The sequence below is a fragment of the Vibrio sp. 1727 genome (assembly GCF_033344415.1).
GTDB lineage: Bacteria > Pseudomonadota > Gammaproteobacteria > Enterobacterales > Vibrionaceae > Vibrio > Vibrio alginolyticus.
The window spans coordinates 57,352-113,564 of record NZ_JAWPOT010000013.1 but is presented as its reverse complement, the minus strand read 5'-3'; the positions used below and the strand labels follow the sequence as shown (position 1 = coordinate 113,564).

Sequence of the window (56,213 nt, the reverse complement as noted above, 5' to 3'; positions counted from 1 at the left end):
GACGACGCAACAGTACGCGAGTTGTTGGAGCAAAACCCTTCTTACGTCTTCTTTGCGCCAAAAGCGGAAGCGCCAGTAACGGGATCGGCTGGTATTCCTTTGTTGTCAATGGCCGCGGTCGCGGGTGACCGTTCTATCTTACCAATGGGGACTCCAATCTTGGCGGAAGTGCCACTGCTGAATGCCGATGGTACGTGGAGTGGTGCGCATCAACTGCGAATGCTGATCGTTTTAGACACTGGTGGTGCTGTAAAACAGAACCATTTGGATCTGTATCATGGCATTGGTGCGAGAGCAGGAACGGAAGCAGGGCACTACAAGCATTTTGGTCGAGTTTGGAAACTTGGGCTGGAAAACTCACCAACTCAAGCGCCTTGGGCTTTACCGCCAGAAAAGCTACAATAGCGACCCAAGAAAGAGGAACCGCCTCTTATCTAGACATTTCATCAAAGAGTGCGTATAAATCGCACTCTTTGTTTTTCTATCGATCATCTGGACTTCAATATGCGTGAACTCGATACCCCAGCATCTGACAGCTACAATCAACGCTTTGGCGGCACTCGTCGTCTTTATGGCAACAGTGAAGTGGACATTCTTCGCGCTGCACACGTTTGTGTTATTGGTATTGGTGGCGTGGGTTCATGGGCGGTCGAAGCGCTGGCCCGTACTGGGATCGGTGAGTTGACTCTGATTGATATGGATGATGTTTGTGTCACGAACATTAACCGCCAAATTCATGCGATGACGGGCACCGTTGGCCAAAGCAAAATTGAAGTGATGGCCGAGCGTGTCAAATTGATCAACCCAGAGTGTAAAGTCAATCTGATTGATGATTTCATCACGCCAGACAATCAACATGAGTACTTAAGCAAAGAGTTTGATTACGTGCTAGATGCGATTGACAGCGTAAAAGCGAAGGCGTCTTTGTTGGCGTATTGCCGCAGCAACAAGATCAAAGTGATCACCACGGGTGGTGCTGGTGGTCAGGTTGACCCAACGCAGATTATGGTCGCTGATTTAACGAAAACGATCCAAGATCCTCTAGCGAAGAAAATCAAAGACACCTTGCGTCGTCATCATAACTTCCCTAAGAATCCGGCTCGTAAGTTTGGTATTGATTGCGTGTTTTCAACCGAGCAGCTGAAGTATCCTCAAGCAGACGGTTCAGTGTGTGGTGTGAAGTCGACAGCGGAAGGCCCAAAACGTATGGATTGTGCTAGCGGTTTTGGTGCGGCGACTGTTGTAACTGCAACGTTTGGCTTTGTCGCGGTATCGCGAATCGTTGAGAAGTTGATTTCAAAATATAAGAAGTAAACTAGAAGAAGAGCGCATCATGACAGATTTTCCCGTTTCTCCATTTGGTACAGATATCACCAGCGAAGACATTGTAGCGACTATGCAGCAATTTCAAGGCTGGGAAGATCGCTACCGTCAGGTTATTCAGTGGGGTAAAAAGCTGCCACAAATGCCAGAAGAGCTGAAATCAGAACAAGTTACCGTTTCGGGTTGTGAAAGCTTGGTGTGGTTAGTGAGCAAAGAGCAAGATGGCGTTTGGCATTTTTGTGCGGACTCCGATGCGCGTATCGTCCGTGGATTGATTGCCTTGGTAATGGCAGCTTATGACGGTAAAACGGCCGATCAAATTCAAGCATTTGATATTGATGCTTATTTTGATCAGCTGGGGCTTGTCTCCCATTTAAGCCCGTCACGTGGTAATGGCTTGAAAGCTATTGTAGAGCAGATTAAGCAAATCGCCGTGTAACGAGTCATTTTCCCAACTCTTAAAAAACGCCGAATAGCCTAGCTGTTTGGCGTTTTTTGTATCTGAGTTGAGATATTTTTTGCATATGGATAAAAAGTATGCAAATGGTCGACTATTTTAGCGTTAATTAACCATTCTATTGATCCTGGTTCATTATATTGCCCACTTGGTTTTTATAAACTCAATTGTATTTAAAATTTGTCTATATTAGATAGTAGACATATGCCTCATTCGCTCCTGTTCCCCAATGCTGACACGCATTTGGAGGCGATTGGGATATTTAGGTACAAACGCTAGGAACCTCCCTATATGCAATTCACCTTGGAACATGCGCAAGACGTGTTATCCGGAATGCCAGACCCCACTTTTATTCTGAGTGAAGATGGTATCTATATTGATGTTTTTGGAGGAACAGATAAAAAAGCCTATCACGATGGAAGCAATTTGATAGGTAAGACACTTCACAGCGTACTTGAAAAAGATAAAGCCGACTGGTTTATCGAGCAGATCAGTCGATCACTGAAACAAGACAGTATTGTGACGATCGAGTACAAGATGTGCGCCGACAGCATTCAGGGAATAGATGCCAACAGTGGACCAAGAGGCGACCTATACTACGAAGGCAAGATCTGCCCACTCGCTATAAAATACCGGGGTCGTCGCGTTGTCCTTATTCTTACACGCAACATCTCCAATCGCCACCGAGTTGAAACCCTTCTTCGCCATCAAAGCCAAATAGATGCTCTCACCAATATCTACAACCGACGTGTTTTTTTCGAAAAGCTCACAGAAGAGGTCATTAAAGCTCAAGAGCCGAACTATCACTCCGCGTTGTTATTGTTTGATTTGGACTTTTTTAAAGTCATCAATGATAAACGTGGTCATGATGCGGGAGACCATGTCTTAGAAACGTTAGCTGATTTGGTTTCTCACTTACTCGTCAAAGATGAAATTTTCGCAAGAGTCGGAGGGGAGGAGTTTGCGATTATTTTGCCAGAAACTTCTCTGTCGGCGGCGAAAGAGGTAGGAGAGGAAGTACGTTCCCACATTCAAAATTGTCAGTTCGAATTTGAAAAGATTGAAATTCCGGTCACGGTGAGTGTAGGCGTGGTGGAAATAGGCAGAAATGAAACCACCAAACGTTTGTATGCGCATGCAGATAAAGCGCTTTATGCTGCGAAAAGAAATGGCAGAAATTGCGTGGCGACTCTGGATAGGCAGATGGAGTAACCTTGTTGGTTACTCCAAATCAAACCGTTGGCGTTATAGCATGTCGACGGCTTTTTCTACTGCGGCGATGAGTCTTTCCACATCGTTCGTCGTGTTATAAATACCAAAAGAGACGCGTACCGTGCCTTTCACATTTAGCGCATCCATCAATGGGTGAGCGCAGTGGTGTCCTGCTCGTACCGCAATGCCTTGTTGATCGAGCAGCGTCGCAATATCTTGGTGATGAACGCCGTCCATGACGAACGTCAGTACAGAGGCATTCGGTTGATAGCCTAGAATATGAATGTCATCCAAAGCGCTTAGTGCTTGGTAGGCCTTATCCTGAAGCGCATGGAGATGAGTCTCTACTTCGTGATGGTCAAAACCTTGGTACCACTCAATGGCTTTCGCTAGAGCAATCGCGCCCGCAACGTTTGGTGTGCCCGCTTCAAATTTTCCAGGAAGTGCAGAAAACGTCGTTTTTCCGAAAGAAACGCGTTCAACCATTTTACCGCCGCCGTGCCATGGTGGCATGGCTTCCAAAAGTTCAAGCTTGCCGTATAAAACCCCAATGCCTGCTGGTGCATAAAGTTTGTGACCTGAGAAAACGTAGAAATCGATATCTGATGTCGATAAATCAAGTTGCTCATGTACGATGCCTTGCGCGCCATCAACTACAATAACCGCGCCAACGTTGTGCGCCAGTTCAGTGATTTTTTCGATAGGTTGGCGTGTGCCTGTTACGTTGGTTATTTGTGCGCAAGCAACAATTTTACAGCGGTCAGACAGAAGCACCTTAAATGCGCTGATGTCGAACTGGCAATCTGATGTCATTGGAACTTTTATGACTTTGGCGCCCGTTTGCTCTGCCACGATTTGCCAAGGCACGATGTTAGCGTGGTGCTCCATCTCGCTAATCAAGATCTCATCACCCGGTTGTAACGTGCTGCGGGCGTAAGTCTGAGCAATTAAGTTCAGTGCTTCGGTTGCGCCCCGTGTCCAAATGATCTCTTTAGAGCTGTTTGCACCAATAAAGTTTGCCACTCGTTCTCGTGCCGCTTCAAATTGGCTGGTGGCATTAGCCGTTAAACTATGACTGCCACGGTGAACATTGGCATTTTGCGCACTGTAGTAATGACTGATGACATCAATCACACATTGCGGTTTTTGCGTTGTCGCTGCGCTATCTAGATACACTAAGGGCGTATCGTTGACGGATTGATTTAGAGCGGGAAATTGCTCACGTACAGCATTTACGTCAAACATTATTCTTCACCAAGCTTGTGGTAGTGCAGAGTAGGCAGAGGGATCATTGGTTCAGCAACTGACCATGCGTGTTTTTTACCTGAGAGTTGAATGATTACTTCCATCGCGAACTCTAAAGCTGTACCCGGACCTTGACTAGTGATCAGGTTGTGGTTGATATCAAAGGTCACGCGTTTGCTGCGCCACTTCTCTTCCGGGATATGTGACTGAAAGCTCGGGTGACAGGTCATCAGTGATTGTGGGAAAAGATCATGGTGTTGCAATACCAACGCTGGTGCTGCGCAGATAGCAGCGACCAATTTTCCCTCGTAGATGTGCTGCTTAAGGATTTCTATCATCACCGTGCTATCACGAAAAATTTCTGCACCACCAACACCACCAGAAAGCGCTATGGCGTCAAACTCATCATCAGCGATATCGACCAGTTTACAATCGGCTGTTAGTGTGACTCCGCGAGAAGCTTTCATCGTCAATGAGCCATCAAAAGCAGCACTCGCTACCGTAACGTCATAACCCGCGCGAACCATCATGTCGATAACGGTGACGGCTTCCATTTCTTCGGTGCCCGGAGCGATTGGCACTAAGATTTTCTTACTCATTGTTCTGTCCAGCTTTGTTCTATTTGTTTGATGCGTTGGTAAAGTTTTAAATTCTCAGGCGTATTGATGCGATGTTTCTCGGCAGCCTTTAACAGGTATCCGGTTATAAAATCAATTTCCGTTCGACGCTGATGGAATACGTCTTGTCTCATTGAAGAATAGTTCTCAGCTGTGGCGTTCACCACTTGCATTACCGTATCGAAAAGAGAGCGAAACTCGATAGCAATACCTTCTTTACTCATTACTTCAACCAGTTCTTGAGTGATGCTTTCAAGTTGTATCTTAAACTCGGGCTGCGCAAGCTCACCATTCTTACACTGGTGAATCGCAGTCAGTGGGTTAATCGCGCAGTTAATTGCTAACTTAGTCCATAACGCAGATTGGATGTGTGGATTCCAAATGGCCTCTGGAAGGGCATGATGCACAACATCTTGCAGAAAAGCGCACAGCATTCCTTTGTCATTATAACCACCCACTTGCGTTGTTCCGTGACCGGTATGCAGTACGTGTTGGTTATCTGGTTTGTATGCGCCGTGCGTCGTTGTGGCGAGCACTATCGGATTGTTTGGCAGAGCCTTCTCCACGCCAAAGGCGGTACCCATACCATTGTGCATCAGCATGATAATCGTGTCTGCGTTGATATGAGGCAGTAAAGGCTGAATGGCGTCTTCCACTTGCCAAACTTTTACCGTGATCAAAATGAGATCCGCTTTATTTACGGAGGAAATATCTTGATTACTGAATACGGTTGCGGGTGTGTCATCCAACTGAAGTGATTGTTGTCTCTCTGAACTTCTTCCCCACAATGAAACATTGTGTCCGGCAAGCTTAAATTTTGTTGCCCAGAGTGAGCCCACCGCACCTGGACCGAGGATAAGGATATTCACCAAACGCTCTCATTAAAAAGGTTTGCTGCAAGGATAATGAGGGAAAAAAGGAAAGCAAATAAAAATGGCGCCGAAAGGCGCCATTTTTGAGCAAACTTAGTGGTTCAATTAGAACTTGTAAGTTACAGCTAGGTAGTGACTTACACCAGTCGATTCTAGCTCAACACCTGGAGCGACTTGTAGACCGTCTTTTACGCCATATACTTCTTTGTATGCTTTCAGGCCGTAACCAACCGCGAAGCGATCTGAGTGCCAGTAAATGCCGTTGAACATTGCACCACCGTTTGACGCGGTAGTACCAAATTTGTTACCAGCATCATCATCCATACCGAATTGGTAATCAATGTAACCTTGGTAAGAAATGAATGAACCATTGTCGAAGAAGTAGAATGGTTTGAACCAGTTAGTCGAGATTTGGAAACCGTTCCAACCTTTGTTGTTGCCATCGTAAGTGCTGTACAGGTTTAGGCCGATTTTACCTAACCAAGGAACCATTACATCAGAACCTAAACCGATTTTCTGGTTGTTTACGCCACCGTTGTTACCGCCCCATTCCATTAGAGATGCAATGTATAGCTCTTGAACTGGACCGAAAGATAGGTCTTTACCAGTTACTGCATCTAGAGACATACGTGGTGCAAATTTCATGAACATCTTGTCAGGAGCGCCGTTCTCAATTGACTTATCTTGGTTATCTTTAGTCGCTAGGTTAAATACGTCTACGTAACCGTATAGGTCGAAAATACCAGAGCGACCGCCAAATTCCATTTCTAGGTAATCGTGAGCGTTGTCGTCAGCGCCTTTAACTCGTGGCATTTCATCAATTGAGTACATGTAGTTGAACTGCATCCACTTGTAATCGTTTTTGTGGATATCGCCGTCAGAGTAATCTGCCGCCATAACTGGAGCTGAAGTAGCCGCTAGAAGGCTAAGAGCTAAAAGTGATTTACGCATAAGGGGACTCTCTATGTTTGTAATGATTCAGAACACGCAATCTATGCTGCGCTTTCCAATTGGCGGGAATAATAGCGATAAAAATCCCAAATGAAAGTGATAAAGGGTGCAAAATTGAACGTTTTTGGTGAGTTGCGTCACGAAATTATCTTTATTTACGGAACTTTTTGTTTGTTGCATTTGATTGCAATAAATATGTGATTTGGATCGTTTGCGTAAGCGATTTTATGACTTTTTAAGCCAGTCGATTAACCAACATAAATCGTTAGTGATCGGAGTGATAAGGGATTCGTATGTATCCGTGAATCAAAGAGGACGTTTGAATGAAAGAAGTCATGTTATTCCCACTCACTTCAGTTGTACTCCCTGAAGGTAAAATGAATCTGCGCATTTTTGAGCCACGATATAAGCGAATGGTAAAGGAATGCAGCCTACAAAATGTGGGCTTTGGAGTTTGCCTAGTAGGAAGTGAAGGTGACCCTAAAGACGTGGGTAACGTTTCATCTATCGGAACTTTGGTCAGGATCGTTGATTTTGAAACACTCAGTGATGGCCTTCTTGGTATTACAGTTGCTGGTGAGCAACGCTTTGTTGTCAAACGCGTCCGTGCAGATGCGGATGGCTTACGTCATGCAGAGGTTGAATGGTTAGACAATTGGCAACATCTAGACAACTCACCAGATTTCTTCTTTTTAAGCCAGCAGTTATCCCATGTTTATGAAGAGTTTCCTCAACTTGGAAGCCTCTACCAGCATCGTTTTTACGATGACTCTGCTTGGGTTACTCAGCGTTGGCTTGAGTTACTACCCCTAGACTGCAATCTGTTCGAACAGCTAGTCGGCGCAGAGGACTGTATTCCTGCGTTGCAATTTCTGACAGAAGCCATAGAAGCCCCGACTAACAAAGAGGCAAGGATATGAAAGGATTTAATAAAGCTGCGCTAACTATTGTTGCGACATTAGGACTGGCGGCGTGTGGCTCCGACAGTGACACTATCGAGTATTCCAATTTACAAGCAGTGCACGCGTCTTCTGATGCGCCGCTCGCAAATGTGTGGATCAACGATAAACCATCATTAACGAATGTTGATTATGGTGTGGGATCTGGCTACGTTAAATTGCGAGAGGGGATGAATTCGATTCAGGTCGATGTTCAGCTCCCAGGTAATGAAACCGCGACCGTAATACCTAAAACAGAACTAGATCTTGATTCCGACCTCAATTATAACGTGTTCGTTGTTGGCGATGCCGATGGTTCGCCAAACCCAGTTGAGCCTTTAGTTGTGACTCGCAGCTCCGATTCAATGGCTGATGCCAATAGTTTAGATGTTCAAGTTGTTCATGCAGCTTCAGGCGTTCCTGCTGTTGATCTTTATGTCACTGAGCCAGGTGCTGCTCTTGCTAGCGCGACTCCAATAACTAACCTTGCTTACAAAGCTTCTACCGACGTATTGAACATCCCAGCTGGTGAGTATCAAGTTCGACTTGCCGTAGGAGACAGCGTTGCTTTTGACTCGGGCAAAGTATCTCTTGCGGCTAACTCCAACTTGACGATTGCCGCTATCGGCACAGGAGATTCGAATAGCACGTCACCTGTCAAACTCTTGGTGTTGGACGGTTCGGGCTCTTCTATAATTGAAGATATGGGCAGCCAAGCTGAAGTAAGAGTCGGACACCTTGTCGATGGAGCGCCAGTCGTCGATGTTAACGTTAACGGGGCGGCCTTCGCTCCTCTTGTCGACTTAGCGTTCAAAGAGATTCGTGGTTATTTGGATCTTGCTGCTGGCGCTTACGATATTGACGTTTACGTGGATGGCACAACAACCAATCCGATCATAGATGTTGACGGGTTAATGGTTGCAGGTGGAATGGATTACAGTGTTTATGCAGTCGGTGTTGTTAGCCCAGCGATTGATATCGAAGCTCTGGTTGTTGAAGATATGAGACGCGCTGTGGCGACTAGCGCGACATTGAATGTGACACACGCTGCGGCTAATCCTATAGCGGAAATGGTGGATATTTACCTCACTACGAGTGCAGGAATAGATGGAAGTGATCCAACTATTGCTAATTTTGCGTATAAAAATAGCGTACAAGGATTATATGTCGCTGAAGGTACATATTATGTAACGGTAACAGTGGCTGGTAACCCAAGTATTGTTGCGGTTGACTCAGCACCAGTAAATGTAATGAACGGTGTTGTGTACCAAGTCGTTGCCATTGATGATGGGAACAACGGTGGTTTCAACTTGTTGGTCGATGACGTGACCGATTAGGACGAATGGGAGGAGGAGACTCCTCCCACAAATTAAGGCCGATTATGATGAGTGATAGCCCGAAAAAACTGGGGCGCAGTGATTGGAACGATTACATGGATAAAGTGAAGGCTCGAGACAAAGATGCGTTCGCTTTTGTATTCCGTTTTTACGCACCCAAGCTGAAGCAATTCGCTTACAAACATGTTGGTAATGAGCAAGTTGCTATGGAGATGGTGCAAGAGACCATGGCGACAGTTTGGCAGAAAGCGCACCTCTATGATGGTGAAAAGAGCGCGTTATCGACTTGGATATATACCATAATCCGAAACCTTTGTTTTGATTTGCTGAGAAAACAGAAAGGTAAGGAATTACACATTCATTCTGATGACATTTGGCCGTCAGAGTATTATCCACCTGATCTTGTTGATCACTATTCACCAGAACAAGATATGTTGAAAGAACAGGTGGTTAAGTTTTTAGATATATTACCGAAAAACCAGAGAGATGTTTTACAAGCGGTATATCTTGAAGAGCTACCTCATCAACAGGTCGCGGAATTATTTGATATACCCCTCGGTACTGTAAAATCCAGGCTGAGGCTTGCAGTAGAAAAGCTAAGGCATTCAATGCATACGGAGCAACTATGAACAAACACCCAGATAACAGCTTGTTAGAAGCATACGCTTCGGGAAGCATTGATGCGGTTTCTGGTCTTGTGGTCGCAACCCATTTAGAAACATGCACCAAGTGCCGAGCTTATGTGAACCAAGTCGAAGCAAGTCAAGCGAACATCGTAAGTGACATACCTTCTGAGTATGTTTCTGAATTTGACGACATGTTTAATGACATCATCAATGCGGAGCCAGCGACTGATAATATCGTGATCCGCGACTCTGCTGCTGTTAATGTCGCAGGAAAAAGTTTCGCTCTTCCTAAAACTCTAGCGCGTTTCTCTGACCTCGTAGGGTCATGGAGAAGTTACGGAGGCAAGGTTTTTAGTGCTCAGATTGACCTAGGGGAAGACGCTCGTGTCAGCTTAATGTACATCGGGGAAGATGTGCAAATTCCTCAACATACGCACAAAGGCCTGGAGTCTACATTGATCCTGCATGGCGGATTTAGTGACGAGGATGGCCAATATGAAGAGGGCGATTTGATGATTAGAGACGCATCAGTGAAGCACAGCCCTTACACTAAGGCCGGAGAAGACTGCTTGTGTTTAACCGTATTGACTGAGCCGATGATCTTTACTCAAGGCGTGGCACGTATATTTAATATGTTTGGTAAAGGGTTATACCCATAGACCTCTTATCTTATATCTCGCAAAACAAAAACCACCGAATTCGGTGGTTTTTTATATGTTTCGTTAATGCTTGTGACGTGCTTTTTCCAATAGAGCATCAAAGTAATGTCGTAGCGAGTACAACATAATCAAGCTTGGCACGACCATGACAGCGGTAAGCACGAAGAATGTGCTCCAATCATTAAGATAATCCACTAGCTCGCCACTGAAAGAAGCAAGAGTCGTCCGTCCGAAGTTTCCTAGAGAAGCAAGCAACGCATACTGAGTTGCCGAAAATGCTTGTCCGGTTAGAATCGTCAAAAATGAAACAAAAGCGACAGTTGAGAAAGCAGTCGTAAAGTTATCGACAATAATCGTGGCTAAGTACAAGTGCTCGTTTGGGCCTACCGAAGCAATCCAAGCAAACATCAAGTTACTGGCAGACATAGCAATACCACCGATCATTAATCCACGTACAATACCAAACCTAACGTTGAACATGCTTCCGACAAAAGTAAAGAAGATGGTGGCTCCCCAACCAATCAGTTTGGAGTAATAGCCAATTTGTTCATTGCTAAAACCAATATCTTTGTAGAACGCGATCGACATCCTGCCCAAAAACGCTTCGCCAATTTTAAATAGGAAAACGAACAGCAACAGAGTAATCGCGACACGGACACCATTGCGATTAAAGAAATCAAGGAAAGGTTCCACAACAGTCACGGTAAACCAAGCTACGACTTTCGAACCAACCACTTCTTTGTGGCGTTGTTCAGCGGCAGACTGAAGTTGTTCGCGTTGAGTCTTAGGTTCACCGACTAAAATCGTAAAGACCATTAGAATGCCGACTATCACCGCCATCCCGTAATACACACCACTCCAACCGACACTGTCAGCATTAACAAACGCTAAATAACCCGGTAGTGAATAACCTGTCCACCAGCCAATGACCGCCATTGCAGAAGCTTGAGGCAGTTTAGACTCTTCTGACTTTGGGAAAGTATCAATACGAAAAGCATCAATTGCGATGTCTTGTGTCGCTGAAGCCGTTGCAATACACAAGGCGAGTAGTGACGCAAACACCAAGTTTTCCGCTGGATTAACACCGGCAATAAATAGGGTAGCGACGAGTACGATACTTTGACAAAAGAAAATCCAGCTACGTCTTTGCCCCAGCAGTCTAAAGAGGACTGGCAGCTTCACGCGGTCAACCAGAGGTGCCCACAGAAAGTTGATCGCATAGACCGCAAAAACGCTACCAAAATAGCCAATTGCGGAGAGGGTCAAGCCGGCATCTTTTAGCCAACCTGACATGTTTGAACCGATAAGAACCCACGGAAAGCCGCTAGAGCAGCCCAGCATGAAAACCCACATGAGTCGTTTATCGAGGTAACTTTTTACCGTTTCCAACCAAGTGATGGAAGGTAATGAAGACATAAATCAATCCAATAAAATGAAGCCGTTGAAAGAGAAAGCCCTTCGATTATTCAAAGGGCTTATCGTTTTGGCTATTTAAGTAGTGTAGCTTTGGTGATGACGATTTGCGTCTCTGGTACATCACGCATTCGGCCTACCGTCGTGGTCGGCTGCTGAGCCATTTTCTGGATAACGTCGAACCCCTCAGTAACCTCACCAAATACAGCATAACCTGGTGGTCGAGCGCCATAGTTGAGAAAGTCATTGTCGACTAAGTTGACGAAAAACTGACGAGTTGCAGAGTTTGGTGCATTGGTTCGTGCCATGGCGATGGTAGCACGGTCATTGTTTAGACCATTATTTCCTTCGTTTTTGATTGGCGCGTATGTTTTCACCATCTGCATATCTTGGTTAAAGCCGCCACCTTGTGCCATGAAGCCTGGGATAATACGATGAAAAATAGTACCCTCGTAGCTCCCATCTTCTACATATTTTAGAAAATTAGCGACAGTGATAGGTGCTTTCTCTTCGTTTAACTCAACCGTAAATGAACCAAGTGTCGTTTCAAACGCTACTTTTGGTCCAGCCCAAACGCTGCAGCTGAGTAGTGCTAAGGACAGAATCGCTTTGCGTAACATTAGAAACGCTCCTGCATGTATTGACGAAGCTCAGGGTCATTGGCAATCTCTTTAAGCGTCAATGTCACCACATCATTCAATGTCTCTTCAATATCGGCATCAGAAGCACTCAATGTGCCAGATCGCTTTGCTGTACCTGTATAAGTTTTGACTAGCTTGCCCTCAGGTGTCTCTGCTGTGATTTCCAGCACAACTTTAGCATCCATCTCATTTTCCATCACCGAATGCTTCACGTTGACCAACGCTTCTTGAACGCTCAATTCAATCGCGTTGTTGCTGTTTAGATCCGCATGGAAACCTTGAGATGAGAATTGCTTCTCTAATGCTTCTTCTAACGCAATACGTAAATTCTGTTTAGCATGAAGAGGAAGAATGTTCGAACGGCCGTTATCCACCAACGCCACGTACTGCGCTGCACGTACATCTTTGCTGGTCAAACTGTAAGTCTTGCCTTGAACAATTGGATTGGTGCTCAATGTGCTTTCTGGCATCAGGTTCAGCTGAGGTTGTTGAGGGGCTGAACACGCAGCAAGCAACGCAACCGAAGCCGCAAGTACCAATTTTCTCATTTTATTATTCCTTTTAACTATTTTGCTAAAGCTTATTTTGCGCTTAATTTAGCAGGATTTTTTGTAGCCTGTAAAATCACAAACTTATTGTTGGAAGCGATAAGTTTCACATTTTTATCGCCAAACAGACGTTTGAGTTTTGCGTCGTACCCGAGGTGACGATTTCCGATAACCAGTAAACGGCCATTTTCACTTAATACTTGTTTAGCATCGCAGAACATTTGCCAAGCAATATGATCGGTGATTGCCTGTTGTTGATGAAACGGTGGATTACACATAACCATAGAGCTGCTGCTGTGTTTAAAACCGTCCAAGCAATTGTTCGCTATGCACTGTATGTCTCTATTTTCACCAAGGTTGTCGCGTAGGTTCTGTTTTGCCGACTCAAGCGCCATAAAGCTTTCATCAACACATGTTAGCCGAGCATTTGGATTCAACTGACCAAATTTAACAGACAGAACACCATTGCCGCAGCCGAGGTCGATGACATTGTCTATTGAAGGGTCTTGAGGCAGGTGCTGCAGCATAAAGCGTGCACCTAAATCTAAACTTTCTCCTGAATAGACATTTGGCATGTTCTTGAGTTCGATATCTTCGCCATCAACGCGCCAAGTCGTGAAAGGCATTACTTCAATCGTAGGCTCAACTGTTGCTTGAGAAAACACCAATCTGTGCTTTTTCCAGGCCAAAGATGTTTTTGTTTCGCCTAAGTATTTTTCAAACAGTTTTAGCGTCGAAGTATGAATGTCTTTCGCTTTATTGACTGCAATGACGGGGCAGGAAGCCGGTAGCGCCTTTCTTAATTGGCTTAGTATCCACACTAGATGGCGGTTACTTTTGGGCAGTTGCAGCAAGACGAGATCAATATTGGCAGGAACGAGGTCCATCGTGGTGGCAAACGCTACTTTATTGCACTGGTTTTGCTCGAGATTTTGCTGTGCACCTTTATGTGAGATGAATGAATCACTCATTAGCGTTACATGGTGCTTTTCCGAAAACCAGCAGGAGAGGGCACCAAAGCTGTCATTAATCACGAGGATGTTTTGATTGTCTGGCAAAGCAAGCTCTTCAACATGATTAATAAGATACTCATCACCGGCATCCCACGCTTGTAGCGTTTCGTTACTACGTTTTGGGAAACGATGAAGTGTTAAGCTTCGCTCGTGAAGGTTCAGTTCGGTTTTCATAGCTAAATGTAAGTTGATTTAGAAATTAAGTGTTATTGTCGCAAATGATGACGTGTCGAGATACAAAAAGCTGTCAAATTTTACGAGTTCAGTGATGGCTGCTCTTTAGACATGTTCGTGGAGTCAAGCGCCTTGAGACAATATGTCTACAAAGTGCGTCAATAATGAGAGTGACGTTTGAGTGATGCATGTCTGCTTTACTTAGGTATATACTTATGGAATTCGCATCAATGAGGAACGAATATGATCCAAGAAATCATAGAGAAGAAACTACACAGTGAGCTGCAACCCAGCTATCTCAAAGTCATTAATGAGAGCTACATGCATAATGTGCCACCAGGCTCAGAGAGTCATTTCAAAGTGATTGTTGTGAGTGATTCGTTCGCGGGACAGCGTTTGATTGGGCGCCATCGTCAAGTTCATCAAATTTTGGCAGATGAACTGGACAACCACATTCATGCATTAGCTATTCATACATACACTGATGAAGAGTGGAAGCGTGAACAAGATGGCGCCCCTGATAGCCCGATGTGTATGGGTGGCGGTCACTAAAAACGCAAGATATAAAGGTGCAGAGAAAGGTGGCTTAAGGCCATCTTTTTTCGTTTTACATTCTTTAGGGACGTTAACGTGGCACAAATTCTGGTTAAAAAATGTGTTAACAGTGTTTCAACAAATGAATGGAAATTGCAGAATATTTCAGGCGATGAATATCACTTTTCCATAAGATATGTATGGAATATGGCATTTGTGCGATGGGTCAAAGTTATGACTATTCTTTGACCTTTTAGACCTGATTCTACCGAAATAACCCCTCTATTCTAATGATTGATCATGGCATCAAGTTCCTAAAAAATGCTAGACTACGGCACCTGATAAATCTCGCGTATTCCTTGTGACGAGATTTTTAATAGGATGTTGCGATTTTGATGTTTAAAACAACATCAAAACCGGACACTGATGTCGTGTCTAAAAGTTACGCAATCAAAAGAATCTTTTTCCCGATAAAAGTAGTGCAAGTGCGTATGATTACAATAAAGAAGGGCTTGGATCTTCCTATCGCAGGAACTCCATCCCAGGTGATTAATGATGGTAAGACCATCAAAAAAGTCGCCTTGCTTGGCGAAGAGTACGTTGGCATGCGACCTACCATGCATGTCCGCGTTGGTGATGAAGTGAAAAAAGCGCAAGTTCTTTTTGAAGATAAAAAGAACCCAGGCGTGAAATTTACTGCACCAGCAGCCGGTAAAGTGATCGAAGTTAACCGTGGCGCTAAACGTGTCCTTCAATCTGTAGTGATTGAAGTGGCAGGTGAAGAGCAGGTGACATTTGATAAGTTCGAAGCCGCTCAACTTTCAGGTCTAGATCGTGAAGTGATCAAGACTCAGTTGGTTGACTCTGGCTTATGGACCGCTTTACGTACTCGTCCGTTTAGCAAGGTTCCTGCAATCGAGTCTTCTACTAAGGCTATTTTCGTAACTGCAATGGATACTAATCCACTAGCAGCTAAGCCTGAGTTGATCATTAATGAGCAACAAGAAGCATTCATTGCTGGTCTAGACATTCTTTCAGCCCTGACAGAAGGCAAGGTTTACGTATGTAAATCTGGCACTAGCTTGCCACGCTCTTCACAGTCTAACGTAGAAGAACACGTCTTCGATGGCCCTCACCCAGCAGGTCTTGCTGGCACCCACATGCATTTCCTATACCCAGTAAATGCAGAGAATGTGGCATGGAGCATCAACTACCAAGACGTTATCGCGTTCGGTAAGCTGTTCCTAACTGGTGAGCTATGCACAGATCGTGTTGTGTCTCTAGCTGGCCCAGTTGTGAATAACCCTCGTCTAGTTCGTACCGTAATGGGTGCAAGCTTAGATGACCTAACAGATAACGAGCTGATGCCTGGCGAAGTTCGTGTGATCTCTGGTTCAGTACTAACAGGTACACATGCAACTGGTCCACACGCATACCTTGGCCGTTACCATCAACAGGTTTCTGTATTACGTGAAGGCCGTGAAAAAGAACTATTTGGCTGGGCAATGCCTGGTAAGAATAAGTTCTCGGTAACTCGCTCTTTCCTTGGTCACGTATTCAAAGGTCAGTTGTTCAATATGACAACGACGACCAATGGTAGTGATCGTTCAATGGTTCCAATTGGCAACTACGAACGCGTAATGCCTCTAGATATGGAGCCTACTTTGCTGCTTCGTGATCTGTGTGCCGGCGACACAGACAGTGCTCAAGCACTGGGTGCGCTTGAACTGGATGAAGAAGATCTAGCATTGTGTACCTTTGTATGTCCAGGTAAGTACGAGTACGGTACGTTACTTCGTGAATGCCTAGATACTATCGAGAAGGAAGGGTAATTTTCATGGCTCTTAAAAAGTTTCTTGAAGACATCGAGCATCATTTTGAGCCTGGTGGCAAACACGAAAAATGGTTTGCCCTGTACGAAGCTGTAGCAACAGTTTTTTACACGCCAGGTATCGTAACAAATAAAAGCTCGCACGTTCGTGATAGCGTTGACCTAAAACGTATCATGATCATGGTTTGGTTTGCGGTATTCCCAGCAATGTTCTGGGGTATGTACAACGCAGGTGGCCAAGCTATTGCAGCACTTAACCACATGTACGCTGGTGACCAACTAGCGACAGTTATCGCAGGTAACTGGCACTACTGGCTAACAGAAATGCTTGGCGGCACTATCGGTGCGGAAGCGGGTGTTGGCAGTAAGATGCTACTAGGTGCGACTTACTTCCTGCCAATCTACGCAACAGTATTTATTGTTGGTGGCTTCTGGGAAGTGTTGTTCTGTATGGTGCGTAAACACGAAGTTAACGAAGGTTTCTTTGTAACTTCTATCTTATTCGCACTTATCGTTCCACCAACGCTACCTCTATGGCAAGCGGCACTAGGTATCACATTTGGTGTTGTTGTAGCAAAAGAGATCTTCGGTGGTACAGGTCGTAACTTCCTTAACCCTGCACTTGCAGGTCGTGCATTTCTATTCTTCGCTTACCCAGCGCAAATTTCGGGTGACGTAGTATGGACTGCAGCTGACGGCTTCTCTGGTGCAACTGCTCTTAGCCAATGGGCTCAAGGTGGTAACGGTGCTCTAGTTAACACAGTAACTGGCGCTCCTATCACTTGGATGGACGCGTTCATCGGTAACATCCCTGGTTCAATTGGTGAAGTATCGACTCTAGCTCTAATGATCGGTGCAGCGATGATCGTTTACATGCGAATCGCTTCATGGCGCATCATTGCGGGTGTAATGATCGGTATGATCGCAGTATCGACTCTGTTTAACGTGATCGGTTCTGACACTAATCCAATGTTTAATATGCCATGGCACTGGCACCTTGTTCTAGGTGGTTTTGCATTCGGTATGTTCTTCATGGCAACGGACCCAGTATCAGCGTCATTTACTAGCAAAGGTAAATGGTGGTACGGCATCCTGATTGGTGCAATGTGTGTGATGATCCGTGTAGTTAACCCAGCGTACCCAGAAGGTATGATGCTGGCGATTCTATTCGCGAACCTATTCGCACCTCTGTTCGACCATGTAGTGATTGAGAAGAACATCAAGCGGAGACTAGCACGCTATGGCAAGTAATAACGACAGCATTAAAAAGACGCTGGGTGTTGTTATCGGGTTGAGCCTTGTTTGTTCAATCATCGTATCAACAGCAGCAGTAGGTCTGCGTGATAAGCAAAAAGCTAACGCTGTCCTAGATAAGCAATCAAAGATCGTTGAAGTTGCAGGCATTGACGCAAACGGTAAGAAAGTACCAGAGCTATTTGCTGAGTACATCGAACCTCGTCTAGTAGACCTTGAAACAGGTAACTTTACTGAGGGTAATGCATCTACGTACGATCAACGTGAAGCATCAAAAGATGCAGAACGTTCAATCGCATTGACACCAGAAGAAGACGTAGCTGATATCCGTCGTCGCGCGAATACAGCAGTGGTGTACCTTGTAAAAGATCAAGATGAAGTCCAAAAAGTTATCCTGCCTATGCACGGTAAAGGACTATGGTCGATGATGTATGCCTTTGTAGCCGTTGAAACTGATGGTAACACTGTGTCTGCTATTACTTACTACGAGCAAGGTGAAACTCCTGGACTTGGTGGTGAAGTAGAGAACCCTTCATGGCGCGATCAATTCATTGGCAAGAAATTGTACAATGAAGATCACCAGCCAGCGATTAAGGTCGTGAAAGGCGGCGCACCGCAAGGTTCTGAGCACGGTGTTGATGGCCTATCAGGAGCGACGCTCACTAGTAATGGTGTTCAACACACATTTGACTTCTGGTTAGGTGATATGGGCTTTGGTCCTTTCCTAGCAAAAGTTCGTGACGGAGAACTTAACTAATGTCTAGTGCACAAAACGTTAAAAAGAGCATCCTAGCGCCAGTGTTGGATAACAACCCAATCGCGCTACAAGTTCTTGGTGTATGTTCTGCTCTTGCAGTAACAACTAAACTAGAAACAGCTTTTGTAATGACACTAGCGGTAACATTTGTAACTGCGTTGTCTAACTTCTCTGTTTCATTGATCCGTAACCACATTCCTAACAGTGTGCGTATCATCGTTCAGATGGCAATCATCGCATCGTTAGTAATCGTGGTAGACCAAGTGCTAAAAGCTTACCTATACGATATCTCTAAACAGCTATCTGTATTCGTTGGTCTGATTATCACTAACTGTATCGTAATGGGTCGTGCTGAAGCATTCGCAATGAAGTCTGCGCCAGTACCATCTCTTATTGACGGTATTGGTAACGGTCTAGGTTACGGCTTCGTTCTTATCACTGTAGGTTTCTTCCGCGAGCTATTTGGCTCAGGCAAACTATTTGGTCTAGAAGTTCTACCTCTAGTGAGCAACGGTGGTTGGTACCAGCCTAACGGCCTAATGCTACTAGCACCATCAGCATTCTTCCTAATCGGCTTCCTTATCTGGGTAATCCGTATTCTGAAACCAGAACAAGTAGAAGCGAAGGAGTAAGGACGTCATGGAACATTACATTAGTCTGTTAGTTAAATCGATTTTCATCGAAAACATGGCTCTGTCTTTCTTCCTAGGTATGTGTACTTTCCTTGCCGTATCTAAGAAGGTTAAGACCTCTTTCGGCCTAGGTGTTGCAGTTGTGGTAGTTCTGACTATCGCTGTTCCTGTGAACAACCTGGTATACAACCTAGTTCTGAGAGAGAACGCGTTAGTTGAGGGCGTGGACCTTAGCTTCCTAAACTTCATCACCTTTATCGGTGTAATTGCAGCACTTGTACAGATTCTAGAGATGGTCCTAGACCGTTTCTTCCCACCTTTGTACAACGCGCTAGGCATCTTCCTACCGCTGATCACAGTAAACTGTGCAATCTTTGGTGGTGTATCTTTCATGGTACAACGTGACTACAACTTTGCTGAATCGATCGTTTACGGTTTCGGCTCTGGTGTGGGCTGGATGCTAGCAATCGTTGCTCTTGCAGGTATCCGTGAGAAGATGAAGTACTCTGACGTACCTCCAGGTCTACGTGGTCTTGGTATCACATTTATCACTGTAGGTCTTATGGCGTTAGGCTTTATGTCTTTCTCTGGTGTTCAACTGTAAGTCGGGTAAACCGCAACAATTAAGGAATAGTCAATGGACATTATTCTTGGTGTAGTGATGTTTACTCTGATCGTACTTGCACTAGTACTAGTGATTCTTTTCGCTAAGTCTAAGCTTGTACCAACAGGTGACATTACAATTTCTGTGAACGATGACCCTTCTCTGGCGATCGTTACACAACCAGGTGGTAAGCTACTGAGTGCTCTAGCAGGTGCTGGCGTATTCGTATCTTCTGCTTGTGGTGGCGGTGGCTCATGTGGTCAGTGTCGCGTAAAAGTTAAATCAGGTGGTGGCGACATCCTACCAACCGAGCTTGACCATATTACTAAAGGTGAAGCGCGTGAAGGTGAGCGTCTAGCGTGTCAGGTTGCAATGAAAACTGACATGGATATCGAGCTTCCTGAAGAAATCTTCGGCGTTAAGAAGTGGGAATGTACTGTTATCTCTAACGATAACAAAGCGACATTCATCAAAGAGCTTAAGCTACAAATTCCAGATGGCGAGTCAGTACCTTTCCGTGCTGGTGGTTACATCCAGATTGAAGCTCCTGCTCACCACGTGAAATACGCAGACTACGATATTCCTGAGGAATACCGTGAAGACTGGGAGAAGTTCAACCTTTTCCGTTACGAGTCTAAAGTTAATGAAGAGACCATTCGTGCATACTCTATGGCTAACTACCCAGAAGAGCACGGTATCATCATGCTTAACGTTCGTATCGCAACTCCGCCGCCGAACAACCCAGACGTACCACCAGGCATCATGTCTTCGTACATCTGGTCTCTAAAAGAAGGCGACAAGTGTACTATTTCTGGTCCATTTGGTGAGTTCTTTGCGAAAGATACAGATGCAGAAATGGTATTCGTTGGTGGTGGTGCTGGTATGGCTCCAATGCGCTCACACATCTTCGACCAACTTAAGCGTCTGCACTCTAAGCGTAAGATGTCTTTCTGGTATGGCGCACGTTCTAAGCGTGAAATGTTCTACGTAGAAGATTTCGATATGCTACAAGCTGAGAATGACAACTTCGTATGGCACTGTGCACTGTCTGATCCACTTCCAGAAGATAACTGGGATGGTTACACTGGCTTTATTCACAACGTTCTTTACGAGAACTACCTACGTGATCACGAAGCGCCAGAAGACTGTGAATACTACATGTGTGGTCCACCTATGATGAACGCAGCTGTAATCGGCATGCTAAAAGATCTAGGTGTAGAGGATGAAAACATCCTACTAGATGACTTCGGTGGTTAATTCCTCCAAGTGATTGAATCTATGGCTAGCTCTCCAAGAGAGCTAGCCATTGTTTTTTATAGACATAAAACTGATACTCAACAGTTGATATAGGTAATCGGATTGAAAGGATTGGTCCTATTTCCCATATCAATTCAACAACATTGGGAGTTAACAAGTGAAAAAGTGGCTTGTTGCATTCGCTTCTCTATTGATTTTGGCTGGCTGTGAGCAGCCTGCAGATCAAATTCATTTAAGTGGCCCTACCATGGGGACTTCTTACAACATCAAGTATATCGAGCAAGATGGTATTCCAACGCCAAAAGCGATGCAGACAGAAATTGATCGCTTATTGGAAGAGGTTAATGACCAAATGTCGACCTATCGTGACGACTCAGAGTTAAGTCGTTTTAATCAGCATCAAACGAGCGAGCCATTTACAGTTTCGACACAAACAGCAACGGTAGTGAAAGAAGCAATTCGCCTTAACGGTCTTACTTTAGGTGCATTGGATGTGACGGTCGGCCCTCTAGTTAACCTGTGGGGGTTTGGTCCAGAAGCTCGTCCAGATGTAGTTCCAACCGATGAAGAACTCGCTGCTCGCAAAGCAAATACCGGTATTCACCACCTATCTGTTGATGGTAATACACTGTCCAAAGACCTTCCTAACTTGTACGTCGACCTATCGACGATTGCGAAAGGTTGGGGGGTTGACGTGGTTGCTGACTACCTTCAATCTGAAGGGGTACAGAACTTTATGGTCGAAGTTGGCGGTGAAATGCGTCTCAAAGGTGTCAATCGTGAAGGTGTGCCTTGGCGTATCGCAATTGAAAAACCGACCGTTGATGAACGTTCAATTCAAGAAATTATTGAACCAGGCGACATGGCAATTGCAACAAGTGGTGACTATCGTAATTACTTTGAGAGTAATGGTGTGAGATACTCTCATATTATTAATCCACGAACAGGCAAACCAATTCATCATAAAGTGGTGTCTGTAACGGTATTAGATAAATCGTCGATGACTGCTGATGGTCTTGCAACTGGTCTTATGGTGCTAGGTGAAGACAAAGGCATGGCAATTGCGAACGAAAATAATATTCCTGTTTTCATGATTGTGAAAACGGAAGATGGTTTTAAAGAGTTGGCTTCGGAAGCATACAAGCCATTCATGAAGAAATAACAACAGAAGTGAGCATGTTTTTATGAATACATTTCTAATTACCTTTGCTGTGTTTGTCGCGGTAATCACTGCAATGGCTGTCGGATACATTTTCCAAAAGAAAGTCGTGAAAGGTAGCTGTGGTGGCTTAGGGGCAGTTGGCATCGAAAAAGTGTGTAATTGTCCAGAACCCTGCGATGCGCGTAAAAAACGTGAAGCGCGCGAGGCTGCGCGTGCTGAGAAATTGGCGGCGTGGGAAAAAGATAGAATTGCTTAGTATTGGTTAATCGTACTAAGAAAGTGATAAAGCTCAGCGTTCTGCTGAGCTTTATTTTTAGGCAGCTAACCAAAGCTCAGATGTCCGAGAAAGAGCCCAATACCGTGTTTTGTTGTTTCTTTCTCTCATGTTACAGAGCAAGACCACACTGATAGTCATTAGGACGAAGAAATGATTTGGTTACGTCCGTTCTCTTTGGCCATGTAAAGTCGCTCATCCGCCACTTTTATTTGTTGTTCCAGCTCCCCCTCGATGTTGCTTACACCAATACTCGCGGTCACAAGAATGTTTTTGTCCAAATAAGTTATTGGCGTTTTTTCTATGCGCTGTCTCATTTGTTCTAAGCGTGTTAGAAAGCCGTCATAGTCGCCACTGGCTTGAATACAAAACTCCTCGCCACCAAGCCTAGCGACAATATCATTTGGAAAATAGATTTTTAGAATATTCGCTATCATGACTAACACAGCATCGCCACCCTCATGTCCGTGTGTATCATTTACTTGCTTAAAGAAATCGATATCAAGCATCGCGATGTTTCTTTGAGCGTTTTCTACATGGGGTTGCTCAAACAGAAAGCGGCGGTTCCATAAGCCCGTTAGCGCATCTTGATTTGCCATTTTAAACAGTTCAGATGTTGCGTCTTTGATATCTAACAGTTGGTGAATACGGCAAAAAAATTCTTCTTGATTAAATGGCTTGTATAAAAAGTCATTGGCCCCTGCTTTTAGAAACCTAGCCGTCATTGTCTTAGAGTTACTACCCGACAAGCCGAGAATGGCTAATTGATTTTTATCCCACTTCCGACGTAATTCTCGCACCATCGTAATGCCATCTTTAACGGGCATGTCATGGTCGGTTAAAACGAGAGTGATATCTGGATTTTGCTCGACAAGCTCTAGGGCTTTTTGCCCATTGTCAGCTTCCAACGTTTGAATGTATTGATGCTCCAAAAGTTGGGCAATGTGTCTTCTTACGGTGTGTGAATCATCAACGACTAAACATTTGTGTTGTTGATTGTTGGTTAGTCGCTTGAGGAGTGGTAATAGATAGGAAACGGACGCCATGCTGTCTTTCAAAATATAGTCGAGGACACCTTTTGCGAGCATCTTTTCGCGAGTGTCTTCTTGAAATCGAGCCGTTAAAACAATGACACGATGACCATGTTCCAAAACGAGGTCAATAATCTCGCCATCTTGAGCATCCGGTAAACAATAGTCTAAAACCGCACAGAAGAGGTCCTGTGCTGAAGATAACAAGTTCTTTGCCTCCGCGTAGCTTTCTGCTGCGATGACCTCATAACCAGCTTGGCTTATTGTTTGGCAAAGAAAGTTTTTAAACGCACGACTATCTTCAACAACCAGAATCTTATTACTCAAGCGCAGTCCCCAAAATTAATTGTTTAAAATCAATGATAACTAAAATTAAACTTATCGCCATCAAAAAACACATGTCAACCAAAAGTAGAACAACTACCCAAATGTTTGACACGCATCCGTTAACATCACATCATTATTCCTGTCTTAGTTATATAATTATGTTTAGCTAACGTAGGGAGAAAGTAGTATGGAAATGCATCAACATGGTATGGCTGAGCTATTTCAACAACTGGGCCTCGGTAGCTCTCCTCAAGAAATGAAAGATTTTATTAATCAACATCGACACAAAAGAGATTCTGCGCCTTTACATGAAGCTAGCTTTTGGACGATGTCACAGGCGAACTTTCTAAAACAAGCCATCGAAGAAGATGCAGATTGGGCCGAATTGGTCGATCAACTGGACGTAATGCTTCGAGATTGACGTTCGCTTAAACACGCCCATTTCTCTTCAGGTAGATTTGATTTATACTGTTTTTTTGAACAGTACCTTGATAGCTATGTCAGATCGAATTAGAAAAATTATTCATGTCGATATGGATTGTTTTTATGCTGCCGTAGAGATGAGAGATAACCCCAGTTACCGTGGCATTGCACTCGCTGTTGGCGGACATGAAAAGCAGCGTGGAGTGATTAGCACCTGTAATTATGATGCGCGTAAATATGGTGTTCGCAGTGCAATGTCAACGGCGCGCGCGCTGCAACTCTGTCCTCATTTGTTGGTTGTGCCCGGTAGAATGCATGTATACAAGCAAGTCTCTCAGCAGATTCGTGCTATTTTTGAGCGTTATACGCCTATCATTGAACCTCTCTCATTGGATGAAGCATACCTCGATGTCACGGACTCGACAGCTTGCCGTGGCTCCGCAACGTTGATCGCAGAGTCAATTCGCCGTGATATCTGGAGTGAACTTGGGTTGACGGCATCGGCGGGCATTGCTCCGATTAAGTTTCTTGCCAAGGTCGCGTCAGACATGAACAAGCCCAACGGTCAGTTTGTGATTCCGCCAGAGAAAGTCCAAGAGGTTATCGATAGTCTTCCGTTAGAGAATATTCCTGGCGTGGGGAAGGTGAGTCTTGAGAAGCTCCACCAAGCCGGTTTTTATCGATGTGAGGACATTAAAAACAGTGACTATCGAGAGTTGTTGAGGCAGTTTGGTCGTCAGGGTGCCTCCTTATGGCAGCGAAGCCATGGAATTGATAATCGAGAAGTCGTTGTTGAGCGCGAGAGAAAGTCCGTCGGTGTGGAAAGGACATTCAGCCAGAACATCGCAACCTATGGTGAATGTTGGCAAGTGATTGAGGAGAAACTTTATCCTGAACTCGAGAAACGTTTAGAGCGTGCAAGCCCAGATAAGTCGATTATTAAACAAGGTATTAAAGTCAAATTTGCCGATTTTCAACTGACAACAATTGAGCACATCCATCCGCAATTAGAGCTTGAGGACTTCAAGATCTTGCTAAGAGATATTCTTAAACGCCAAAATGGACGGGAAATTCGCCTTTTAGGCTTGAACGTGATGCTCAAGCCCGAAGACCAAGCGCGTCAATTGAGCTTTTTTTAGGCCCTTACCGTTTCTACCTGCGTTAATACCTGCTCAAAACTTACGTTTGCCATTGCACCATAACCTGCTAGCTTTGAGGCTTTTAGCTGGCTAATCAAAGGAGTGCTGATTCCGCACAAGAAGCGAGCAACGGAATCATTACTGATGGCCGATGGGGAAAGCTGAATAAACTCCTGCGCCCATATCGATACTTGAGATTGTTCAATATCTTCAGGTTCTGGTGCTGTGAATGTGGCGACGTGACCACGACACACGGAGCAGTGACCACATTGCTTTGGTGCATCGTGATCCGCAAAGTAGTTCGCCAATTGTGAGCTCAAACAGTGCTCGGACTGGAACAAGTGCAGCATGGTGTGGATTCTTTCGATATCTTTGCTTTCTTTGGATTGGAACAGTTCAGACAGTTGTTGGATTAAAACATCCGAGCTCTGTTTGGTTGGCATAACTGAGTACACGTCCGTCAGTTGTTTGCTCTCTAGTTCTATCCAGCCGTTCTGGTGAAAATAGTCGAGCGCTGCGACAACTCGGCTGCGTTCCGATTGATAGTTCATCCATAGCGCTTCTAGATCAACTTGGCACCACACTTTGGCTTTTTGTGAGCAGGAAAAAATAGCCTCCACAAATTGACGTCGCTCGCCTTGAAATTGATTCACAATAAACTGCTGATCGTGCAAAAACTTAAACCGATATTCCGCAAAGTAACTGTACTTTGCTTCAATGAGGTTATGTAGCTCCAAATAAACCAACAAGGTTTTGAGTGGCAATTGGCGGATATTACTTTCACGCGACAAACGCAGTGGCACTACCTCCCATTGTGGAGCATGTTCTTTCGCTTGCTCGACTACATAGTTAATTGACGTAAATTCTGGTGTGTCACCATAGACAAAATTCTCCAACACCGTTAAGCCGGACGTATTGCCTAGCAGAATGCACTCAGAGCGTTGCCCGTCCCTGCCTGCACGTCCAATCTCTTGTGCGTAGTTCTCGATTGATTTGGGTAAGTCGAAGTGAATGACGCGTCGAATATCAGATTTATCGACCCCCATACCAAATGCAATCGTTGCAACAATACAGTCAATTTGGCCATCCATGAACTGCTGTTGGATTTGTTCACGAACGTCGCTTTTCATGCCAGCGTGGTATGCGTGAGCGTTAATGCCAATATGGATTAATGACTTTGCTACTCGTTCTGCTGTTTGCTGCTGCGTCACGTATACGATGGTCGGAAGCTTAGGTGAAGAGGCGATGATCTCACTGAGCTGTTCTTGTTTCTTTGTTTCCTCACACGGGATCACCGAGATATCCAGATTAGAGCGGTAGAAGCCTGTAACGGTAATATGTTCACTGGCAATATCGAACTTTTTTTGCATGTCTTCAATAACTGCAGGCGTTGCCGTTGCGGTGAGAAGTAAAGACTGTGGGATGTTCAGTTCACGTTGATATTGCGGTAGTTTGAGATAATCTGGACGAAAGTTATGCCCCCATTCGGAAATACAGTGCGCTTCATCAATGACCATCAAAGAAATCGGTACTTGGCGAATGAATTCACGAAAACGCTCATTTTTTAGTCGCTCAACAGAAATCATCAAGATTTTGATTTGTCCATTCTTCACGCCAGCCATGACCTGTTGTGCTTCTTCTCTACTTTGACTGCTATCGATAGAAGCGGCCGCGATTCCTTTACTTTGTAAAAAGCTCAGTTGATCCTTCATTAACGCCAACAACGGAGAGATCACCAACGTAAGGTTGGGTAATATGGTTGCAGGTAGTTGATAACAGAGTGACTTCCCCGAGCCTGTAGGAAAGATTGCCGCAGCAGAGTAACCATTCATAACGGCTTCAATAACGGGTTGCTGACCTTGGCGTAATGAGTCAAAACCAAATACAGATTGAAGTGTTTGATGCAGCGAGTCACTTTGCATAATAGGGAAACCTTTCTTTGATGGTAAACTTGGCTACATTAACACACCCCGAATACTAAACGCGCGTCCTAAAAGTATGAACAAAGCCGACTTAGTCCAAATTATCATCCAACATCTGGAAGAAAAACTTCAAGTTTCCCATGCATCGGCTCAGCGAGCGATCGATGCCGCGACAGATGAAGAAACTGTTCCCGAGCACAAGTACGATACATTGGCACTTGAAGCCGCGTATCTTGCTCATGGACAAGCCATGCGAATCCAAGATAGTGAAGAGGAATTGCGTCAATATCGTTCTTTAGTGACTCGCGACTTTAAGAATGCGCCTGTTGGTGTTGGTGCTTACGTTGTTCTCGCAGATGAGAATTTGCTTGAAAAGCACTTCTTTGTAGGCCCTTGCTCTGGTGGTTTGACTGTTCAATATCAGGCTCAGGAAGTCTTTGTCTTAACAGCTAAATCTCCTCTGGGTCGAGCGTTGTTCGGAAAAGAAGAAGGTGATGAGGTTGACGTAAAAATAGGAGATAAAACAACTTGTTACGAAGTCGTGACGATTTGCTGACATCTCATGTATCACTCAGTGTTATGTTTAACACGAGTAATGTTAAATAAAAGAGAATGACATGAAAAAGCTTTTTACACTCTCATTGCTGATGGTCAGTGCTACTGGTTATGCAGCGCAGTGTCGTGTGGACATCAATAATGAAGTCCGTATGGATGGGCAAAGCTTGGAAATTCGCCAAACGACAGGTGATAAAGCTGTCGTGGATGAGGATAACAACCTCTTCATCAAAGGTGAGCTAATTGAACTCAATTCTGACCAGAAAGCGGCAATTGAAGACTATCGCGAAAAAATGAACGCGTATATTCCACAAGCAAAGCAATTGGCGAGTGATGGTTTAGCGCTTGCGAATGATATTATTGATGATGTTGCGGAAAGCCTCGATGCACCTGGTGCGTTTGATAATGTAAAAGTCGCAGTAAAGGACTTTTTCGCTGATGTTGAATCACGTTACTACAAAGATGGTGATTTCATCCTGCCGGCGGAGAGTTTTGAGTCTATGACACAAGGGTGGACTAAAGACTTTGCAAAAGCACAAGAGATCTTCAATAAAGAGTTTTTAGCCAGTTCGTTGGATGCTTTATCGAAAAAAATGAAGGAAGAGGGAGGGATAAACCTCACTGCATTATCGGAGAGTATGGCTGAACTCAGCGCGAAAGTAGAAGAGCGTTTAGCCGAGCATTCGAAAGAGGTAGAACAACAAGCAGAAGACTTGTGCGATTCGCTGGATGACATGGCAGGGCAAGAAGACGATCTGTTGAAGAAAATCCCTGAGCTAAAAGATTACCGAGTATTTACGATTTAATTACTCATTAAAAAGTAAAAAACTCAATGAGATAAAGAAAGAGAGCGCGATTGTGCTCTCTTTTCGTTTTTACATACTTGAATAAGTAATGGAAACAAGACGATATTTGCGTTTTGCTCGCTTATTCTTTGATAGCTTATTGCGCATTCATCTCGGTGAGTTTATCGCCGACAGGTTTTGAGAAGTTAAAGCCATCATGCTGATCCCAGTTGATAGACCATGTCATTACTCCTGCATAATTCGGGTAATGGTACGCTGGTTTAACGGTGCCACATGAAGTGCCTTTGGTTAAACAATCTAGTGCGTTGATAATATTCTGTGTTGGAGCCTGCCCTGAATTTGCCGAGCTAGGACCTGAAGGTAAACCGATTGCGACTTGATCATCGCGCAATGGTGCAAATTGAGTGCCGTCGGCCAACTCAAAACCTTCGATAAGCATTTTAGATTGCGCTACCATCATATCCACAGAGCCTTCTGGTGCACTGCCTGGCAGGTATGGGTTTGGCAAACCGCCGTTGTTATATAACTGGACGTGAAGCAAGTCGAGCGTGCTGCGTGTCTCGTTAATCACAGGGATGTACGCCCCCCAAATACCGCTGTAAGCCACATAACCACCTTGAACATAAGGGTGCTCAGGCGCCATGGTTAGGTACATATCTCCACCCATGTTTTGCTCTATTTGAAGCAAAGCACGACCAAGGCGAGCTTGAATTTGCGAGCCATGAACTAAGTTAGAACCACTCTCTAAATCCACATCTAGACCATCAAAGCCCCACTCAGCGATAAGACCTGTTAGGCTAGAGACAAAGTTGGCTTCATCTTGGTCGGTATTCAGCGTAATCGTGCCTTCTGCGCCGCCAAGAGAGAGAACAAACTTCTTACCTTTAGCTTGAAGCGCTGCCATGTCCTGCTTGAATTGTGTTGGATCGAGTGCTGGACAATCGCTGTAAATATCGCCTGAATATAGATTAAAGTGCACGGTGCCATCACTGTTGCGATCATTTTCAGCAAAGGCAATATCAATCACATCCCAAGCATCTGCCATATCTGCTAGACGAATTGGACAGCCCGCACCATTTACAAAATTGTGCCAGTAACCGATGAGTTTATGGCGTTTCTCTACTTGCTCAACCACCGTTATTGCTGCGGCGTCAGACAGTGCATTGCTTCCTGACAAATCCACAGCTTGGGCGCTAACTGTAAAGTTACCAAGTGCAGTTGGTGTCCAGTTGGCTGTGTAAGGTGCTGTGGTATCGGTTGCAACAATAGAGCCGTTGATCATGAAATCAACGTGTTTAATGCCTGAAGTTAAAGACGTTGCATCGGCGCTTAATGCGAGACTTTTGCCTAATCCGACGGTTTGACCGCTGCTTGGTGAAGTCAGAGAGACGACCAAATCTTTATCGCTGACTTCCACACCAACCAGGGACTCTGACGTGTTGTTATCATTATCGGTTGCGACGGCTTTAAGCTGGTTAGCGCCAATAAGTGTGGCGTTCCAAGTAACGGAATATGGCGCTTGAGTGGTGACCCCTAAGCTGGTGTTGTTCGCAAAAAACTCAACTTGCGTGACTGTGCCATCAGCATCGCTTGCGTTTGCCGTGATTTCGTTATTGCTGCCAGCGAGCACGACTTGTCCATCCGTTGGTGCCGTAATGGTAACTTGCGGTGGTGTCGAACAAGCACCTAGGCCACTCCAAGCATCTTGCCAGTATAGCCCTTCACCAGGCTCGTAAGCCCATGTCGCATCCGAGGAGCACCAACCAGCAACATCACAACGATATTTTTGGTTGAAGTGAGAAATCAGGTCGCCAGCTTGATAACTTGTGCCTGCCACATAAGGTACTGCATCTGCACATCCGCCCGTTCCGGTTTCTGAATTACTAATAACCAGCGCTACTTCTTGGCTCATCGTTGCGAGGTTTGTATCATCAGTCGCTTGTGCTTTGAACGAGTATGTACCTGGACTAGCGGTCCATTGATATTCGTAAGGTGCGCTAGTATCAATGGCGACAGATTGATTGTTTACGAAGAACTCAACTTGTGTGACCACACCATCAATATCGTCAGCTTGAGCGGCTACGGTTAGGTTATCGCCTACATTAAGCACTTCTGTGCCTACTGGGCTTGTCAATGAAATGCTTGGTGGTGGTAATTCGACTTGTGGTTGAACTTGGATAGAAATCGTCGTGGTGCTAACAGCTCCCTCATTATCTGTCGCAATTGCGGTCAATTGCGAGATCCCTTCAATAGCTGTCCAAGAAGCTTCGAATGGTGCTTGAGTTACCACAGCAACGGTTTGGTTGCCTGCAACAAACTCAATTTGTGTGATTTGGCCATCTTCGTCAGCTGCGTTGGCTAACAAAGTGATCGCACTGCCTTCGGGAATTTGTGCGTTGTTTATTGGAGAGGAGAACGACACCGTTGGTGATAAATTGTTGCTTCCACCATCACATTGCCCTAACGCTTTCCATGCTTCCCAAGATCCTGAGTTGGTCACGGGGTCATTGCCTTGCGTCCAATATGCAGCCTCATAAGCGGCTCCTTGCGTTTTTACTAAAGCGCCCGATGTATAAGTCGCAGTGCTGTCCCAGTCGGGTAGACTTTGACAGTTATAGGCTTGAGCTTGGTAGCTGGCGCTGAGTGCTACAACCATCGCTCCGTGAAGTAGGGTGACCTTCATTTTCCTCTCCTTGAATCATGGGTATAAATGAGAACAGAGTAATAACTAGCTGATAAATAGACATTAGGGGGAAAAAGCGAAGCACAATATTCTGCTTTTCGACACAGTATCACGAGGAACAGTTCGTCCCTTACACCAGAGCTCATTATTTTTCGGCTCACTTCACGGCAGAAGGATTGGTAAAATTCAGCCACGTAAAACGAACAACAGTCGCGAGGCTTTTGAGCGATGAATATGAGATGTACGTTAAAATTTACAAGCTGAATGACTACAAATTGTTTCAACTGTCGAGGATTTAACCGAGGTGCTCTTGTTGAATAGTGAATATTGCTATAGTGTACTAGTTAGCTAGTTCAATGATTTTTTTGTGTGAGTAGTATGACACAGCAAACCTCTTCTCAGCCTCGCGAGCATTTTGGCTCTCGTCTCGGGTTCATCTTAGCTGCCGCAGGTGCCGCAGTTGGCCTTGGCAATATTTGGGGCTTCCCAACTCAAGCAGCCAGTAATGGTGGCGGTGCTTTCCTGTTAGTTTATTTGGTGATGATTCTTATCGTCGCATTTCCGATGCTGGTGGTTGAAATGGCGATTGGTCGCCATGGTCAAGCCAACCCTGTAGACAGTATGCGTGCAATCACAGATAACCCTACCGGTAAAAAACTCGGCGGCATTGTGGGTTGGATTGGTTTAAGCGTACCAAGCGCTGTCTTAGCGTTTTATTCAATTGTTGGTGGTTGGTTGATCTGCTTTTTACTGGGTGCAATCACAGATCTAATGGGGTTAGAAGCTGCAACTCAATGGCTAAAGGGCTTTAGTGTTGAACGTAACTTGTTCGGAACCATTACTTTTTATGTACTGACGATTCTCATCGTACAAGGTGGCGTAAAACAAGGTATTGAGAAGTGGTCCACACGTTTGATGCCAGCATTGTTTGTTCTGTTTGCTCTGCTATTTGCTTACATCATGACGCAAAACGGTGCGATGGAAGGTCTGAAACATTACCTAGTGCCGGATTTTGAAAAGGTATGGGACCGCAAGTTGATTCTTGCCGCAATGGGACAGGGCTTCTTCTCGCTTACGATCGGTGGCTGCTCAATGTTGATTTACGGATCTTACTTGAGTAAGAAAGAAAACCTACCAAAGATGGCGATGAACGTGACCATGGTAGATACTGCCGTTGCTTTCATTGCAGGGTTAGTGGTGATGCCAGCGATGTTTGTAGCAATGCAAAAGGGCGTTCAAATCTATGCAGAAGATGGCTCTCTCTTAAGCTCAGATACGTTAGTGTTTACGGTATTGCCACTAATGTTTGATAGTTTAGGTTTGCTTGGTCAATTATTCTCTATTGTGTTCTTCTTATTGCTGACGATTGCGGCGCTAACGTCTTCCATTTCAATGTTAGAGTGTCCAGTGGCTTTAGTGAGTGAGCGCTTCAATACTAAGCGCAGCGCAACGAGCTGGGTTTTAGGTGGTCTCATTGCTTTGTTCAGTGTGGTGATTGTTTATAATTTTGGTGCTCTATTTGGTATGGTCGCGACGGTTGCTACTCAGTATCTACAACCAACCGCTGCGCTCTTATTCTGCTTATTTGGTGGTTGGGTATGGAATCGCAACTCAAAAATCAAAGAGCTTGAGCAAGGTTGCCCGGAGTTTACGCAAGGTTGGTTTGGTAAGTTATGGCCTGCGTATGTGAAGTTTGTATGTCCAATTCTTGTGGCGACAGTCATCTGGGCTTCATTTGGCTAACCGAGACGCCTATCGAATAAAAGAAAAGGGCTTGATGGTAACTCATCAAGCCCTTTTTCATATTGGTTATTCTCGTTTCGGTTATCCGCCAAGAATGGTGTTGATTAACGGAATTGTCCTGCTTCTGGAAGAAAGTCAAAACCAGCAGAAGCCAGTTTTGTCTCCAGTGCTGTGCGTTCGATATCGAAGAAAGCCACCAGTTTATCTAAGTCACCACCGAAGTCGTCGCGTAGCTTCATATTCACAATGCTCATCAGCATGACAGGATCCATGGATTCAAAGTTCGCTAGATTCATTACTTATCCTCAAAATCTGAAATCAGTAGGTTTGCCGCAGCAAATGCCGCTTTTTCACGCACTTCTTTAGGCAGGGACTCATCCGCTGCAACATCGTTCAGTGCTTTAACTGCACATGAAATTGCTTGGGGAATATAAGCTTGATCGCCACTACCAATCTGAGCATAAAGCTCACGAACCAGTTCACAACAGCCGTATACTTGCATGTTTTCTTTCCACTAAATGATAACTTATCTCAATATACACACAGCGGATTTGAAACTCAAAGTACAGAGTTGTTTTGGCTCAAGTTGAAGGTTTGCTTGAGCGAGATTTAATCACTGCATTTGTGCTTCTAACTGCTGAGTGACTTCTGGCGAAAGTTGAAGTTGTTTTGCTAGTTCTTGCAGATACGCTTTTTCCATAAAGTTTTGTTCATCAGCGACGATCAAAGACGCCAGGTAAATTTCTGACGCTTGTTGAGGAGAGGTCGCCTGATTAGCAATTTCAGCAGGATCAAGCGGTTTGTTTAACTCTTGCTGAACGAGGTGACGAACGTGCTCATCTGCGCCCATATCCGCGAGAGCTTGTTCAATGCGAGCCATTTCCTCTTCATCAACGTGACCATCAGCTTTTGCAGCTCCAATCATTGCTTTTAAAATTAAGACACTGTGTTTACTGTCATCGGGGTCAAAGGTTTCTTGAACACCTTGACCGGATTGCTTGGCTTGCCAGTCGTTATACACTTTGTAGGCCAAGGCTCCAAGCGCATCTGCGCCACCGACTTTTAATGCGCTTGACCCTATTTTTTTAGTCATTTTTTTACTTTTCTTTGAGCCCATCAGCATACCGATGAGGCCTCCGCCTACAGCACCTGCTCCTAGCGTTTTTAGGCTACTTGAATTTGATGAGGATTTGATGTTGTTGGTTTGTTTGCCCAATGCATCTGCACCTTGCTTAAGTAAGTCTGATTTGAGTGCTTGGTTTAGAAGACTTTTTAAATCCATAACTGACCTCCTTTAGATGATGAAATCAGTTTAATAGCAAGAAGCTGAACCAAAGATTAACAAAGTGAATAGTTCGAAAAAGGTCGAGGGAGGGCGTTGAGCTGTAATAAAAAAGGGCTGACCGAAGCCAACCCTTTTTAACTATTTGAAACTACTTCAAATGCGAACTCGTCGAGTGCTTACTTTAGTTGAGCTTTTACGTGCTCAACAATGTCAGTCATTGCGACTGCTGTTTTCTCACCAGTAGCACGGTTCTTGTATTCGAAGTTGCCTTCTTTCATTGAGCGGTCACCGATAATAATGGTATGCGGTACACCAATAAGCTCCATGTCAGAGAACATTACGCCTGGGCGTTCTTTTCGGTCGTCAAATAGCACTTCGATGCCCATTGCCGTTAGCTCAGCGTACAATTTCTCAGCGGCTTCTTTCACTTCTTCTGACTTGTGCATGTTCATTGGAACGATCGCTACCTGGAATGGTGCGATTGCATCTGGCCAGATGATGCCGTATTTGTCGTGGTTTTGTTCAATAGCAGCCGCTACTACGCGAGTGATACCGATACCGTAACAACCCATTTCTAGGATGACGTTCTTACCATCAGGACCCAGTACACCACAGTTCATCGCTGCGGAGTAAGCGTTACCTAGTTGGAAGATATGGCCAACTTCGATACCACGCTTAAGCTGGATAATGCCCTTGCCACATGGGCTTGGGTCACCTTCCACAACGTTACGTAGGTCTTCAACTTGGCCAAGCTCTACATCACGACCCCAGTTAATACCGAAGTAGTGTTTGCCATCGATGTTCGCGCCCGCACCGAAGTCGCTCATTACCGCAACGCTGCGGTCAACAATGAACGGCAGTTTAAGGCCAACAGGGCCTAGTGAACCAGGGCCTGCACCGATAAGCGCACGAATTTCTTCTTCAGATGCCATTTCCAGTGGAGCTGCAACCTGAGGAAGGTTTTCTGCTTTCACTTCGTTCAGTTCATGATCACCACGAATAATAAGCGCGATGATTGGCGCATCAACTTCGTCAGATGCTTTCACAAACAGTGTTTTCACTGTTTTTTCAATTGGTAGTTCGAACTGCTCAACCAATTCAGCGATTGTTTTCGCGTTTGGCGTATCAACCAACGTCATTTCTTGTGTTGGTGCCGCAGCCTCAGAGGCTGGAGCTAGTGCTTCTGCTTTTTCAATGTTTGCCGCGTAATCTGACTCGCTAGAAAATGCGATGATATCTTCGCCGCTTTCAGCCAGTACGTGGAACTCTTGAGAGCCGCTACCACCGATAGCACCGCTATCTGCAAGTACAGGACGGTAATCCAGACCCATGCGATCGAATGCTTTACAGTAAGCATCATGCATTGCGTCGTATGACTTTTGTAGTCCGTCTTTATCAATGTCAAAGCTGTACGCATCCATCATTGAGAATTCACGTGAACGCATTACGCCAAAACGTGGGCGTCGTTCGTCACGGAATTTAGTTTGGATTTGGTACAGGTTTAGCGGAAGCTGTTTGTAAGAGCTCACTTCATTGCGAACAAGGCTAGTGATCACTTCTTCAGCGGTTGGGCTAAGTACAAACGGACGAACATGACGGTCAGTAAAGCGAAGTAGCTCAGGACCCATCTTTTCGCTGCGGCCTGTCTCTTCCCATAGTTCAAACGGCTGAACAACGGGCATCAAAGTTTCGACTGCGCCTGCATTGTCGATTTCTTGACGAACGATGTTTTCGACTTTACGCAGTACACGTAGACCAGTAGGTAGCCAGGTGTATAAACCTGAAGCCAGCTTACGGATCATACCTGCACGTAGCATGAGCTGGTGGCTCACTACTTCTGCGTCGTTTGGAGTCTCCTTCAGAGTAGAAAGAAGATAATTACTGGTACGCATTAAATTTATCCGTTTATTTAAGTTAGATACTCAAGCTTGAATAAGCAGGAGTATGGGAGTTCCCTAAAGGGAAATTTGTTAGCCGTCTATAATATCAGCCAATTGCGTTTGTCAAAAGCTTTCAATAGCGGTAACCGTTATTAAGTTGCTTGTTGCTGTGAACTTTACGTTCAAGTCGAACAAATTTACCGCATATTCTTTGTCGTCCGGCTTGTTTTTCTTATATGCAGGGCGAGGATCTTGTGCCAGAACTTGTTCAATGACTGATCTTACATAGTCAGTATCGGATCGATTTTCTATCGTTGCTAATGCTTGAGCAGAAAAGGTGACTTGTGACTTTTCTGGTTCTTGGTCTGCGTATCCGCCTTGTGCTTCCGAAATAGAATCCGAATAGGGAATATAAGGCTTAATATCCACAATCGGTGTCCCATCCACGAGATCTACACTGCCTAAATCAAGATAGATTTGATCGCCTTGCTTAGTGACTCCTTTCACTTCAACGGCTGACATTCCGATTCCGTTTGGACGGAAAGTCGAGCGCGAGGCAAAGACACCAATTCGTTCATTGCCGCCTAATCGTGGCGGACGTACAGTTGGTTTCCAACCAGCTTCCAGATTCTGATCAAATAGAAACAACAACCAAACGTGAGAGAACTGTTCTAGCCCACGCACTGCTTCAGGGCTATTTGCTGCACCTAACAGTTTTACGCGTGCTTTAGCCTCTGGTACTAAGCGTGGTTGGCGCGGAACTGCAAACTTTTCTTTGTACGGTGTCTCAATGACGCCGATGGGTTCGATGGAATACATGGTGGACATCTTTAAGAATTCATTGAGATGAAAAGTATCACAAATTTCTCTTGCTTTTCTTTTTGATAATGATTATTAATTAAAATGTTATAACATAACAATTTAATTGAAAGGAAAAGTATTATGAAACCAGGAATCCACCCTGAATATCGTCCTGTGGTGTTCCACGACACCAGTGTAGATAAGTACTTTGTCGTTGGTTCTACGTTGAAAACGGAGAGAACCATCGAATGGAAAGATGGCAAAACTTACCCTTACTTTACGTTAGATGTGTCGTCAGCTTCTCACCCGTACTACACCGGTAAACAGCGCGTTGTACAAACCGAAGGTCGCATTGCGAACTTCAACCGTCGTTTTGGTCAATTTAAGAGCGAAAAGGAATAAATCATGAAGGTAGTAAAATCATTAAAAAGTGCAAAAAGTCGTCATCCGGATTGCCAGATTGTAAAACGGAGAGGGCGTCTTTATGTCATTTGTAAAACGAACCCGAGATTCAAAGCTGTGCAAAAGTAATCAACCTGCATATATCTAACTTATGGTTTTGTTTAATTGATAATGTTGAGTTAATTATCTTACATGGATGAAATATCTACATTTTTATTCAATGTTGGTTATAAATGCCTCCGTTCGTCACAGTTTGTAACATTTAGGGCTTTTATTTGACCTTCTACTCAAGTACCCTTCGCACGCTTTTTGACATTTTTGTCACATTTGCATAGGAATAAAAACAAGGAGGGAACAGATGAGTTCATCTGATTCAATTAAACAAAACTCGCCTAAGAAGCCGCTGTTTACGCGCTTTTTGGATACTGTCGAATATTTGGGGAACTTATTACCCCACCCGATCACACTATTTGCCATTTTCTGTTTAGCCATTCTGGTGATGTCGGGTATTGCAGGATACTTCGAAGTTTCCGTAGTTGATCCTCGTCCTGAGGGTGCAAAAGGTCGTGCCGCGGATGGCATGATTCATGTCGTTAGCTTGCTTAACGCTGATGGCCTTGAACTAATCGTTACCAATCTAGTGAAAAACTTTGTCGGCTTTGCACCTTTGGGTACGGTATTGGTTGCGATGTTGGGTGTTGCTATTGCTGAATACTCAGGCTTGCTATCTGCAGCAATGCGTGGCTTAGTCATCGGTGCATCTCAACGCATGGTAACAGTGACGGTCGTTTTCGCGGGTATCATTTCAAATACGGCATCAGAGCTTGGCTATGTGGTACTTATTCCACTGGCTGCAATGCTGTTCCATTCTTTAGGTCGTCATCCACTTGCCGGTCTTGCTGCGGCGTTCGCTGGTGTATCTGGTGGTTACTCAGCAAACCTACTTATTGGTACGGTTGACCCGCTGTTGTCAGGCATTACTGAAACGGCGGCGCAAATGATTGACCCAACTTACACTGTTGGTCCAGAAGTTAACTGGTACTTCATGTTTGTGTCGACATTCTTCATTGCAATCACAGGTGCGTTTGTTACTGAAAAAATTGTTGAGCCAAAGCTTGGCAAATACAGTGAAGAAGAAGCATCAGAAGATTTGTCGAACGACAAAATGGGTGGCTTAACAGACATTGAGAAGAAAGGCCTAAAACTAGCAGGTGTTGCTGTACTGGTTGTTTCAGCGCTGCTTGCTTGGACGGTTGTTCCAGAAGACGGCATTCTACGTTCTGATGCAGGTACAATTGCAGGTTCACCATTCCTGAAAAGTATCGTGGCATTCATCTTTGTGTTCTTTGCTATTCCAGGCTTTGTGTTTGGTAAAGTTGTTGGCACGATGAAGACGGATCGCGATGTAATTGATGCAATGGCGAAATCTATGTCTTCTATGGGCATGTACATTGTATTAGTTTTCTTTGCGGCTCAGTTCGTTGCTTTCTTTAAATGGACTAACTTCGGTCAGGTATTCGCGGTTGCTGGCGCTAGCTTCCTGCAAGAAATTGGCTTAACTGGTCCAATGTTGTTCTTTGCCTTCATCCTGATGTGTGGCTTTATCAACCTAATGATTGGTTCGGCATCGGCACAGTGGGCAGTAACGGCTCCGATTTTTGTTCCTATGTTGATGCTTGTTGGTTATGCACCGGAAACGATTCAGGCTGCTTACCGAATTGGTGACTCGACGACAAACATCATTACTCCAATGATGAGCTACTTTGGTTTGATTCTTGCCGTAGCGACTCGTTACATGAAGAACTTAGGTATCGGTACGCTGATCGCGACCATGCTACCTTACTCAATCTGCTTCATTGTAGGTTGGAGTGTGCTGTTCTACCTATGGGTATTCGTATTTGGTTTACCAGTAGGCCCTGGCGCAGCAACATACTATACACCGTAGAAAACGGTTACCTCACACAGCTCCATTATAAAAAGCCTGCGAACGTCGCAGGCTTTTTTATCGATTGAGACTGTGTACGCAGGCTTACCTGATTATAGATGTCGGTTTATAGCTGAAAACGTGTCAACAAAGGGCGATAAAAGTGCTGAGTGAGCCAGCACAAGCTTTTCCAAATTATGCGTTTGTACCAGGGTAAGTGCGCAATATACACATAGCTAAATTCAATTTCTGGCTGGGCTTTTCTGTTGCGTTTAAAAGCCGGAGCACCTGAGCTCATATTAAAGCGACGCTGGTATATCATGGCATGGCGGATGGTATAGGCCGATATTCGACGATACAATGCGAGGCGTTGTGGCTTATTGGTATCGTAGCCAAAAATTGGGCAAGTCATATCATTATCAATTTCTACAATGCCTAACGTAGCCAGCATCTCTTCTTGATAAAACAGTCCCACTAAATGTACTAATTTGTTCTGGCTCGCCTGTTTTAAATATTGGCTTGAAAACTGGATGTTATTGATGCTGTATTTATCAAGGTAAAGCATGTCATATAACTCTTTGGCACGCTGAAATTCTTCATCAGTGGTCAGTGGCCTAAACTGCCAATCTTTATCATTAAGCAGTTTGAAGTCTTTCGTTAAATCTCGGTTGAAGCTGAACGCTTGCCAATCATCAAGTAAATACACTTGTCGTGTTACCAAGCTTTGCCATTTTGGCTGCTTCAATCGCTGAATTAAGTGTAAATGCTGACGCTGGTTGAGGGAGCGAAGCACCAAGGGAAAGGTGGGGTATTGATCGAGTGCGACGCGACGCAGTTCATCGAGATTTAAGGCTGCCCATTGTTCGCTATACATATTGGTGGACAAGCACTGATTGTTGAGCGTTTGGACTTGATCCAATCCAGCCAGTGATAAGATTGGTTTAGTCATATTAATAAGTAACTTACATACCCATCGAACAGCCACATTTTTGACTTTGTGAAGCTCTTCTTCGGCGTAGCCACTAAGCAGTGTCATAGGGGACACGGCATAACAGTTGTTTGGTATTTTTGGTGTTACGGAGTAGGGAATGGCAACATCATCGATATAGTAGCAACCAAAGCTTGCTGTGCATTCATCAATGGGATTCGACTGCATAAGAGTGAAAAAAGTTTTATGCCATTCTTGAGAGGAAAGCGTCATTAGTTCAATGCCTCTCCATTCCACTCAATATCAACGGTAGAAGCGTCGCTCCACTTCGTCTTGTTCTGCCTAGCTAACCGGAGTAATTCAAACATACTCCGGATTTGGCTCCCGGCCGGTAAGTTATGCTGTTGCATCACATTCACTCCAGACCACCAATCTTGCCAAGTTCGAGCCTTGAACAGGGATAATCCACCTTCCGCGATGAGTGTTATTGGACCTAAATGATGCAATCGCTGCTTGGAAGGACTGGTAAACTCCATATTAGGAAGCAGTTGGTTGCATCGAGACGAGAGTAGGTGCAAACCACTGGTGGCTCTTGGGTTACATTCAATCACGTAGAGTTCATCTTGTGATTTGATGAAGTCAAACGACACTTGCCCATGATAAGTATGACGTTTACCAAAAGCTGCGATAAATGTATCTAGTCGTTCGCACGAGATCGGCTGAAAAGCACTGGCGGCCGAGCCGTTTACACAGTATTTCGGCACATAAGCTTGGTGTGCTTTAAGGTCACCATGTTCAAAAATGGCATAGTTACACACCGGAGTCCCATGGATTTTTTGTTGCTGAACCCAAGGGTAAAGGGGCGATATCGTGGCGGCAGAAATAGACTGAGTTGTCACATCTCTTATGACTTGCCCGCCAAACCGAGAGTAAACGGGCTTTAGAACGGTTCTCTTATTAATTTCAATCTCACTTTTATCAGCGACCAAACGAGTTTTTGGAAGTGTGATTTCTGGCAAACTTTGAAGCTGTTCAAAGACGGTCAACTTGTTGTGCAGGGCATTGAGTAGTCCCACATTGGGCAGAATAAAATCTACTTCTGGGCATTGTTTGGCAACATGAGCCAAGTAATACACTTCTTCACAAGTGGGTATCACCATATCAATACGCATCTGAGTAATGATTTTTAGGATCTGCTGTTGATAGGTGGGAAACGCAAATCGAGGCGAAGCGGTGGGGATATAAGACTCGATGCCTCGCAAAAACGATCCTAGAGGTTTTTTTAGCGAATCGGTGAGAGTTACGTCATGTCCATGATGCATACACATGGTTGCCCACTCTAGTGCAACTGGTGATCGGGCTCCGGTGATTAAGACCCGCATATGTTCACCACACGTCGTTGTTTATTCATTGGCGTCCAAATAGGCGCAGGGCGGTAACTAAATCTGACAGGATCAAGCCGCAATTGGTCAAACAACTTTATCAAGGCTTGATGTATAACCCGATGGTGGTGAACATCCGCTTCAATTTGAATGGCTTGTGACCCTGTTTGGGTGATTCGGTAATCCACGCGACTTTGGGCGGATAGTGTTATAGCGCGGTAGATGAGATCTGGTAACACCGTCACTGGGACGTGGTTTGCGTTTAGCGTGAGGCGATCACCACATCGTCCGGCAATCGCGCCAAGAGGTTCAAATACGCCATTATCCTGTTTATTCTCAATAATATCGTCGAGCTGATAACGAATAATTGGCTGAGTTTTACGACGAAAATCGGTAATGATTGGGCTGTAATGAGTACGTTCGGTATTCAGCCAATGTTTTTCGATGTAAACAACATCTTGATTCCAGCGCATTTGTCCATGCTGATCCGTACATGCAAGAAAACCTTCAGTACATTGATAGACTTCATGGAGTTCGCTGTCGAACCGTTGAGAAATAAAGTGACGGTCACTCTCGGTTAGGACTTCTGCACCAGAAATGATCCGCTGTGGTTGAATTGCGGGTTGACCAAATTGACCGCTGAACTGGGCGCAGAGCTGAAGAGCTTGCGCACTACCAACCAAAAGCGTGGGTTGGAACTCATCCAGCTCTTTTATCCATTCTTGGTAAGGTTTGGTTAAATCGGCATAAAAAAATGTTACAGGCCCTTTCGCGACGGATTTATACAGTGGGCTGTTGGCGCGCAAGGCTAGAGCAATTCGGTGTTTTTGCCATAGGTTGGGCAACAGGCGAGCCAATATATTGCCAGCCCATAGTTGTGTTTCCTGTTTGTCAGCAAGAAACAACCCGCGCATGCCTGATGTGCCCGAAGAAAGCCCAACAGTAACATCGCCAACTTTCGAAGCGGCGAAGTTGCGTGACTGTTCTGCGTCGAGTGCTTGTTGCATTAGCTGTTCAGCATCTAAGCCTTTCGTATTCAACTCCGAGAGGTTCTCCATCATGGTTTGCTTATTCATGATAGGGAAATCACTGAGTGGTGCACCTTGAAGTGAGCGGTAATACGGTGAATGACGGCATACCCAATCCAAGTGTTGCGTTAAGTGTTGTTGCTGCCATGTTTCGACTTGTTCCCTTGAGCCGAAGGGGCGGTAGCGGGTTCGCCAGAATTCTGAGATAAGCGTTCTCACTTCATCCATCCTTCTTTGATTAGCTGCTGGATAGTTTCCTGACAATGTGAAGGCACGAAGCGAACAAAGTGGTGGGTTTGTTGGTAGCAACTTCTCAACTCGGAGAGGGTGTTTTTATAGGCTTTTGTATCATCGCAAAGCATGTTCGCCAGCCAATGTTGATCGATATTTTCACTCAAGCTCTCGATTAACCAGCATGCATCGGCGAGTAAGAACAGCCAACTTTGGTCTCTTTTAACTAGCAAGCCCACTTGGCCAGCTGCATGGCCTGGCAAGCTAACCATATAAATAAATCCATCGTCGAACATGTCTTTACAGAGCAAATTAACACCTTGGCACTGAGGAAGAATTTGGCTGATTGGTACAGAAAAATCACTATGAATGAATAAGTTAGGTTCAAGCTGTGGAGGAAGTAGAGCTTTTAGGTATCCTTTTCTTACGCCTCCAATTCGACCACTTTTAGTAATTGCATCTACCCCTTTTTGTTGGCAATGCAATTGAGAGTGGGAAAACTCAGACACGGCAGCAATGTGATCAGCATGGAAGTGGGAGAGCACTAAGTGTTCAATATCATGAGGTTTGAGACTTTCTTTTGCTAACTGCGCAACAATTCCGTGTTCTTTTTTATAGCGACAAGGTGTTGTCCAAGCATAAAAACGTTCAGGGAAGGGACGAGTCGCGCTAAAAAAATGCTCGTGATATCCCGTGTCAAACAGGATGTTGCCTTGTGTTGGGTGCTGAATTAACGCAACGGCTGCCGGAAATGCTCTAGGCTTGATACCAGAACCTGGTTTGACAACAAAGCCTGGGTGTACGCAGTGTCCAGCCTCAAAGATTTTTATTTTTAGACCAGTTTGCATACTGCTGTATTCCTTCTTGAATTGAAAAAAGCGGTTGGTAATTCAGTGTTTGTTTAGCCTTGCTGATATCCAGAGTTTGATGATAGTTAAACAATCCTGCGCTGTATGAGGTGAGCCTTGGTTCTGGCTGATGTGGTAAGTGCCTTCGTATTTGCTCACTGAGCTTTAATAATGGTGATACCACACCGTATGGTAATGATTGTAACGTTACTTTTAGGTTTAACCCCTCACATAAAGCTTGCAGAACAGTCTCAATTGGCATTGGTTCGTTGTTGGAAATGTTGAACACATCACCATGCTGAAGTCGGTCTGCCTGAGTGCAAGCGAGCATCGCTGCATGGGCAACGTTGTCGACATAGGTCAGATCAACCACAGGATTTCTACCCGATGGCAGAAGCAGAGTGTTGTTTTTTATCGCCTTAAGCACTCTTGGGATAATCGCGCGATCATTGGGTCCAAAAATGCCACGCGGTCTTAAAATGATCGCTTTACTTCGACCTTTTACGGCTTCAATTTCTGATAGATATTTTGTGTGTGCGTAATCATTACACCAGTATGAAGCTATGGCGTCGGTTTCTCTAATATTCCAACGGTCTTGATGGTCAAAGTAGACGCTGGTGGACGAAATATGGATAAAACGCGAGATTTGATGCGTATTAGCCGCATTGACGAGGTTTTTGGTGGCATCTACATTGGCTTGATAAAACGCCTGCCACTTTCCCCATGGGCTTGAGAGAGCGGCACAATGGATGACTGCATCCATACCTTGGCATACCGCATGAACTGCTGAGTGGTCTCTTAAATCGACTATATGGGGGATAACATCGAATTGCTCGGCGAGTTGTTTAGCGATGACTGTATTTCGTGCTATAAAATGCAGTTCATGCTGCTGGTGAAACATTCTCAGAATTGCGCTACCCAACATCCCGCTGCCACCAGTGACCAATATCTTCATAGTTTTAGCACTCCCATCCCTAGCGACAACCCTGCGGCGGTGCCAGCTAATAACACATGTTTTCCTGCGGTTTCTGGCTGATTACGCAGCCAGTGTAAGTTAATTGGGAGTGAGGCGGCGACTTGGTTTCCCAAAGTCGAAAAGTGATTAACGGTTTTCTCTGTTGGTAGCCCGGTGAGTGAAGGCAGTTTTTTTAATCCATGCGCGCTGGCTTGATGAGGAAGAAAATAATCAATATCGCCGAGTGTTACCGGAGAGGCGTCAAACCCTTTTTTTAGAAACGCTGGTAAGGCTTTACGCACATGTTTAAAGAGTGCTTTGCCCTCCATCTCAAACTGGCAACTTCTTAAATAGGCTTGATGCTCGGAGGTATGCGGATTGATATGACTACCTCCGCCCTTAATTTGACAAAATGAATACCCGGTATGATGCGTTTCAAAGTGACTGGTGAGCAATCCATCATCGTTGTGTTCTTCGAGCAAAAATGCGGCGGCACCGTCCGCGAATAAGGTTGCAACTTCTGGTTTGAGCGTAAAATTTCGATTCAGTGTGATGCCAGTGGCGAGTTCGCTGGTGACAATAAGAATCCGACGGTACCGTTTTGCTAAAAATAGACTCTGAGCAAGATCAAGCGCAGAGAGAAAGGATAAACAGGTGCTGTTCAAATCAAAGCTTTCTAGCCATGTTGGAGCGTCTAACGCGGCGAGAACCGCTGAAGCGTCGTAGGGTAGAGACTGGTGGTGTGTACCGCTAGCGTAGATAAGGAGATCAACGGAGCTTAAGGTATGTGTGTTTCCTAAACACTGCTCTATTGCCTGCACCGCCATGTAAATAGCGGTCTCTTTTGTATTGGCTACATGACGATATTCAACGTCGAATTTATTTCGGCAGGTCCCTGGCGCTAATTTTAGGAAGTGATCCATCTCTCGATCAGACCATTGATTCGTTGGCAGGTAGCTTCCACTGGAAACGATGTTAAAGCCCATTATTCTCTATACACTTATTAAAAACGTCGTTCAAAATAAACTACGTTGCATATTGAAGCTATGGTGAGCGAGATGAAAAATAAACAGAACAAAACAAATGGGAGTAAGAGCACGCTTTGGGTGCAATGCTGAGAATGAATTTTCAGGAATGAGCCAGGCTTTTATTTGCTGGCTCAATTTGAATAGAGTGAGGGTTACTTCTTAAATTTCGCCAAAATACGATCCAAATGGTTTGCAAATTCGCGTCGATCGGTTTGAGAAAGCGCGGCGGGCCCACCTGTCTGAATTCCGCTTGAACGCATGGTTTCCATAAAGTCGCGGATATTTAGGCGAGCTTTGATGGTGTCTTTTGTATAGAGCTCGCCACGAGAACTGAGGGCTTGAGCGCCTTTAGAGATAACCTCATCTGCAAGCGGAATATCTGACGTGATCACCAAATCGTTGGCTTCTACACGCTTGACGATTTCGTTGTCTGCGATGTCAAATCCCGCAGGGACTTGTAGCGAATGGATGTTGTCTCTTTTCGGCACAGGGACAACGTGGTTAGCGACAAACGTACATTCAATCCCCGTACGCTCGGCGGCACGCACAATGGTTTCGCGAATAACTTTTGGACACGCGTCTGCATCTACCCATAACTTCATGATGATTTCTCACTTAGCTTGGCTTCTAGCTCTTCAATACGAGCCACTAATTTTTTCACCGTGCTTTCTAGCGCTGCAAGACGATCATTATCGGTGTGCGCTTGTGCTGCGACTTCAACCTTGGGAACACGCTGAGCACTTTTCCAACTTTTTATTGCGGTGATTAATGCAGGCATTGGGACGGGCGTTTTCAAGCGTGCTTTCACTAACGCTACGGTTGGTTCTTTTCCTTGTTGTTGCAGTTGTTCCATTACCGCTTCTAATTCTTTAGTAACGTCTTGAGTTAACATTTTTAATCCTTAACAACGATATATCTATCATCATACGTTGAGTGCGCTAATTTGGCGAATGGCATTTTGGAGAGTGTAGTGTGAGAGATCTCTTACATAGGTTGTGAGAGAAAACGATTTCGTAAGCGGGAAAAGAGAAGATAAAGAGCTTAAGTTTATGATAAATAATGATTTAACAACTTGTTAACCAATGTGAGAGCCAAATATTTATCTTAGATAGATTGTCTATTTTTGGAAAAGGCGTAAATTGAGAGTTGTCAGCAGGAAGCAGACATGGAACAGGAAAGCACCAAGGATTTGGTTATCGTCAGGAAGACGATTTGGTTGGTCAGGATGATTAATCAAGCATGGAGCGTAGGACATTGTAAGGATACGATCATCAATAGGATGTTGATGACTAAGGATAGACAATGGACCCTCTAGGATTGAGGTTATGGACAGCATCAGGAAGATGCAAGGGACACCGCTCAAGGAACAAGTGACGTGTGCTAACGAGGAATGTTAGCAGTCAGGATGATAAGGACACCGCTAGGACGGCGACGTAAGGAATAAGCTGACGGAATCAGCCACTATTATGGATGATGCATGGAGCACTTTTAGTAGCCGGACTGCTGCGAGTAAGACCATGACCCCGATACTTATGTGTCGGGGTCTTTCTTATATAAAAACGATATCCAGTGTTCTCATTGAATTAAGCATCTCGATGTTGCTTGGGGATATCAATATCACAAAATATATAAATTCCTAATAACACTTAATAAAAAACAACTCAGATCAATATCCTTTCCAACCAGTTGGTTTAACTTTCGGCTTCTCTACAAGGTGTTATGCCCGCAATCATTGAGCATGTTCAGCTCATCGAGTTTGTGATCTGCGGATAGATTAAGTTTGTTGTAATCAAGGAACAGATGTGGCCATAGTAACCAGAAGAATGCTTCTTCTACCCTACAATGAGTCGTTGCAACTAGAATTCGTCATGCTGAATTGCTGTGCGAAAAACCGTGCTGAATTGAATGGTCCGTATACAGTTGCGTCTGCCAAACAGATGTTTGAGAAAATACTGGATGATGAGAACATTTATAGTATGGCAGTGCTAGAGAGCACCAGTCGTGACTATATGGGGCACGTGTTTATTGCTAATCTCGATTCCGAACCTGAATTAGGGTTTATTTTTGATAAATCATATTGGGGTAAAGGGTTAGCAACAGAAGCACTAAAAGCATTTTTCCCCAAAGCGTGCCGTGAGTTGGGCTTGAATAAGGTGAAAGCTAACGTGAATAGCAATCATCAAGCTTCTATGGCGGTACTGAAAAAGCTGGGATTTGTTAAAACAAAAGAAAGTAAGGATATATATGGTCCTTACTTTGAAATGGAATTTACAAGCGATGCGGTGGTAGGTGAAAGTTCTGCGGCCTGAAACCGACCATGGTTAACTCTCCTTGGTAGCAATCGTCACCAAGAGATGAAAACTCAAATTGATACACCGTATGCCAACGCCAGACTCCGTCTGGCGTTTTTAGTTTATGGGCACCAAAGGCGATGCTGATTAATTGGAGATCCAATTGCTCACATTTACGCGTGATGGCCGCTTTTGCGAGTTCGGCTTGGCGACGCTGTTGCCAAAACAGGTAACAGAAAAAGCAGAGCCCTAAAATTGCTAAAAGATCACCAATCATTCCTGAACCTTTCTTAGCTTTTTGTTGCTTGTTGTAAGCTTACTAGCGCATTTGCTAGTTCCTCTGATGGGTTTGAATGCAGCAAAGGCAATAACACCATTCTTAACTCTGGCAGCATCACTAAATCGGCAAATAACTGATTAAATAGGGCTTGATTACCGGTTTGAGCTAAACGCAGCAAAAACTGTTCTGCTACCTTTTCATTGGCGAGTAAGTGCCAAGCGCGACCCGCCACACCAATCAAAACCTCCTGATGGCTTAAACGAGGGCTATGCAATATCGCATCTAATACTGGAGAGGCGACTTCTGTTGGTGCACCAGCAAGGGCTCGGATAAGTGCTGAAAGTAGGAAGAGATCAGGTTCGCTACTTGCGATTTCTTGCTGTGCCTTTTCCGCAATACGTTCTGCTAAACGCTCTTGAAGCTCTACATGCTCAAGCGCACCTAATAGGGCATAAAGTGGCTCATTTGGTAGGTGGTTCAACGCTTTGCGTATCATTACCCCGTTTTGCTCTTTGTCCAAACGAGCGGCCATGTCGGTGATCCCTTGCAGACCTACGGTTTGCCAATTATCCCAGCCTAAACCACCTGAAAAGTAATGCTGAGTGTGCTCATAATATTGGCTGGTAGGAAGATCGAGGTTCGCGCGGACCTGGCTATGAAACACGGCCATTTTGTCTTCGGAAGGTTTGAACGTATATGGGTTATTAGACAGCTTTTGCTGTTGCTCTTCAGAGATATCACCATTGAGGCGTGTTCCCATGGCTTCCACTACGTATTTAATGAAATTGCCGATATCCGCTTGCTTTAACAAACCGCGCTCGTCCAATTCAAACTTTAGAAACCAAATCCAAGGTTGCTTTTGTTCATTCCAATAAGCGATGGCAAGGTGTGCTTTACGCTGCATTGGGAATGGGTACGGTGCTTGACCTTTTTCTACATCGGCAAACTCTTTCTTAGCGATGGTTTTGATACGACGACCAAGATCGAAGATTTGATAATCACAGCGGCTGTTGTTCAACAGTTGAGTGAGGGTTTGAATGTTTTCCATTAAATACGACGTCCTAACGTTCTTTTCACAAGAAATGGTATCATTCTCGGCTAATTCAAGGTTCGAGATAGAATTAATGGTAACAAATACTCAATTGGTCGACTTACTTCACCAACTTGAAACGCAGCTTAAAGAACATAAGTTGTGGCAACACACTAGGCCTTCAGAGCAAGCCTTACAAAGCGTGGAGCCATTTGCGATTGATACATTGCATCCTCATGAGTGGTTGCAGTGGATCTTTATAGACAGAATGCACGTGCTAGTGGAAAACAACCAACCATTGCCAAGAGGGTTTTCTCTCGAGCCCTATTTTTCAGAAGCGTGGAAGCAGGAACCGCAGTTCGCAGAGCTGCTTGTTACAATCCGAACCATTGACGAACTGTGTAAGTAAACTAATGCTAGAACAAAAAATAGCGCGATCTTCAGAACCAGTTGAGCTGGAGATCGTTTATCAGGATGAATATTTTGTAGCGGTCAACAAGCCTGCCGGCATGTTAGTGCATCGCAGTTGGTTAGATAAACACGAAACTCAGTTTGTCATGCAAACTTTGCGCGACCAAATTGGTCAGCATGTGTTCCCATTGCATCGTCTGGATCGCCCAACATCTGGTGTGCTCGTGTTTGCGTTGTCGAGTGAAGTCGCATCACAAGTCATGCCGATGTTTGCTGAACATAAAATGGAAAAGACATACCACGCAATAGTACGCGGTTGGATTGAGGAAGAGGGCGTCTTGGATTACGCGCTCAAAGTCGAGTTAGACAAGATTGCTGATAAGTTCGCTTCACAAGAAAAAGAAGCGCAAGAAGCGGTGACGGAATATAAGCCGTTGGCTAAAGTGGAAGTTCCCTATTCGACGGGTAAATTTCCTACAACGCGTTATTGCTTAGTTGAGATGAAACCTAAAACGGGGCGTAAGCACCAACTTCGTCGTCATATGGCACATCTACGCCATCCGATCGTGGGTGATACAACGCACGGGGATGGAAAGCACAACAAGCTGTATCGCACAGAGTTTGAATCTCATCGTCTGCTACTGCATGCTTCAGAGTTACGGTTCATCCATCCATTTACCGATCAAGAGATTGTTATGACGGCTAATCTTGATGAAACTTGGCAGCAATTGTTTACTCGATTTGAGTGGGATGAATCGATGATCAACCGATAATCGGCGCAGTTAGATCTAGATAATGATTGGGTACAAATAAAAAGGGTTAGCATCAATGCTAACCCTTTTTTAATATTTAAGACTTAACGTTTTACTTTAGTTTTGCGAGATCCGCTTCGATCTCTGCGATCTTGCTCGAAACGACTTTTTCTAAATGACGAAGGTCTGAAAGAATTTTCTCTTTTACATCAACCTCAGGTTGTTTCGTTGGCTTAGTGATTTTATTCAGCTCATCAATGACTAATGTGAGGTTACGGTTGATTTCCGTTACTTCTTTATATTTGTGACTGCCACTATCAACAAGAACATTTTTGATTTGGCGTGGGTATTTGAATTTAACGCTTTTAGCGAATAGTTCGCCTTTTTGCTTGTGGAAATAGATCTTGAGTACGTCTTTGTGTGCTTCTTGGCGTAGGGAATAACGTTCAATCTGCTTAGGGTCGTGAATACCCAAACCAGTGAGGTGGGGATACATAGGCTACCTCTATTACATCGAATTGATATTGATATAACTGTAGCAGCCTATGTATGAGCTAGATAGCTGATATTTAGCCAAAATGCTTAACTTGTGGGCAAGATCGCTCTCGCCCTGAACCGAAAAGATTGGCAGGTTTGATCTAAGCTGCGACCTCATCAGATAACTTTTCGATCAATCTCTCTCTTAGCTCATCTTGCTGTTCTTCACTTAACCTTCCCCCTGCATCACTGGTTAAAATAAACAAGTCTTCTGCTCGCTCACCAATGGTGGTGATTTTAGCACCGTGAAGGTTGATGTTTAAATCAGCAAACGTACGGCCTACTTTGGCCAACAGCCCCGGTGTGTCTAGCGCGACAAACTCCATTAAAGTGTGTTTTTTACCTTTGGTTGGTAAGAAGTCGACTTTGGTTTTCACGTTAAAGTGCTGAAGTTTGTTCGGAGTACGGCGCGTTTTAATCTTGGTTGGTCGGCCCGCCTCCAGTACATGGGTGAGGTGTTTAATCACCGCGGCGTGACGAGACTCATCGATCGCTTCGCCATGTTGATCGAGTACCATAAAGGTATCAATCACGTGCCCATCTTTGCTGGTCATGATTTGCGCGTCGTGTACATTAAAATTACGCCTATCTAACTCCGCTACGACCGTCGCAAATAAAGCAGGCTGGTCTTTCGTATATACAAACACCTCAGTGCCGCCACGAGTGGCTTTTTTACTGATTAATACCAAAGGCTTAGTCGGATCTTCCATGCGAAGTAAGTGTTCGCAGTGCCACGCGATTTGCGTATGGGTATGACGAAGGAAGTAGTCAGCTTTGAAGCGTTGCCACAATACTTCAATTTCGCGCGCGGCAAACCCCTCTTTGCGCAGCATTGCGGAGGCCATTTGTTGATTGTGGCGAATTCTCTCACGCACATCGACAGGATTCTCTAGGCCTCTGCGTAAAGCACGTTGCGTGGAGTAATACAGCTCCGCAAGTAAAGTTCGTTTCCACGCATTCCAAAGTTCTGGGTTGGTTGCACAAATATCTGCAACTGTCAGGCATACAAGATAATCGAGAGATTCTTCGTCTCTGACTTTTTTGGCAAATTCGGTAATGACATCGGGATCATAAATGTCTCGGCGCTGTGCGGTGACAGACATTAATAGATGATGTCTTACCAACCAAGCGACAAGTTTCGCTTCGGGCTTCGATAAACCATGCTCAATGCAGAAGTCGTACGCTTCTCCTTCACCGATAATTGAGTGATCGCCGCCACGACCTTTCCCGATATCGTGGAAAATAGCGGCAATAATCAGCAGCTCTTTCTTTTGCATCCGTGGGTAGACGTCACAGCAAATAGGGTGCTTCGCATGATTTTCTGGGTCACTAAAAGTGTTGATGTGTTTAAGTAAGCGAATACTGTGTTCATCAACTGTGTAGGCATGGAATAAGTCAAACTGCATTTGACCAACAATCTGACTCCATTGCGGTAAATAGGCCGCCATAACCCCTAATCGGTGCATTAGGCTGAATGCTTTGTGCAGAGCATTAGGGTGACGACATAACGCCATGAACTTTTCACGCGCAGCAGGAATGGTGTGCAAAAACTTGTTGAGCCGACGGCGAGCGGTGCGAAGTTGACGCAGCGTTGGTGGGCTCACCCCTTCAATAGTTGAGTCGTTAGCAATATGTAAGAACATATCCAGAATAGTTTCTGGGCGAGCTTGGAACAATGCGGGTTTCCGCGCTTCAATTAAAGAACCGCGACGTTGAAAGTCCGTATCGAGAATCTCGGCACTTTCTGTCGCCCCACCATTAATGATCGCTTGGTCAAAGAGTTTGAGTAGCATTTTATTGAGCTCTGCCACACGACGAAGCGTGCGGTAGAACTCTTTCATCATCATTTCTACGCCTCGATTGCCTTCTCCGACGTAGCCTAGATTTTCCGCAACTTGTGCTTGATGGGCAAAGGTCAAGCGGTTGTCATAGCGGCGAAGCTCCATGTGCAGAGCGAAACGTACTCGCCAAAGGAAGTCCTGACATTCAACCAATTCTCGGTATTCTGCGTCAGTTAAAAATCCGTATCGGCTCATTTCTAACAATGAAGTCGCACCAAAGTGACGTCGAGCGACCCAGCTTAATGTATGAATATCGCGCAGCCCGCCAGGGGTTGATTTAATGTCCGGTTCTAAGTTGTAGGTCGTGTCGTGGTAACGCGCATGGCGTTCGCGCTGCTCTTGAATTTTAGCGCGGTAAAACGTCTCACTTGGCCAGAAGGAGTCTGATAACACGACTTTCTTCAGTGCCTGAAAGGTGTCCTCGCTTCCACACAGCAGTCGCGCTTCTTGCAGGTTTGTCGCGACCGTTAGATCGGTTTTACCAATTTCAGCACATTCAGTAACGGTGCGAACAGCGTGTCCGACCTCGAGTTTTAAATCCCACAACAGCGTAATGAATTCGCTGATTTTTGCTTCTAACGCGGTTGGCAGTTTATTGTTCGACAGAATCAAAATATCGATATCGGAGAGCGGATGCAGCTCGCCTCGTCCGTAGCCACCAACGGCAACTAGGGAAATGTTGTAAATATCCTTGAAACCAAAATGTTGCCACAAACGATTGAGAAGCAGATCCATATATTCAGCTCTGGCTAAAACCAAGCTTGTTACCGGATGATGATTGAGAAACTCTTGGTTTTGATTAGAGCTAAACTTCTCTAATTCTCGTTTGAGTTCACCGATATTGATTTGTTCATCGGAAAAGGTAAGAGGGGACTGAAGTGTCATATTTGCCATCCGTGCAAGCTAATCTAATAACAATCTAACAAATTTCCGGCAGATAAAAAATATCCCCGCCGAAGCAGGGATATAGTAAACAACGAGTGGTCGTCAGCTTTACGCGTTTTTCATTAGGCGAGGAATCGTATCGTCGCTACGAAGCGTCAGTACTTCACAACCTTCTTTTGTTACAACAATGGTATGTTCCCATTGCGCAGAGTTCTTGCCGTCGCCCGTGTAAACAGTCCAGTCATCTTGTGCATCAACAGAGCAACCAAATTTACCAGCGTTAATCATCGGCTCAATAGTAAAGCACATGCCTTCTTTTAGTACGCGGCGGTCTTTGTTCTTGTAATGAACCACTTGTGGTTCTTCATGGAACTCATCGCCAATACCGTGACCACAGAAGTCTTTCACAATAGAAAACTTGTTGCGAGGATTGTTCTTGTTATTCTCTTTGATGTACTTCTCGATAGCTGTACCGATGTCACCAACCGTTGAACCTGGCTTAACGGTACGCATACCAACATACAGTGCTTCTTGAGCTACCATGCACAGACGTTTGTTTGCAGGCGAAACATCACCGACTAGGAACATCTTAGAAGTGTCACCATGGTAACCCTGAGGACGCACGCTCAGATCGGCATTCTCATCATTTGGAACGATTACGGTAATATCAACGTTCAAGATGTCACCATCTTTTAGTACCGCCGGCTTCATTTGGCCGTTGCTACCGATTTCGTCTTTTTCCGCTGGAATACCGTGGCATACGATATGGTTGATTGAAGTACAGATCGACTTAGGGAAACCATGGTAATCAAGCGGAGCAGAGTATGCACCTTTTTCTAGAGCGTACTCATGACAGATTTTGTTTAACTCTTCTGTCGTCACACCAACTTTGATGTGTGGTTCGATCATTTCTAGAATCTCTGCGGCTAGCTTGCCCGCAATGCGCATGCGTTCTATTTCTTCAGCAGTTTTAATCTTGATTGACATTGGCTTTCTCTACTTATTCCTAAGCACGTAAACGTGCGAATGGCCGCATTCTATCAGACATCGGGGCGTTAACCCAAGTTAGATAGGAATATGCATCATTCTTAATTCGATCATATGTTTAAAGTTTTGCTTATAAATAGGAGAAAGTGGCTCGGTGAAGAAATAATTTTTACTAGCCACAGTGAGCTAAAATATGGTATAAAGCGCGCCGGAATAGAGGACTGTTCTCTTCGTTTAGCAAAGTTAAGCGGCGAAGCAAGCTTCATCCGAATAACCTTTTATCTTTAAATCACACACATTCCGTCACATATTCCGGGGTGCTGAGCAGAAGCTTGGTCGGAGTTATGGGGAATGTGGAGGCCTAACCCCATAGAGGATTTTAAAATGGCAACTGTATCAATGCGCGATATGCTAAAAGCTGGTGTTCACTTCGGTCACCAGACTCGTTACTGGAACCCAAAAATGAAGCCATTCATCTTTGGCGCTCGTAACAAAGTTCATATCATCAACCTAGAAAAAACTGTACCAATGTTCAACGACGCTCTAGCTGAACTAGCTAAAGTTGGCGAGAAGAAAGGTAAGGTTCTATTCGTAGGTACTAAGCGCGCTGCATCTGAAGCTGTTAAAGAAGCTGCAATCGCAAGCAACCAGTTTTACGTAAACAACCGCTGGTTAGGCGGTATGCTTACAAACTACAAAACAGTTCGTCAGTCTATCAAGCGTCTAAAAGAACTAGAGACTCAATCTCAAGACGGTACTTTTGACAAACTAACTAAGAAAGAAGCTCTAATGCGTACTCGCGAAATGGAGAAGCTAGAGAAATCTCTTGGTGGTATCAAAGACATGGGCGGCCTACCAGACGCTCTATTCGTAATCGACGCTGATCACGAACACATTGCAATTAAAGAAGCTAACAACCTAGGTATTCCAGTATACGCTGTGGTAGATACTAACTCTAACCCAGACGGCGTTGACTACGTAATCCCAGGTAACGACGACGCGATCCGCGCTGTACAGCTATACCTGAACGCTGCTGCTTCAGCAGTATCTGAAGGTCGTAACAAAGACGTAGCTGCAGTTGCTGAAAAAGACGGTTTCGTAGAAGCTGAATAATAGCGGCTCTGTGTCACACTTGGTCTATGTGAAACCTTTGTGTAGCATAAACTAAGTTATAGTTAGCAATGGGGGCCGACAATGTTAGGCCCCTGTTTTTTACCTTATTTCGAATCAAACGAGGAAGACAGAATGGCAACTGTAACTGCTGCTCTAGTTAAAGAACTTCGCGAGCGTACTGGCGCTGGCATGATGGAATGTAAGAAAGCGCTTGTAGAAGCAAACGCTGACATCGAACTAGCAATTGAAAACATGCGTAAATCTGGCGCAGCGAAAGCAGCTAAGAAAGCTGGTAACGTTGCAGCTGAAGGCGCAATCATCATCAAAGAAGAAAACGGCGTTGCTGTTCTTCTTGAAGTTAACTGCCAAACTGACTTCGTTGCTAAAGACGGTAACTTCACTGCATTCGCAGAAGAAGTTGCAGCTGCAGCTCT

At 44.7% G+C, this 56,213-nt stretch carries 59 protein-coding genes (2 of these 59 only partly in view); 30 read left to right on the top strand and 29 right to left on the bottom strand.

The features are described from left to right. From mltA to R8O10_RS13845, 4 genes are all read left to right on the top strand, one after another. A protein-coding gene (gene mltA / locus R8O10_RS13860) for a murein transglycosylase A (protein ID WP_318191483.1) crosses the window boundary here: on the top strand, positions 1-405 show its 3' portion. Its footprint begins 699 nt before the window's first position; the window shows 405 of its 1,104 coding nt (coding positions 700-1,104); its start codon lies off the left edge, out of view; its stop codon occupies positions 403-405. 99 nt (positions 406-504) lie between these two features. Further along, on the top strand, positions 505-1,314 hold the full coding sequence (gene tcdA / locus R8O10_RS13855; protein ID WP_005380241.1) for a tRNA cyclic N6-threonylcarbamoyladenosine(37) synthase TcdA: 810 nt from the start codon (positions 505-507) through the stop codon (positions 1,312-1,314). A 19-nt stretch (positions 1,315-1,333) separates the two neighbouring features. Then, complete coding sequence (csdE, locus tag R8O10_RS13850) at positions 1,334-1,762, top strand: cysteine desulfurase sulfur acceptor subunit CsdE (RefSeq protein WP_005380244.1); 429 nt, start codon at positions 1,334-1,336, stop codon at positions 1,760-1,762. A 309-nt stretch (positions 1,763-2,071) separates the two neighbouring features. Next, complete coding sequence (locus tag R8O10_RS13845) at positions 2,072-2,992, top strand: GGDEF domain-containing protein (protein ID WP_262639978.1); 921 nt, start codon at positions 2,072-2,074, stop codon at positions 2,990-2,992. A 33-nt stretch (positions 2,993-3,025) separates the two neighbouring features. On the opposite strand, the gene csdA is transcribed toward R8O10_RS13845, so the two are convergent. The 4 genes from csdA to R8O10_RS13825 form a co-directional block, all read right to left on the bottom strand. Continuing rightward, the gene (gene csdA / locus R8O10_RS13840; protein ID WP_318191482.1) at positions 3,026-4,237 is read right to left on the bottom strand and encodes a cysteine desulfurase CsdA; all 1,212 of its coding nucleotides are present in this window, start codon (positions 4,235-4,237) and stop codon (positions 3,026-3,028) included. Then, complete coding sequence (locus R8O10_RS13835; protein ID WP_006742560.1) at positions 4,237-4,836, bottom strand: DJ-1 family glyoxalase III; 600 nt, start codon at positions 4,834-4,836, stop codon at positions 4,237-4,239. Before R8O10_RS13835 ends, csdA begins: the two co-directional genes overlap by 1 nt. After that, positions 4,833-5,723, bottom strand: a complete 891-nt coding sequence (gene panE, locus R8O10_RS13830) for a 2-dehydropantoate 2-reductase (RefSeq protein ID WP_318191481.1) — start codon at positions 5,721-5,723, stop codon at positions 4,833-4,835. The genes R8O10_RS13835 and panE overlap by 4 nt, the downstream gene beginning before the upstream one ends. A 108-nt stretch (positions 5,724-5,831) precedes the next feature. Next, a complete protein-coding gene (locus tag R8O10_RS13825; protein ID WP_005391741.1) occupies positions 5,832-6,677 on the bottom strand; it encodes an outer membrane protein OmpK in 846 nt (281 codons plus the stop codon). A 323-nt stretch (positions 6,678-7,000) separates the two neighbouring features. On the opposite strand from R8O10_RS13825, the gene R8O10_RS13820 reads away from it, so the two are divergent. The 4 genes from R8O10_RS13820 to R8O10_RS13805 are packed head-to-tail and all read left to right on the top strand — an operon-like array spanning position 7,001 to position 10,237. Continuing rightward, the gene (locus tag R8O10_RS13820) at positions 7,001-7,597 is read left to right on the top strand and encodes an LON peptidase substrate-binding domain-containing protein (protein WP_017636020.1); all 597 of its coding nucleotides are present in this window, start codon (positions 7,001-7,003) and stop codon (positions 7,595-7,597) included. Continuing rightward, entirely contained in the window at positions 7,594-8,952 is a 1,359-nt protein-coding gene (locus R8O10_RS13815; RefSeq protein WP_318191480.1) for a DUF4397 domain-containing protein, read from the top strand. The genes R8O10_RS13820 and R8O10_RS13815 overlap by 4 nt, the downstream gene beginning before the upstream one ends. A 44-nt stretch (positions 8,953-8,996) precedes the next feature. Beyond that, positions 8,997-9,581 (top strand): RNA polymerase sigma factor, encoded by a 585-nt coding sequence (locus tag R8O10_RS13810; protein ID WP_005380255.1) that lies wholly within the window; start codon positions 8,997-8,999, stop codon positions 9,579-9,581. After that, positions 9,578-10,237, top strand: a complete 660-nt coding sequence (locus tag R8O10_RS13805) for a ChrR family anti-sigma-E factor (RefSeq protein WP_005380256.1) — start codon at positions 9,578-9,580, stop codon at positions 10,235-10,237. Before R8O10_RS13810 ends, R8O10_RS13805 begins: the two co-directional genes overlap by 4 nt. 63 nt (positions 10,238-10,300) lie before the next feature. On the opposite strand, the gene R8O10_RS13800 is transcribed toward R8O10_RS13805, so the two are convergent. From R8O10_RS13800 to R8O10_RS13785, 4 genes are all read right to left on the bottom strand, one after another. After that, on the bottom strand, positions 10,301-11,653 hold the full coding sequence (locus R8O10_RS13800; protein ID WP_318191479.1) for an AmpG family muropeptide MFS transporter: 1,353 nt from the start codon (positions 11,651-11,653) through the stop codon (positions 10,301-10,303). Between the two features lie 71 nt (positions 11,654-11,724). Continuing rightward, positions 11,725-12,270 carry a peptidylprolyl isomerase gene (locus R8O10_RS13795; protein WP_005380258.1) on the bottom strand — a complete coding sequence of 182 codons (546 nt, stop codon included), beginning with the start codon at positions 12,268-12,270 and terminating at the stop codon, positions 11,725-11,727. Further along, entirely contained in the window at positions 12,270-12,839 is a 570-nt protein-coding gene (locus R8O10_RS13790; RefSeq protein ID WP_005380259.1) for a YajG family lipoprotein, read from the bottom strand. Before R8O10_RS13790 ends, R8O10_RS13795 begins: the two co-directional genes overlap by 1 nt. A gap of 32 nt (positions 12,840-12,871) precedes the next feature. Continuing rightward, a complete protein-coding gene (locus R8O10_RS13785; protein ID WP_005380260.1) occupies positions 12,872-14,026 on the bottom strand; it encodes a methyltransferase in 1,155 nt (384 codons plus the stop codon). Between the two features lie 243 nt (positions 14,027-14,269). Here R8O10_RS13785 and bolA point away from each other — a divergent pair, with 243 nt between their 5' ends. The 9 genes from bolA (at position 14,270) to nqrM (ending at position 22,313) form a co-directional block, all read left to right on the top strand. Then, positions 14,270-14,578 (top strand): transcriptional regulator BolA, encoded by a 309-nt coding sequence (gene bolA / locus R8O10_RS13780; protein WP_005380262.1) that lies wholly within the window; start codon positions 14,270-14,272, stop codon positions 14,576-14,578. Between the two features lie 473 nt (positions 14,579-15,051). Beyond that, positions 15,052-16,392 (top strand): Na(+)-translocating NADH-quinone reductase subunit A, encoded by a 1,341-nt coding sequence (locus tag R8O10_RS13775; RefSeq protein WP_005380264.1) that lies wholly within the window; start codon positions 15,052-15,054, stop codon positions 16,390-16,392. Positions 16,393-16,397: 5 nt separating this feature from the next. Next, positions 16,398-17,642, top strand: a complete 1,245-nt coding sequence (locus R8O10_RS13770; RefSeq protein ID WP_005380265.1) for an NADH:ubiquinone reductase (Na(+)-transporting) subunit B — start codon at positions 16,398-16,400, stop codon at positions 17,640-17,642. After that, on the top strand, positions 17,632-18,402 hold the full coding sequence (locus R8O10_RS13765) for a Na(+)-translocating NADH-quinone reductase subunit C (RefSeq protein ID WP_005380267.1): 771 nt from the start codon (positions 17,632-17,634) through the stop codon (positions 18,400-18,402). The genes R8O10_RS13770 and R8O10_RS13765 overlap by 11 nt, the downstream gene beginning before the upstream one ends. Next, positions 18,402-19,034, top strand: a complete 633-nt coding sequence (locus R8O10_RS13760; protein WP_005380269.1) for an NADH:ubiquinone reductase (Na(+)-transporting) subunit D — start codon at positions 18,402-18,404, stop codon at positions 19,032-19,034. Before R8O10_RS13765 ends, R8O10_RS13760 begins: the two co-directional genes overlap by 1 nt. A gap of 7 nt (positions 19,035-19,041) precedes the next feature. After that, positions 19,042-19,638, top strand: a complete 597-nt coding sequence (nqrE, locus tag R8O10_RS13755; RefSeq protein ID WP_005380270.1) for an NADH:ubiquinone reductase (Na(+)-transporting) subunit E — start codon at positions 19,042-19,044, stop codon at positions 19,636-19,638. A 33-nt stretch (positions 19,639-19,671) separates the two neighbouring features. Continuing rightward, on the top strand, positions 19,672-20,895 hold the full coding sequence (gene nqrF, locus R8O10_RS13750; RefSeq protein WP_005380271.1) for an NADH:ubiquinone reductase (Na(+)-transporting) subunit F: 1,224 nt from the start codon (positions 19,672-19,674) through the stop codon (positions 20,893-20,895). Between the two features lie 157 nt (positions 20,896-21,052). Beyond that, complete coding sequence (locus R8O10_RS13745) at positions 21,053-22,057, top strand: FAD:protein FMN transferase (RefSeq protein WP_005380272.1); 1,005 nt, start codon at positions 21,053-21,055, stop codon at positions 22,055-22,057. Between the two features lie 22 nt (positions 22,058-22,079). After that, on the top strand, positions 22,080-22,313 hold the full coding sequence (nqrM, locus tag R8O10_RS13740) for a (Na+)-NQR maturation NqrM (RefSeq protein ID WP_005380273.1): 234 nt from the start codon (positions 22,080-22,082) through the stop codon (positions 22,311-22,313). Between the two features lie 158 nt (positions 22,314-22,471). Here nqrM and R8O10_RS13735 read toward each other — a convergent pair whose 3' ends face one another. After that, positions 22,472-23,689, bottom strand: coding sequence for a response regulator (locus R8O10_RS13735; protein WP_005380276.1), 1,218 nt, complete (start codon positions 23,687-23,689; stop codon positions 22,472-22,474). A 187-nt stretch (positions 23,690-23,876) separates the two neighbouring features. Between R8O10_RS13735 and R8O10_RS13730 the strand changes: the two genes are divergently transcribed. Both R8O10_RS13730 and dinB read left to right on the top strand, forming a co-directional pair. Then, positions 23,877-24,110: a DUF2789 domain-containing protein gene (locus R8O10_RS13730; RefSeq protein ID WP_005380277.1), complete on the top strand. Its 234-nt coding sequence runs from the start codon at positions 23,877-23,879 to the stop codon at positions 24,108-24,110. Positions 24,111-24,186: 76 nt separating this feature from the next. After that, positions 24,187-25,251, top strand: a complete 1,065-nt coding sequence (gene dinB / locus R8O10_RS13725) for a DNA polymerase IV (protein ID WP_025998728.1) — start codon at positions 24,187-24,189, stop codon at positions 25,249-25,251. Here dinB and R8O10_RS13720 read toward each other — a convergent pair. Beyond that, on the bottom strand, positions 25,248-27,173 hold the full coding sequence (locus tag R8O10_RS13720) for a RecQ family ATP-dependent DNA helicase (RefSeq protein ID WP_318191478.1): 1,926 nt from the start codon (positions 27,171-27,173) through the stop codon (positions 25,248-25,250). The two genes, dinB and R8O10_RS13720, sit on opposite strands and share 4 nt — an antisense overlap. 76 nt (positions 27,174-27,249) lie before the next feature. On the opposite strand from R8O10_RS13720, the gene R8O10_RS13715 reads away from it, so the two are divergent. Both R8O10_RS13715 and R8O10_RS13710 read left to right on the top strand, forming a co-directional pair. Then, a complete protein-coding gene (locus tag R8O10_RS13715) occupies positions 27,250-27,729 on the top strand; it encodes a GreA/GreB family elongation factor (RefSeq protein WP_318191477.1) in 480 nt (159 codons plus the stop codon). Positions 27,730-27,790: 61 nt separating this feature from the next. Next, entirely contained in the window at positions 27,791-28,534 is a 744-nt protein-coding gene (locus tag R8O10_RS13710; protein ID WP_053306726.1) for a YggN family protein, read from the top strand. A 136-nt stretch (positions 28,535-28,670) separates the two neighbouring features. Here the strand turns inward: R8O10_RS13710 and R8O10_RS13705 are convergent, their stop codons facing one another. Continuing rightward, complete coding sequence (locus R8O10_RS13705; RefSeq protein ID WP_238952089.1) at positions 28,671-31,217, bottom strand: Ig-like domain-containing protein; 2,547 nt, start codon at positions 31,215-31,217, stop codon at positions 28,671-28,673. A 378-nt stretch (positions 31,218-31,595) separates the two neighbouring features. Between R8O10_RS13705 and R8O10_RS13700 the strand changes: the two genes are divergently transcribed. Next, positions 31,596-32,960 (top strand): sodium-dependent transporter, encoded by a 1,365-nt coding sequence (locus R8O10_RS13700; RefSeq protein WP_033905531.1) that lies wholly within the window; start codon positions 31,596-31,598, stop codon positions 32,958-32,960. A 104-nt stretch (positions 32,961-33,064) separates the two neighbouring features. Here R8O10_RS13700 and R8O10_RS13695 read toward each other — a convergent pair whose 3' ends face one another. The 5 genes from R8O10_RS13695 to tsaA form a co-directional block, all read right to left on the bottom strand. Next, positions 33,065-33,256 carry a DUF4250 domain-containing protein gene (locus tag R8O10_RS13695; protein WP_005380289.1) on the bottom strand — a complete coding sequence of 64 codons (192 nt, stop codon included), beginning with the start codon at positions 33,254-33,256 and terminating at the stop codon, positions 33,065-33,067. After that, on the bottom strand, positions 33,256-33,462 hold the full coding sequence (locus R8O10_RS13690) for a YaeP family protein (RefSeq protein WP_005391765.1): 207 nt from the start codon (positions 33,460-33,462) through the stop codon (positions 33,256-33,258). The genes R8O10_RS13695 and R8O10_RS13690 overlap by 1 nt, the downstream gene beginning before the upstream one ends. Positions 33,463-33,573: 111 nt before the next feature. Continuing rightward, entirely contained in the window at positions 33,574-34,242 is a 669-nt protein-coding gene (locus R8O10_RS13685) for a tellurite resistance TerB family protein (RefSeq protein WP_318191476.1), read from the bottom strand. Between the two features lie 179 nt (positions 34,243-34,421). Beyond that, complete coding sequence (locus tag R8O10_RS13680) at positions 34,422-36,137, bottom strand: proline--tRNA ligase (protein WP_005380292.1); 1,716 nt, start codon at positions 36,135-36,137, stop codon at positions 34,422-34,424. Between the two features lie 111 nt (positions 36,138-36,248). Beyond that, positions 36,249-36,944 (bottom strand): tRNA (N6-threonylcarbamoyladenosine(37)-N6)-methyltransferase TrmO, encoded by a 696-nt coding sequence (gene tsaA / locus R8O10_RS13675; RefSeq protein WP_005380294.1) that lies wholly within the window; start codon positions 36,942-36,944, stop codon positions 36,249-36,251. Positions 36,945-37,067: 123 nt separating this feature from the next. Between tsaA and R8O10_RS13670 the strand changes: the two genes are divergently transcribed. From R8O10_RS13670 to R8O10_RS13660, 3 genes are all read left to right on the top strand, one after another. Continuing rightward, the gene (locus R8O10_RS13670; RefSeq protein ID WP_005380295.1) at positions 37,068-37,328 is read left to right on the top strand and encodes a type B 50S ribosomal protein L31; all 261 of its coding nucleotides are present in this window, start codon (positions 37,068-37,070) and stop codon (positions 37,326-37,328) included. A 3-nt stretch (positions 37,329-37,331) separates the two neighbouring features. Then, positions 37,332-37,457, top strand: a complete 126-nt coding sequence (gene ykgO / locus R8O10_RS13665) for a type B 50S ribosomal protein L36 (RefSeq protein ID WP_005380299.1) — start codon at positions 37,332-37,334, stop codon at positions 37,455-37,457. 229 nt (positions 37,458-37,686) lie between these two features. Next, complete coding sequence (locus R8O10_RS13660; protein ID WP_318191475.1) at positions 37,687-39,273, top strand: AbgT family transporter; 1,587 nt, start codon at positions 37,687-37,689, stop codon at positions 39,271-39,273. Positions 39,274-39,379: 106 nt separating this feature from the next. Here R8O10_RS13660 and R8O10_RS13655 read toward each other — a convergent pair whose 3' ends face one another. From R8O10_RS13655 to R8O10_RS13620, 8 genes are all read right to left on the bottom strand, one after another. Beyond that, positions 39,380-40,453 carry a hypothetical protein gene (locus R8O10_RS13655; RefSeq protein ID WP_318191474.1) on the bottom strand — a complete coding sequence of 358 codons (1,074 nt, stop codon included), beginning with the start codon at positions 40,451-40,453 and terminating at the stop codon, positions 39,380-39,382. After that, positions 40,453-41,562, bottom strand: a complete 1,110-nt coding sequence (locus tag R8O10_RS13650) for an ATP-grasp domain-containing protein (protein WP_318191473.1) — start codon at positions 41,560-41,562, stop codon at positions 40,453-40,455. Before R8O10_RS13650 ends, R8O10_RS13655 begins: the two co-directional genes overlap by 1 nt. Next, a complete protein-coding gene (locus R8O10_RS13645) occupies positions 41,550-42,818 on the bottom strand; it encodes a F390 synthetase-related protein (RefSeq protein WP_175413466.1) in 1,269 nt (422 codons plus the stop codon). The genes R8O10_RS13650 and R8O10_RS13645 overlap by 13 nt, the downstream gene beginning before the upstream one ends. Continuing rightward, a complete protein-coding gene (locus R8O10_RS13640; protein WP_005380307.1) occupies positions 42,806-43,669 on the bottom strand; it encodes an MBL fold metallo-hydrolase in 864 nt (287 codons plus the stop codon). The genes R8O10_RS13645 and R8O10_RS13640 overlap by 13 nt, the downstream gene beginning before the upstream one ends. Further along, on the bottom strand, positions 43,638-44,624 hold the full coding sequence (locus tag R8O10_RS13635; RefSeq protein ID WP_005380308.1) for an NAD-dependent epimerase/dehydratase family protein: 987 nt from the start codon (positions 44,622-44,624) through the stop codon (positions 43,638-43,640). Before R8O10_RS13635 ends, R8O10_RS13640 begins: the two co-directional genes overlap by 32 nt. Continuing rightward, positions 44,621-45,610, bottom strand: a complete 990-nt coding sequence (locus R8O10_RS13630) for a ketoacyl-ACP synthase III (protein ID WP_226083466.1) — start codon at positions 45,608-45,610, stop codon at positions 44,621-44,623. The genes R8O10_RS13635 and R8O10_RS13630 overlap by 4 nt, the downstream gene beginning before the upstream one ends. 194 nt (positions 45,611-45,804) lie before the next feature. Continuing rightward, positions 45,805-46,254 (bottom strand): YaiI/YqxD family protein, encoded by a 450-nt coding sequence (locus tag R8O10_RS13625; RefSeq protein WP_005380310.1) that lies wholly within the window; start codon positions 46,252-46,254, stop codon positions 45,805-45,807. Continuing rightward, positions 46,251-46,544, bottom strand: coding sequence for a hypothetical protein (locus R8O10_RS13620; RefSeq protein ID WP_012841496.1), 294 nt, complete (start codon positions 46,542-46,544; stop codon positions 46,251-46,253). The genes R8O10_RS13625 and R8O10_RS13620 overlap by 4 nt, the downstream gene beginning before the upstream one ends. A 931-nt stretch (positions 46,545-47,475) precedes the next feature. Here R8O10_RS13620 and R8O10_RS13615 point away from each other — a divergent pair. After that, positions 47,476-47,961: a GNAT family N-acetyltransferase gene (locus R8O10_RS13615; RefSeq protein WP_005385338.1), complete on the top strand. Its 486-nt coding sequence runs from the start codon at positions 47,476-47,478 to the stop codon at positions 47,959-47,961. On the opposite strand, the gene R8O10_RS13610 is transcribed toward R8O10_RS13615, so the two are convergent. Both R8O10_RS13610 and R8O10_RS13605 read right to left on the bottom strand, forming a co-directional pair. Next, positions 47,921-48,220 carry a DUF3301 domain-containing protein gene (locus R8O10_RS13610; RefSeq protein WP_005380315.1) on the bottom strand — a complete coding sequence of 100 codons (300 nt, stop codon included), beginning with the start codon at positions 48,218-48,220 and terminating at the stop codon, positions 47,921-47,923. The genes R8O10_RS13615 and R8O10_RS13610 overlap by 41 nt on opposite strands. Positions 48,221-48,233: 13 nt before the next feature. Continuing rightward, positions 48,234-49,271 carry a DUF3549 family protein gene (locus R8O10_RS13605; RefSeq protein WP_005391782.1) on the bottom strand — a complete coding sequence of 346 codons (1,038 nt, stop codon included), beginning with the start codon at positions 49,269-49,271 and terminating at the stop codon, positions 48,234-48,236. 76 nt (positions 49,272-49,347) lie between these two features. Here R8O10_RS13605 and R8O10_RS13600 point away from each other — a divergent pair, with 76 nt between their 5' ends. Together R8O10_RS13600 and truC are read left to right on the top strand one after the other, a co-directional pair. Beyond that, positions 49,348-49,662 carry a YqcC family protein gene (locus R8O10_RS13600; RefSeq protein ID WP_005391784.1) on the top strand — a complete coding sequence of 105 codons (315 nt, stop codon included), beginning with the start codon at positions 49,348-49,350 and terminating at the stop codon, positions 49,660-49,662. 4 nt (positions 49,663-49,666) lie between these two features. Then, the gene (gene truC / locus R8O10_RS13595; RefSeq protein ID WP_318108986.1) at positions 49,667-50,437 is read left to right on the top strand and encodes a tRNA pseudouridine(65) synthase TruC; all 771 of its coding nucleotides are present in this window, start codon (positions 49,667-49,669) and stop codon (positions 50,435-50,437) included. Positions 50,438-50,528: 91 nt separating this feature from the next. Here truC and R8O10_RS13590 read toward each other — a convergent pair whose 3' ends face one another. From R8O10_RS13590 to map, 3 genes are all read right to left on the bottom strand, one after another. After that, positions 50,529-50,912: a DUF3461 family protein gene (locus R8O10_RS13590; protein ID WP_171344492.1), complete on the bottom strand. Its 384-nt coding sequence runs from the start codon at positions 50,910-50,912 to the stop codon at positions 50,529-50,531. A 142-nt stretch (positions 50,913-51,054) separates the two neighbouring features. After that, on the bottom strand, positions 51,055-53,679 hold the full coding sequence (glnD, locus tag R8O10_RS13585; protein WP_238843868.1) for a bifunctional uridylyltransferase/uridylyl-removing protein GlnD: 2,625 nt from the start codon (positions 53,677-53,679) through the stop codon (positions 51,055-51,057). Between the two features lie 108 nt (positions 53,680-53,787). Beyond that, complete coding sequence (map, locus tag R8O10_RS13580) at positions 53,788-54,666, bottom strand: type I methionyl aminopeptidase (protein WP_005380326.1); 879 nt, start codon at positions 54,664-54,666, stop codon at positions 53,788-53,790. 384 nt (positions 54,667-55,050) lie between these two features. Between map and rpsB the strand changes: the two genes are divergently transcribed. Further along, a complete protein-coding gene (gene rpsB, locus R8O10_RS13575; protein ID WP_005380327.1) occupies positions 55,051-55,779 on the top strand; it encodes a 30S ribosomal protein S2 in 729 nt (242 codons plus the stop codon). A 132-nt stretch (positions 55,780-55,911) separates the two neighbouring features. Continuing rightward, positions 55,912-56,213 carry the start of a translation elongation factor Ts gene (gene tsf / locus R8O10_RS13570; protein ID WP_005380328.1) on the top strand. Its footprint extends 544 nt past the window's final position, so 302 of the gene's 846 nt are visible here — the first part of the coding sequence; its start codon is at positions 55,912-55,914; its stop codon lies off the right edge, out of view.

Excerpts from the sequence above, each read along its gene's own strand:
- tsaA (WP_005380294.1), bottom strand. The coding sequence starts at position 36,944 with ATGTATTCCATCGAACCCATCGGCGTCATTGAGACACCGTACAAAGAA.
- R8O10_RS13620 (WP_012841496.1), bottom strand. The coding sequence starts at position 46,544 with ATGTTAACTCAAGACGTTACTAAAGAATTAGAAGCGGTAATGGAACAA.
- R8O10_RS13835 (WP_006742560.1), bottom strand. The coding sequence starts at position 4,836 with ATGAGTAAGAAAATCTTAGTGCCAATCGCTCCGGGCACCGAAGAAATG.
- R8O10_RS13800 (WP_318191479.1), bottom strand. The coding sequence starts at position 11,653 with ATGTCTTCATTACCTTCCATCACTTGGTTGGAAACGGTAAAAAGTTAC.
- R8O10_RS13635 (WP_005380308.1), bottom strand. The coding sequence starts at position 44,624 with ATGAAGATATTGGTCACTGGTGGCAGCGGGATGTTGGGTAGCGCAATT.
- R8O10_RS13810 (WP_005380255.1), top strand. The coding sequence starts at position 8,997 with ATGATGAGTGATAGCCCGAAAAAACTGGGGCGCAGTGATTGGAACGAT.
- R8O10_RS13820 (WP_017636020.1), top strand. The coding sequence starts at position 7,001 with ATGAAAGAAGTCATGTTATTCCCACTCACTTCAGTTGTACTCCCTGAA.
- csdA (WP_318191482.1), bottom strand. The coding sequence starts at position 4,237 with ATGTTTGACGTAAATGCTGTACGTGAGCAATTTCCCGCTCTAAATCAA.
- glnD (WP_238843868.1), bottom strand. The coding sequence starts at position 53,679 with ATGACACTTCAGTCCCCTCTTACCTTTTCCGATGAACAAATCAATATC.
- rpsB (WP_005380327.1), top strand. The coding sequence starts at position 55,051 with ATGGCAACTGTATCAATGCGCGATATGCTAAAAGCTGGTGTTCACTTC.
- R8O10_RS13640 (WP_005380307.1), bottom strand. The coding sequence starts at position 43,669 with ATGCAAACTGGTCTAAAAATAAAAATCTTTGAGGCTGGACACTGCGTA.
- R8O10_RS13705 (WP_238952089.1), bottom strand. The coding sequence starts at position 31,217 with ATGAAGGTCACCCTACTTCACGGAGCGATGGTTGTAGCACTCAGCGCC.
- R8O10_RS13590 (WP_171344492.1), bottom strand. The coding sequence starts at position 50,912 with ATGTATCCCCACCTCACTGGTTTGGGTATTCACGACCCTAAGCAGATT.
- map (WP_005380326.1), bottom strand. The coding sequence starts at position 54,666 with ATGTCAATCAAGATTAAAACTGCTGAAGAAATAGAACGCATGCGCATT.
- R8O10_RS13625 (WP_005380310.1), bottom strand. The coding sequence starts at position 46,254 with ATGAAGTTATGGGTAGATGCAGACGCGTGTCCAAAAGTTATTCGCGAA.
- R8O10_RS13690 (WP_005391765.1), bottom strand. The coding sequence starts at position 33,462 with ATGCAAGTATACGGCTGTTGTGAACTGGTTCGTGAGCTTTATGCTCAG.
- nqrE (WP_005380270.1), top strand. The coding sequence starts at position 19,042 with ATGGAACATTACATTAGTCTGTTAGTTAAATCGATTTTCATCGAAAAC.
- R8O10_RS13710 (WP_053306726.1), top strand. The coding sequence starts at position 27,791 with ATGAAAAAGCTTTTTACACTCTCATTGCTGATGGTCAGTGCTACTGGT.
- R8O10_RS13695 (WP_005380289.1), bottom strand. The coding sequence starts at position 33,256 with ATGAATCTAGCGAACTTTGAATCCATGGATCCTGTCATGCTGATGAGC.
- R8O10_RS13715 (WP_318191477.1), top strand. The coding sequence starts at position 27,250 with ATGAACAAAGCCGACTTAGTCCAAATTATCATCCAACATCTGGAAGAA.
- R8O10_RS13610 (WP_005380315.1), bottom strand. The coding sequence starts at position 48,220 with ATGATTGGTGATCTTTTAGCAATTTTAGGGCTCTGCTTTTTCTGTTAC.
- R8O10_RS13645 (WP_175413466.1), bottom strand. The coding sequence starts at position 42,818 with ATGGATGAAGTGAGAACGCTTATCTCAGAATTCTGGCGAACCCGCTAC.
- nqrF (WP_005380271.1), top strand. The coding sequence starts at position 19,672 with ATGGACATTATTCTTGGTGTAGTGATGTTTACTCTGATCGTACTTGCA.
- R8O10_RS13680 (WP_005380292.1), bottom strand. The coding sequence starts at position 36,137 with ATGCGTACCAGTAATTATCTTCTTTCTACTCTGAAGGAGACTCCAAAC.
- R8O10_RS13770 (WP_005380265.1), top strand. The coding sequence starts at position 16,398 with ATGGCTCTTAAAAAGTTTCTTGAAGACATCGAGCATCATTTTGAGCCT.
- R8O10_RS13700 (WP_033905531.1), top strand. The coding sequence starts at position 31,596 with ATGACACAGCAAACCTCTTCTCAGCCTCGCGAGCATTTTGGCTCTCGT.
- R8O10_RS13760 (WP_005380269.1), top strand. The coding sequence starts at position 18,402 with ATGTCTAGTGCACAAAACGTTAAAAAGAGCATCCTAGCGCCAGTGTTG.
- dinB (WP_025998728.1), top strand. The coding sequence starts at position 24,187 with ATGTCAGATCGAATTAGAAAAATTATTCATGTCGATATGGATTGTTTT.
- ykgO (WP_005380299.1), top strand. The coding sequence starts at position 37,332 with ATGAAGGTAGTAAAATCATTAAAAAGTGCAAAAAGTCGTCATCCGGAT.
- nqrM (WP_005380273.1), top strand. The coding sequence starts at position 22,080 with ATGAATACATTTCTAATTACCTTTGCTGTGTTTGTCGCGGTAATCACT.
- R8O10_RS13765 (WP_005380267.1), top strand. The coding sequence starts at position 17,632 with ATGGCAAGTAATAACGACAGCATTAAAAAGACGCTGGGTGTTGTTATC.
- R8O10_RS13660 (WP_318191475.1), top strand. The coding sequence starts at position 37,687 with ATGAGTTCATCTGATTCAATTAAACAAAACTCGCCTAAGAAGCCGCTG.
- R8O10_RS13795 (WP_005380258.1), bottom strand. The coding sequence starts at position 12,270 with ATGTTACGCAAAGCGATTCTGTCCTTAGCACTACTCAGCTGCAGCGTT.
- R8O10_RS13650 (WP_318191473.1), bottom strand. The coding sequence starts at position 41,562 with ATGCGGGTCTTAATCACCGGAGCCCGATCACCAGTTGCACTAGAGTGG.
- R8O10_RS13600 (WP_005391784.1), top strand. The coding sequence starts at position 49,348 with ATGGTAACAAATACTCAATTGGTCGACTTACTTCACCAACTTGAAACG.
- R8O10_RS13790 (WP_005380259.1), bottom strand. The coding sequence starts at position 12,839 with ATGAGAAAATTGGTACTTGCGGCTTCGGTTGCGTTGCTTGCTGCGTGT.
- bolA (WP_005380262.1), top strand. The coding sequence starts at position 14,270 with ATGATCCAAGAAATCATAGAGAAGAAACTACACAGTGAGCTGCAACCC.
- R8O10_RS13630 (WP_226083466.1), bottom strand. The coding sequence starts at position 45,610 with ATGGGCTTTAACATCGTTTCCAGTGGAAGCTACCTGCCAACGAATCAA.
- R8O10_RS13655 (WP_318191474.1), bottom strand. The coding sequence starts at position 40,453 with ATGACGCTTTCCTCTCAAGAATGGCATAAAACTTTTTTCACTCTTATG.
- R8O10_RS13785 (WP_005380260.1), bottom strand. The coding sequence starts at position 14,026 with ATGAAAACCGAACTGAACCTTCACGAGCGAAGCTTAACACTTCATCGT.
- R8O10_RS13670 (WP_005380295.1), top strand. The coding sequence starts at position 37,068 with ATGAAACCAGGAATCCACCCTGAATATCGTCCTGTGGTGTTCCACGAC.
- R8O10_RS13605 (WP_005391782.1), bottom strand. The coding sequence starts at position 49,271 with ATGGAAAACATTCAAACCCTCACTCAACTGTTGAACAACAGCCGCTGT.
- R8O10_RS13825 (WP_005391741.1), bottom strand. The coding sequence starts at position 6,677 with ATGCGTAAATCACTTTTAGCTCTTAGCCTTCTAGCGGCTACTTCAGCT.
- truC (WP_318108986.1), top strand. The coding sequence starts at position 49,667 with ATGCTAGAACAAAAAATAGCGCGATCTTCAGAACCAGTTGAGCTGGAG.
- R8O10_RS13615 (WP_005385338.1), top strand. The coding sequence starts at position 47,476 with ATGCTTCTTCTACCCTACAATGAGTCGTTGCAACTAGAATTCGTCATG.
- R8O10_RS13720 (WP_318191478.1), bottom strand. The coding sequence starts at position 27,173 with ATGCAAAGTGACTCGCTGCATCAAACACTTCAATCTGTATTTGGTTTT.
- R8O10_RS13775 (WP_005380264.1), top strand. The coding sequence starts at position 15,052 with ATGATTACAATAAAGAAGGGCTTGGATCTTCCTATCGCAGGAACTCCA.
- R8O10_RS13805 (WP_005380256.1), top strand. The coding sequence starts at position 9,578 with ATGAACAAACACCCAGATAACAGCTTGTTAGAAGCATACGCTTCGGGA.
- R8O10_RS13815 (WP_318191480.1), top strand. The coding sequence starts at position 7,594 with ATGAAAGGATTTAATAAAGCTGCGCTAACTATTGTTGCGACATTAGGA.
- R8O10_RS13685 (WP_318191476.1), bottom strand. The coding sequence starts at position 34,242 with ATGGATTTAAAAAGTCTTCTAAACCAAGCACTCAAATCAGACTTACTT.
- tcdA (WP_005380241.1), top strand. The coding sequence starts at position 505 with ATGCGTGAACTCGATACCCCAGCATCTGACAGCTACAATCAACGCTTT.
- R8O10_RS13730 (WP_005380277.1), top strand. The coding sequence starts at position 23,877 with ATGGAAATGCATCAACATGGTATGGCTGAGCTATTTCAACAACTGGGC.
- R8O10_RS13845 (WP_262639978.1), top strand. The coding sequence starts at position 2,072 with ATGCAATTCACCTTGGAACATGCGCAAGACGTGTTATCCGGAATGCCA.
- csdE (WP_005380244.1), top strand. The coding sequence starts at position 1,334 with ATGACAGATTTTCCCGTTTCTCCATTTGGTACAGATATCACCAGCGAA.